Origin of the sequence: Sporomusa sp. KB1 (assembly GCF_007830295.1) — a bacterium.
GTDB lineage: Bacteria > Bacillota > Negativicutes > Sporomusales > Sporomusaceae > Sporomusa.
Genome location: NZ_VLKC01000002.1, coordinates 1,715,560 through 1,773,230 on the forward strand (window position 1 = coordinate 1,715,560; position 57,671 = coordinate 1,773,230).

The 57,671-nt window shown below is 43.0% G+C and carries 48 protein-coding genes (2 of these 48 only partly in view); 13 read left to right on the forward strand and 35 right to left on the reverse strand.

Annotated features, from left to right (window positions below):
- A protein-coding gene (locus SALPA_RS11725; RefSeq protein ID WP_255451164.1) for an FAD-dependent oxidoreductase crosses the window boundary here: on the reverse strand, window positions 1-99 show its start. 1,203 nt of this gene lie to the left of the window's left edge; only the first 99 of its 1,302 coding nucleotides appear in the window; the start codon lies at window positions 97-99; its stop codon lies beyond the left edge, outside the window.
- Between the two features lie 262 nt (window positions 100-361).
- Here SALPA_RS11725 and SALPA_RS11730 point away from each other — a divergent pair, with 262 nt between their 5' ends.
- Window positions 362-799, forward strand: coding sequence for a hypothetical protein (locus SALPA_RS11730; protein ID WP_094607831.1), 438 nt, complete (start codon window positions 362-364; stop codon window positions 797-799).
- Between the two features lie 16 nt (window positions 800-815).
- On the opposite strand, the gene SALPA_RS11735 is transcribed toward SALPA_RS11730, so the two are convergent.
- The 5 genes from SALPA_RS11735 to SALPA_RS11750 form a co-directional block, all read right to left on the reverse strand.
- Entirely contained in the window at window positions 816-2,210 is a 1,395-nt protein-coding gene (locus SALPA_RS11735; RefSeq protein WP_145093962.1) for an MFS transporter, read from the reverse strand.
- Window positions 2,211-2,268: 58 nt separating this feature from the next.
- The gene (locus tag SALPA_RS11740) at window positions 2,269-3,312 is read right to left on the reverse strand and encodes a Nif3-like dinuclear metal center hexameric protein (protein ID WP_222427968.1); all 1,044 of its coding nucleotides are present in this window, start codon (window positions 3,310-3,312) and stop codon (window positions 2,269-2,271) included.
- 283 nt (window positions 3,313-3,595) lie between these two features.
- Window positions 3,596-3,949 carry a Na-translocating system protein MpsC family protein gene (locus SALPA_RS11745; protein ID WP_186451042.1) on the reverse strand — a complete coding sequence of 118 codons (354 nt, stop codon included), beginning with the start codon at window positions 3,947-3,949 and terminating at the stop codon, window positions 3,596-3,598.
- A gap of 237 nt (window positions 3,950-4,186) precedes the next feature.
- Window positions 4,187-4,348, reverse strand: coding sequence for a hypothetical protein (locus tag SALPA_RS29020; RefSeq protein ID WP_186451043.1), 162 nt, complete (start codon window positions 4,346-4,348; stop codon window positions 4,187-4,189).
- Window positions 4,349-4,436: 88 nt separating this feature from the next.
- Entirely contained in the window at window positions 4,437-7,523 is a 3,087-nt protein-coding gene (locus SALPA_RS11750) for an AAA family ATPase (protein WP_145093968.1), read from the reverse strand.
- Window positions 7,524-7,944: 421 nt separating this feature from the next.
- Here SALPA_RS11750 and SALPA_RS11755 point away from each other — a divergent pair, with 421 nt between their 5' ends.
- Window positions 7,945-9,357: a cytosine permease gene (locus SALPA_RS11755; RefSeq protein ID WP_222427969.1), complete on the forward strand. Its 1,413-nt coding sequence runs from the start codon at window positions 7,945-7,947 to the stop codon at window positions 9,355-9,357.
- Window positions 9,358-9,580: 223 nt separating this feature from the next.
- On the opposite strand, the gene SALPA_RS30390 is transcribed toward SALPA_RS11755, so the two are convergent.
- A complete protein-coding gene (locus SALPA_RS30390; RefSeq protein WP_222427970.1) occupies window positions 9,581-11,566 on the reverse strand; it encodes a methyl-accepting chemotaxis protein in 1,986 nt (661 codons plus the stop codon).
- 876 nt (window positions 11,567-12,442) lie between these two features.
- On the opposite strand from SALPA_RS30390, the gene SALPA_RS11765 reads away from it, so the two are divergent.
- The 6 genes from SALPA_RS11765 to glmS all read left to right on the forward strand — a co-directional run bounded on the left by SALPA_RS11765 (window position 12,443) and on the right by glmS (window position 19,042).
- A complete protein-coding gene (locus SALPA_RS11765) occupies window positions 12,443-13,114 on the forward strand; it encodes a TMEM165/GDT1 family protein (RefSeq protein WP_145093970.1) in 672 nt (223 codons plus the stop codon).
- Between the two features lie 558 nt (window positions 13,115-13,672).
- On the forward strand, window positions 13,673-14,839 hold the full coding sequence (locus SALPA_RS11770; protein WP_145093973.1) for a methyl-accepting chemotaxis protein: 1,167 nt from the start codon (window positions 13,673-13,675) through the stop codon (window positions 14,837-14,839).
- Window positions 14,840-14,858: 19 nt separating this feature from the next.
- Complete coding sequence (locus SALPA_RS11775; RefSeq protein WP_145093976.1) at window positions 14,859-15,332, forward strand: chemotaxis protein CheW; 474 nt, start codon at window positions 14,859-14,861, stop codon at window positions 15,330-15,332.
- A gap of 277 nt (window positions 15,333-15,609) precedes the next feature.
- Entirely contained in the window at window positions 15,610-17,025 is a 1,416-nt protein-coding gene (glmL, locus tag SALPA_RS11780) for a methylaspartate mutase accessory protein GlmL (RefSeq protein WP_186451044.1), read from the forward strand.
- A 56-nt stretch (window positions 17,026-17,081) separates the two neighbouring features.
- Window positions 17,082-18,527, forward strand: a complete 1,446-nt coding sequence (locus SALPA_RS11785) for a methylaspartate mutase subunit E (RefSeq protein WP_145093981.1) — start codon at window positions 17,082-17,084, stop codon at window positions 18,525-18,527.
- An 80-nt stretch (window positions 18,528-18,607) separates the two neighbouring features.
- Complete coding sequence (glmS, locus tag SALPA_RS11790; RefSeq protein WP_145093984.1) at window positions 18,608-19,042, forward strand: methylaspartate mutase subunit S; 435 nt, start codon at window positions 18,608-18,610, stop codon at window positions 19,040-19,042.
- Between the two features lie 489 nt (window positions 19,043-19,531).
- On the opposite strand, the gene SALPA_RS11795 is transcribed toward glmS, so the two are convergent.
- The 6 genes from SALPA_RS11795 to SALPA_RS11820 all read right to left on the reverse strand — a co-directional run bounded on the left by SALPA_RS11795 (window position 19,532) and on the right by SALPA_RS11820 (window position 26,848).
- Complete coding sequence (locus SALPA_RS11795; RefSeq protein WP_145093987.1) at window positions 19,532-20,341, reverse strand: alpha/beta hydrolase; 810 nt, start codon at window positions 20,339-20,341, stop codon at window positions 19,532-19,534.
- Between the two features lie 42 nt (window positions 20,342-20,383).
- Window positions 20,384-21,184 carry an ABC transporter ATP-binding protein gene (locus tag SALPA_RS11800; RefSeq protein WP_145093990.1) on the reverse strand — a complete coding sequence of 267 codons (801 nt, stop codon included), beginning with the start codon at window positions 21,182-21,184 and terminating at the stop codon, window positions 20,384-20,386.
- 19 nt (window positions 21,185-21,203) lie between these two features.
- Window positions 21,204-22,244, reverse strand: coding sequence for an iron ABC transporter permease (locus SALPA_RS11805; protein ID WP_145093993.1), 1,041 nt, complete (start codon window positions 22,242-22,244; stop codon window positions 21,204-21,206).
- On the reverse strand, window positions 22,244-23,296 hold the full coding sequence (locus SALPA_RS11810) for an iron ABC transporter permease (protein WP_145093996.1): 1,053 nt from the start codon (window positions 23,294-23,296) through the stop codon (window positions 22,244-22,246). The genes SALPA_RS11805 and SALPA_RS11810 overlap by 1 nt, the downstream gene beginning before the upstream one ends.
- A gap of 104 nt (window positions 23,297-23,400) precedes the next feature.
- Window positions 23,401-24,399, reverse strand: a complete 999-nt coding sequence (locus SALPA_RS11815) for an ABC transporter substrate-binding protein (RefSeq protein ID WP_145093999.1) — start codon at window positions 24,397-24,399, stop codon at window positions 23,401-23,403.
- 205 nt (window positions 24,400-24,604) lie between these two features.
- Window positions 24,605-26,848: a TonB-dependent siderophore receptor gene (locus SALPA_RS11820; protein ID WP_145094002.1), complete on the reverse strand. Its 2,244-nt coding sequence runs from the start codon at window positions 26,846-26,848 to the stop codon at window positions 24,605-24,607.
- A 408-nt stretch (window positions 26,849-27,256) separates the two neighbouring features.
- Here SALPA_RS11820 and SALPA_RS11825 point away from each other — a divergent pair, with 408 nt between their 5' ends.
- Window positions 27,257-28,075, forward strand: a complete 819-nt coding sequence (locus tag SALPA_RS11825; RefSeq protein WP_145094005.1) for an AraC family transcriptional regulator — start codon at window positions 27,257-27,259, stop codon at window positions 28,073-28,075.
- A gap of 178 nt (window positions 28,076-28,253) precedes the next feature.
- On the opposite strand, the gene SALPA_RS11830 is transcribed toward SALPA_RS11825, so the two are convergent.
- Window positions 28,254-28,601, reverse strand: coding sequence for a transposase (locus SALPA_RS11830; protein ID WP_255451167.1), 348 nt, complete (start codon window positions 28,599-28,601; stop codon window positions 28,254-28,256).
- A 139-nt stretch (window positions 28,602-28,740) separates the two neighbouring features.
- Window positions 28,741-29,448, reverse strand: a complete 708-nt coding sequence (locus tag SALPA_RS11835) for a Bax inhibitor-1/YccA family protein (protein WP_145094008.1) — start codon at window positions 29,446-29,448, stop codon at window positions 28,741-28,743.
- A 241-nt stretch (window positions 29,449-29,689) separates the two neighbouring features.
- Here SALPA_RS11835 and SALPA_RS31510 point away from each other — a divergent pair, with 241 nt between their 5' ends.
- A complete protein-coding gene (locus tag SALPA_RS31510; RefSeq protein ID WP_255451168.1) occupies window positions 29,690-29,812 on the forward strand; it encodes a hypothetical protein in 123 nt (40 codons plus the stop codon).
- A 92-nt stretch (window positions 29,813-29,904) separates the two neighbouring features.
- On the opposite strand, the gene SALPA_RS11840 is transcribed toward SALPA_RS31510, so the two are convergent.
- The 8 genes from SALPA_RS11840 to SALPA_RS31515 form a co-directional block, all read right to left on the reverse strand.
- Entirely contained in the window at window positions 29,905-30,096 is a 192-nt protein-coding gene (locus tag SALPA_RS11840; RefSeq protein ID WP_145094011.1) for a hypothetical protein, read from the reverse strand.
- Between the two features lie 204 nt (window positions 30,097-30,300).
- Complete coding sequence (locus SALPA_RS29025; RefSeq protein ID WP_186451045.1) at window positions 30,301-30,456, reverse strand: hypothetical protein; 156 nt, start codon at window positions 30,454-30,456, stop codon at window positions 30,301-30,303.
- Window positions 30,457-30,590: 134 nt separating this feature from the next.
- Complete coding sequence (locus tag SALPA_RS11845; protein WP_145094014.1) at window positions 30,591-31,667, reverse strand: ABC transporter substrate-binding protein; 1,077 nt, start codon at window positions 31,665-31,667, stop codon at window positions 30,591-30,593.
- A gap of 31 nt (window positions 31,668-31,698) precedes the next feature.
- Window positions 31,699-33,660 carry a TonB-dependent receptor gene (locus tag SALPA_RS11850; protein ID WP_145094017.1) on the reverse strand — a complete coding sequence of 654 codons (1,962 nt, stop codon included), beginning with the start codon at window positions 33,658-33,660 and terminating at the stop codon, window positions 31,699-31,701.
- An 82-nt stretch (window positions 33,661-33,742) separates the two neighbouring features.
- On the reverse strand, window positions 33,743-34,951 hold the full coding sequence (locus SALPA_RS11855) for an ABC transporter substrate-binding protein (protein WP_145094020.1): 1,209 nt from the start codon (window positions 34,949-34,951) through the stop codon (window positions 33,743-33,745).
- Between the two features lie 104 nt (window positions 34,952-35,055).
- Window positions 35,056-35,847, reverse strand: a complete 792-nt coding sequence (locus tag SALPA_RS11860) for an ABC transporter ATP-binding protein (protein WP_145094023.1) — start codon at window positions 35,845-35,847, stop codon at window positions 35,056-35,058.
- Between the two features lie 44 nt (window positions 35,848-35,891).
- Window positions 35,892-36,929 (reverse strand): iron ABC transporter permease, encoded by a 1,038-nt coding sequence (locus tag SALPA_RS11865; RefSeq protein WP_255451169.1) that lies wholly within the window; start codon window positions 36,927-36,929, stop codon window positions 35,892-35,894.
- Window positions 36,923-37,051 carry a hypothetical protein gene (locus SALPA_RS31515; RefSeq protein ID WP_255451170.1) on the reverse strand — a complete coding sequence of 43 codons (129 nt, stop codon included), beginning with the start codon at window positions 37,049-37,051 and terminating at the stop codon, window positions 36,923-36,925. The genes SALPA_RS11865 and SALPA_RS31515 overlap by 7 nt, the downstream gene beginning before the upstream one ends.
- A gap of 578 nt (window positions 37,052-37,629) precedes the next feature.
- Here SALPA_RS31515 and SALPA_RS11870 point away from each other — a divergent pair.
- A complete protein-coding gene (locus SALPA_RS11870) occupies window positions 37,630-38,448 on the forward strand; it encodes a Crp/Fnr family transcriptional regulator (RefSeq protein ID WP_145094026.1) in 819 nt (272 codons plus the stop codon).
- 197 nt (window positions 38,449-38,645) lie between these two features.
- On the opposite strand, the gene SALPA_RS11875 is transcribed toward SALPA_RS11870, so the two are convergent.
- Window positions 38,646-40,238 carry an HD domain-containing phosphohydrolase gene (locus tag SALPA_RS11875; protein ID WP_145094029.1) on the reverse strand — a complete coding sequence of 531 codons (1,593 nt, stop codon included), beginning with the start codon at window positions 40,236-40,238 and terminating at the stop codon, window positions 38,646-38,648.
- A 578-nt stretch (window positions 40,239-40,816) separates the two neighbouring features.
- Here SALPA_RS11875 and SALPA_RS11880 point away from each other — a divergent pair.
- Both SALPA_RS11880 and SALPA_RS11885 read left to right on the forward strand, forming a co-directional pair.
- Window positions 40,817-41,608, forward strand: coding sequence for a phosphatase PAP2 family protein (locus SALPA_RS11880; RefSeq protein WP_186451046.1), 792 nt, complete (start codon window positions 40,817-40,819; stop codon window positions 41,606-41,608).
- A 309-nt stretch (window positions 41,609-41,917) separates the two neighbouring features.
- Window positions 41,918-42,412 (forward strand): hypothetical protein, encoded by a 495-nt coding sequence (locus SALPA_RS11885; RefSeq protein ID WP_145094035.1) that lies wholly within the window; start codon window positions 41,918-41,920, stop codon window positions 42,410-42,412.
- Between the two features lie 339 nt (window positions 42,413-42,751).
- Here SALPA_RS11885 and nuoB read toward each other — a convergent pair whose 3' ends face one another.
- The 11 genes from nuoB to SALPA_RS11940 all read right to left on the reverse strand — a co-directional run.
- Entirely contained in the window at window positions 42,752-43,486 is a 735-nt protein-coding gene (gene nuoB / locus SALPA_RS11890; protein WP_145094038.1) for an NADH-quinone oxidoreductase subunit NuoB, read from the reverse strand.
- A 13-nt stretch (window positions 43,487-43,499) separates the two neighbouring features.
- Window positions 43,500-45,002 (reverse strand): NADH-quinone oxidoreductase subunit C, encoded by a 1,503-nt coding sequence (locus tag SALPA_RS11895; protein WP_145101916.1) that lies wholly within the window; start codon window positions 45,000-45,002, stop codon window positions 43,500-43,502.
- Between the two features lie 12 nt (window positions 45,003-45,014).
- Window positions 45,015-46,478 (reverse strand): hydrogenase 4 subunit F, encoded by a 1,464-nt coding sequence (locus SALPA_RS11900; RefSeq protein ID WP_145094041.1) that lies wholly within the window; start codon window positions 46,476-46,478, stop codon window positions 45,015-45,017.
- 4 nt (window positions 46,479-46,482) lie between these two features.
- Window positions 46,483-47,100 (reverse strand): hydrogenase, encoded by a 618-nt coding sequence (locus tag SALPA_RS11905; RefSeq protein ID WP_145094044.1) that lies wholly within the window; start codon window positions 47,098-47,100, stop codon window positions 46,483-46,485.
- 19 nt (window positions 47,101-47,119) lie between these two features.
- Window positions 47,120-48,025 carry a respiratory chain complex I subunit 1 family protein gene (locus SALPA_RS11910; protein WP_145094047.1) on the reverse strand — a complete coding sequence of 302 codons (906 nt, stop codon included), beginning with the start codon at window positions 48,023-48,025 and terminating at the stop codon, window positions 47,120-47,122.
- 4 nt (window positions 48,026-48,029) lie between these two features.
- Window positions 48,030-50,060 carry a hydrogenase 4 subunit B gene (hyfB, locus tag SALPA_RS11915; protein ID WP_145094050.1) on the reverse strand — a complete coding sequence of 677 codons (2,031 nt, stop codon included), beginning with the start codon at window positions 50,058-50,060 and terminating at the stop codon, window positions 48,030-48,032.
- A gap of 76 nt (window positions 50,061-50,136) precedes the next feature.
- Complete coding sequence (locus SALPA_RS11920) at window positions 50,137-51,519, reverse strand: [Fe-Fe] hydrogenase large subunit C-terminal domain-containing protein (protein ID WP_145101918.1); 1,383 nt, start codon at window positions 51,517-51,519, stop codon at window positions 50,137-50,139.
- Between the two features lie 54 nt (window positions 51,520-51,573).
- Window positions 51,574-52,440 carry a formate/nitrite transporter family protein gene (locus SALPA_RS11925; RefSeq protein ID WP_145094052.1) on the reverse strand — a complete coding sequence of 289 codons (867 nt, stop codon included), beginning with the start codon at window positions 52,438-52,440 and terminating at the stop codon, window positions 51,574-51,576.
- Window positions 52,441-52,791: 351 nt separating this feature from the next.
- The gene (locus SALPA_RS11930) at window positions 52,792-54,270 is read right to left on the reverse strand and encodes a sigma-54 dependent transcriptional regulator (RefSeq protein ID WP_145094055.1); all 1,479 of its coding nucleotides are present in this window, start codon (window positions 54,268-54,270) and stop codon (window positions 52,792-52,794) included.
- A gap of 16 nt (window positions 54,271-54,286) precedes the next feature.
- On the reverse strand, window positions 54,287-56,401 hold the full coding sequence (locus SALPA_RS11935; RefSeq protein ID WP_145094058.1) for a PAS domain S-box protein: 2,115 nt from the start codon (window positions 56,399-56,401) through the stop codon (window positions 54,287-54,289).
- 272 nt (window positions 56,402-56,673) lie between these two features.
- Window positions 56,674-57,671, reverse strand: partial view of a methyl-accepting chemotaxis protein gene (locus SALPA_RS11940; RefSeq protein ID WP_255451171.1) — the 3' portion only. 973 nt of this gene lie beyond the right edge of the window; 998 of the gene's 1,971 nt are visible here — the last part of the coding sequence; its start codon lies beyond the right edge, outside the window — the gene reads right to left on this strand; its stop codon occupies window positions 56,674-56,676.

Here is a 57,671-nt window from a genome sequence, read left to right on the forward strand (position 1 = left end):
CCGTTCAAATAGTTCTACCTCACAACCAGTATTTCGCGCTGCTAACGCAGCAGCAGAACCGGCCCATCCTCCACCGACAATTACTACTTTCTTCATCATATCTGCACCTCCTCATGTTCACCTACTATATAAACTACTATAATTCTTTGGTATTAATCATCTCAATGCCAAGAACTTTTTTCGCTCCTTCTGAAGCTTTGACTCTCATTCTAGCTGCATCCCGCGCGTCCAAGTCTACTCCTTATAACAATGGCGATTCAGTAAAAATATGCTATGCAACTGGCACTTCACAACACTGCGAGAACCAAATTAGCGGGGGTGACATATTTATATAAGGAAATCTTAGGAGGTGTAGTTAACAATGAAGTGTTACTTTGATTGGAACACTCAGAAGGAGATCAAGGTAGTCCCCGGTAATTATTTTGAAAATATTGCATTGGCAGGGGATACGCTGTGCCCAGATACGGCTGGTCGTGACGAATTTTTATTAGCTGGTGTTATCCCGCCTGCTAAGCGCCTCGCAGGGTCTGGACGCAGCAACCGCTATAGCTTTGCAGATATATTAGGTGCAATTGAAGCTGCACCGTCTATTGGAATCATTCTTCCCAATGATCTATCTGAAATATCATTCTTAATTAATACTGATATTATACTTGACCCCGGTCTCTTGGCTGCTAGTTTAAGCTTAGACATAGCCACAGTAAGTGGAATGACAACACGTATTCCCCTTAACCGGTCTGATGTACGAATTGACTGGCAGTCACGGGGAACATTTGTGGTAACAGTCCCCATAATGTAAACAGCATCAGACTAAGCTAGCTTTTTGTATTATCCAAAGCAAAACTTTTCGTGGCCGCAGGCGCCTGAGCGTTAATAAGCTGCCTCTCAGTCAATTCATCCAACGATTTATTCATAGTTTCTTTTCCCAAGAATATAATGTCTAACGCAATGATCGCCAACACAACGGTAAACATGGTAAATACAATGCCGTACTGATCCGAGCCTGTCATCAGAGCTCCAACAGCAATTGGGGCAACAATGCCGCCGATCCGCCCGCAGGCGGCGGCCCAGCCTACGCCAGCAGCTCTTGCATGGGTAGGATATTGCTCTGTAGAATAAGCGTGAGTTATTCCCCATGCACCTAAGTTGCAAAAAGACATGACGCAACCCCACAGCACAATGTCTTCAGCAGACTTGGCACTGCCAAACATATAAGCAGACAAAGCACAGACGACCAACAAGGATCCCATAGTCGCTTTGCGCCCAATCTTGTCCACAAAATAGGCCGCGGCGAAATAACCGGGGATTTGGGCCAGAGTCATATACAACAGAAATTCAAATGAACGAATGAGAGTATGCCCGCTTTTCACTAATAGCGAGGGTAGCCATGTGAAAATACCATAATAGGAATACACCATACCAAACCATAAAACCCATAGGCAAATGGTACGACGGATATAGAGCGAAGACCATAGATCGGTAAAGTTGAATTTTTGTGTGTTCGCACTTAGCATTTCGTCACCACGCGGTTGCTCACCTACCGGAACACCCAATTCCTGCTCGATTTTGGAAACCAGTACGTGGGCTTCCATATGTCGCCCTCTACTTACAAGGTACATGGCCGACTCAGGTAATATTCGCCACACATAAACAACGATGAGTGCTGGTAGCGCCCCGATATAGAAAGCAAGTTGCCAACCGTATTTGGGGATGATCAGATAGGCAATCAAAGCGGCCAGTAGCCAGCCAATTGCCCAACTGCTATTTTGCAGCACCAACATTTTTCCCCGGTGCCTTACAGGAGCATACTCACTCATCAGCGCGTTCGCCACTGGTGGCTGTCCACCAATTCCTGCACCTACTAAGAAACGAAAGGCCAGTAATGATTCGTAGTTCCACGCTAGACCGCACAATCCAGTACCTACAGCATAGATTCCCAACGTTGCGACAAAAATCTTTTTTCGTCCTACCCGGTCCGCTAACGTGCCGGACAGAATAGCGCCAACCGCCATACCCACTAGGCCAGCGCTGCTGATATACCCAATTTGGGCTGGGGATAAGCTCCATGCCTCGATCATTTTCGCTAAAACGAAGGCAATAAGTCCCGTGTCTAGCGCTTCGAATGCAATGCCTGACCCCATTAATGCCAGAAGCCGATAGTGAAAACTACCCAGAGGTAGCTTACCCAAACGATCAGTTATAGTTGCCATTGTCTTGTCCTCCTACACTTTATATTTGCTATAAATCTATAATTGGGTTATGACAGGCTCACCTTATGCCATTCTGTTCGTTACCTCCTTCCTTGTTTATCAAATATTCGCTGGCAATATAATCCGCATAATTTCGGATAGCGGTGGTACCGACCTTATTTAACGGGGTAGAAGTAATCCGCTCGCGAAAGAGGACTACCTCCACTTCCGGTAGTATTTTTTGCAAAGCAATGGCCAGCGGCAACCCATTTTCCAAAATTTCCATGGCATGACAATTGCCAACAATGAAATTAAGACCAAGCTCTTCTGCCTTTTTCACTAGCTCACTCTCTTTCCCAACCCGACTTATCGACGCGATAACAGTATCTGCTTCCGGATGCTCTCGTTTTGCCATTTCAAGATGTTGTGCCGTGAAACCAGTATGTGGGAAGATATGAAGAATTGTTCCAACTTTATTTTCTCGTGTGCCGACAAGCAGTTTGCCTCCTGTGGCCACATTAGTTTCACAAATGTCATGACAATTTCGCACATTTTTTTCTGTTAACAACATTTTTTGTTCTTCCTGCATACCCATAAATTCATTAAGTCGATCCAAAATAGCCCCGATCGTTGGTATATCCTTCAGGGCTTTGCCAACATACAGGATATTGCCTGGAATATTACCATAAGCAATATCGACACGGAAAGACTTGTGACCGTGGATATAAGCAATGCCCGGATGTAAACCGTGGAAAGCCTCATGCAATTCAAAAACCGATAGCCCATACAGGTTTAAATATCCTCTAATCGTAACGCCACCGGAATTAGCAGCCTCTACCACTGGATGATGGGCAATAATCGCATCAACACCGGTGGCACCTGCTAACTCAATATTACACTCTGTAAGTGTCATGGTTACAGCGATCTTCTTTACATTTGCTTCTAAGTTCCCACAAATAAGACCAGGCATTTCCATGCATTCTTTACCAGGAATATTAGATGACTTCATAATCACAAATTTATTATTGCCACTGAATATATCATCTAGATTCCTGACACATCTGCCGCCAGTTATTTTGTCTAATGCATTTAAAACATCTTTTACTTTAATAATCTCATCCAAGATAATTACCTCCTTGACCGGTGAACAAATTGTGTTTCAGCTATACCTATTACTTGTCTGCGTTTACAAGGCTTATACTTGTCCCAATAAATAAAACCTCCTAAAAAAACAAAGCTACCGCTAAGTCATGTTACATGTGTACGCTTGTTCTACGTACCCATCAACATTCCAAAAAGCGGTAGCTTTCGGCTCTCTTTTGAGTTCCTACGACCCACCTATAACATTCTATTCGATCATCCAAACTGTGGAAATTACATAATAATTAGTATGTTCCTTCTCGATCCTAGGTTTTTATTAAAGCATCCTTAAGCAAAATAAACGTCACTGCCAGTTCATAATCGGGAGCATAATCTTTTAGAACGCAGACCACTGGCAACCCTATTTGATCTATAACCTCTTCCTTGAGGCGGCGTTTATACTCGTCTAATATTGCAACATCTGCTAAACGTGAGGACATTCGATCGCTTTGGTCAAGTGCGGCTAGCGCTGGAACGCGCTTATGATCTGCTGTAATAATAATCTTGTTTTCTACAATTGTTACCCGTTGTTTTCGCAAACCTGTTCCAAACAGTGAGAGATTTACATTGTTATTGACTCGTGCAATTTCTTGCTTTAAGTCTGCAGCTGGTATTTTCACAGTAAATCGCTCCAATTCATTGAGATATCAGCACAATCTCAATTCTCTGTCCGGATTTTATAATTAGAAAACAAGTTAGCTTATAAAAAAAGACTTAGTCGTTCAATCCAGGGAAAGTTAACCTTTCCATCTGGACGAAAAAAGACCTCCCGAGCAAAGGCTCTGGAGGTCTGCATTGACCAAAAATATTAATTATATCTTATTTTAACACGTAGTTGCTTTTTTATCAAGGGTCAATTATCGACGATTGATTAAATCATTATATTCCTGCATCTTATTCCTGAATGCTTGAATTGCCCGAATCGCATCAGGTGAGTTAGTACCTTTTTTACCAATAGTCTCATGAAGTATGCCTTGTAACTGTTCAACTTCTTTCCACAACTCTTTGGGATCAGACATAGCTTACACCAGCTTTCTAAATCACTATGTTTATTATAACACAGAACAATTGTTTGGTACATAAATTATTCCTTTTTGAGTTAGACTTTCAAGAAAAACCTGACATAACCTCATCCAAAGATTGCCTATCTAAGGCTCTGCCCGACTTAACAAAAACCGTTCGTGCCTGCTCATAATATTCTAGAGCTGACAGCGTCAAATAATCGCCAAAAATATCAGCAACAATATGATTTCTATCCATTATCTGTCTAATTTTTGTTTTTGTTTGTAGTACCAGTCCGTTTTGATAATGATCATGATATCTATTTAAAAATTCATCGGCCTTACTCAAATACATTCGCCCTTCATGACAACGGTTTTCCTGGACGGCAATGATGGCTAGTACACAATATAGCGTACAGTAACTCCGTGAGCACCAATATCCTGTGTAGTCGCCAAAACCATCTCCCACCGCCAGCGCTTCTGCCAAATATTGACGCGCCTTGTCACTATCGCCCAGTTTAAAGGCAGTATATCCGGCATTGATGTAAAACACAGCCACACCTTCACTAATTCTTTTGTGGCCTGCAATTTTGACCGCTTGCTCGTAATAGTTGAGAGCTTCCTTCATAGCACGGGCATCGCGCCGCAAGTTTCCAATATAATTGTAACTAGCAGCAATGTTCAGTATATAGCAGTTATTTTGTATATCCAATTTTTTAAATAGCCCAATAGACTGGCGATAATACTGCTCTGCCTGCATCGGTTTTCCGCTTAAAGCTGCAGCAATTCCCAAAAAGCGTAATGCCGCTGCCTTTTTTTCCAGTAAATTAGCCTTTTCAGCCACATATAACAGTTTTTCAGCGAATTTTTTAATAATACTGGGTCTACTAACTTGAATACCTAAGAATATCATTTGTTGATAGCCTTTAACTATATAATCCTGAAGTTCTCTGGTCGAAGCTAATCGCAACAATTTATGAATCATTTTTATGCCTGATATATGCTCGCCACGCCAAATATACTGGCGCCCCATCATTTCCCAATACGCAATTTGATAAACAGCCACCTGTCCGGCATCAACTGTCTCCGCTGCCATACACTTGAGCAATTGGGCAATTTTCTCCAGGTAGCCCATTGTTTGACGGCGACTTTCCCTAAAATTGCTGTAACCGGCAGGATAGCAATCATTTAGCTCTGGAAACAACTCATACTGCGGGCAGAAATATTTTTCAGCCAGCCGTACTGTATATTCAAGAACTTTGATTTTTTCATCAGCTTGAGTGTAATGGTATAAAATTGATTCGTAAATATCTTTAGTCTCCAATCTGCTGCGAAATTGTCTTTCTAACTCCAATCCCACCCACTTATGAAGCAATTTTTGTCTGGGTACAGACATCTGTTGATACACAAAGCTCTGAATCTGCAAATTGTAAAAGGTGTATATAAGTCCCTGGTGCAGCGAACTGTCTGTCTTGGCTATCAACTTTTTTCGTTCTAACTCTTCAATAGCTTCAACCAGTGCTAGTTCATCCATCTTGGAGACAGCTAACAATTCGTTATAACTAGAGTATTTGAAAAAGATGGATGCGACCTCAAGTATTTTACGGGCATTATCCGAAAGATTGCCAAGCCGCTCTTTCAAAACACTTTGCAAACGCAGAGAACCACTGCCCAATCCTTGTCCGGCCTCCAGCAGATGTAAACATTCCATTAGAAATAAAGTATTACCACCGGTATACTCATATAATTTATGTTGTAGGTCCACACTAATTTTATCTGCAGGTAATTTTGCTGCCGATAATTTGACCACATCTTCAAAGCTAAATCTCTCAACCATAAAATTCTCGATCATGTCATCCCGTTCGAAATCCCACAGCGACTTTTCGATCTGACTTATATATTCGCTGTGACATATCGCAATACAAAAAATTCGAGCACCATGAAAGCGCAGAACTTGATGCAATACTGCTAAACTCTGACTATCCATCCAATGAATATCATCAATGACGATAATAATCCGCCGTTGTTTAGCCAGTCGGCCTAAGACACCACACATAATTTCCTCAACCATTGTCGGATTAAATTCATAAGCCACCATAAAAGATTCTTGTCCGCCAAAAGCCTCGCTTGTTTCAAGGGCAGGGAAAAAATAAGACATTACTCTATGCCATAATGGCGGAATCGTAATTTTATCTTGATTTAACAGGTTCATCACCTGTATAAAAATACTACTCCACGCTTTATAAGCATAAGCCCATTCTGCTTGATAACACTTTGTCCGTAAAACACTAAAATTTTCTGCCGGTACATTTTCAAACAGACGCTCTACAATAGCCGTTTTGCCAACCCCCTGCTCCCCCTGCAGAAGAATCATTTGCCGCTTATGGTGATTTAAACAAAAATGATCAACAGCAATACGCAAAACCTGCAACTCCATATCTCTACCGAAAAACCATTCCTTCTCTGCAACTTCCGGAGTTATTGTTTTAACAATCTGTTTTTCTTTTACACGCTTAACTATTTCCTGGGTCTTGGTACTGGGCTGCAGATTTAACTCTTTCTCCAACTTCTTTTCCAGTTCGTGGTAAATTTCAATGACCTTATAAAAGACTTCTTCCCGTTCGTAAATTTTCATTAATAAACGGTACGCACTTTCGTTATATTCATCCACTTTGATTAATTGCTTAATATTTTTTTTGACAATCGTATAATTTTTATCCTTGATATGCTTACTAATGTTTTTCGTGAGACGCGCTGTTATTTGTTCTTTAAACCGCTCACGTTCCAAAATGACCCATTCATCAAAGGCATCTGTATTTTTGCAATAAAACCCATCTAAAAAATCTCCTTGGCATCTATCGAGAAAATCTTGTATTTCCAGTGTAGTAAGCAACTCTACATCTGTACTATCAATAAGGCTTGGATTTACGGCAATCGTTGTCCTATTTGGTGTAATTAACAACGCGGAAGACATGGTCTTTTTAATTAAATAGATGGTATTGCTCAAATTTTTCTTGGCAACCGCATCATCCATTTCCCCCCAAAACATTGTGGCTAATTTCTCCCGGGTGACCTCGCCAACAACCAAAAGATAATATAATATAGCCTCCATTTTGACAAAGGGAAAACTAATTTTATGATCATTCCAATAAATAGCCGGAGTTCCAAACATAACCACACGTAATTTACCCATAAACTCAGCTCCAATAATAAAGTTTGATCTAAATGCAGTGAACTTGTTTCCGCATAGCTGAAACACACCCATTCTTTTTTATCATAATACCATTTTTTTCGACAGAAAAGCTATCCATGAGGGATCAATCCCCCAAATTATTATCTACAGGATAAGGCAATATCTAAACGGTGAACAATAACTTTAGACTGGGAATTGCTTGCTGTAATTCTTAAGTAACAAAGAATGATTCATTAAATAAAAAATCGACGTTTTTTAGACAGCTTCTGATTATACTATGATTTAAGAATCAAAAAATTTTAAAATATGGTATGGAAGGAGTTCTTCAAAGAAGAGAGTTCATTACAATCATTAATCAAAGAAAGAGACTTACCTTCCGCTCAAGCAATGATTGAGCGGTTATGAAAAAGGAGTGAACGTAGTGGCCCAGGCAAAAGAAGGTTTGATTGAAACACATTCTATTGATATGGTTCCTGATCATGAAAGGCATGGCACTCCATTCAGTCAGTTCACACTCTGGTTCGGGGCAAACATGCAGGTTACTAGTGTGGTGGACGGCGCTTTGGCTGTAGTCTTTGGTGCTGACGCTCTTTGGGCTTTCATTGGCCTATTAATCGGAAATATTTTAGGAGGTGCTGTTATGGCCCTTCACTCTGCGCAAGGGCCACGTTTAGGCTTGCCGCAGATGATCTCCAGTCGTGCTCAATTTGGCGTCCTTGGTGCGATCGTACCCCTTGTCTTAGCTGTACTTATGTACCTCGGTTTCGCTACAACCGGCACAGTGCTTTCCGGACAGGCTATAAACGGCATCCTCGGCGTCGAAACACCGGCTGTAGGTATCATAATATTTGGCAGCCTCACAATACTATTGGCACTTCTTGGATACAAATATATCCATGTTCTAGGCAGGATTGCTACCATCACAGGTCTTCTCGGTTTTAGCTATCTTACAATCATGGCATTTGTAAAATTTCCCGTTGCATCCCTATTCGGTGTAAAACCTTTCGAATTGACCACCTTCCTATTGGCCGTTTCTCTCTCGGCAGGCTGGCAGCTCACCTTCGGTCCTTATGTCGCTGACTACAGCCGTTATCTGCCGCGCAGCACACCCCAATCGGCCACATTCTGGAATACATTTCTGGGAACCGTTATCGGCACCCAATGGGCGATGACACTTGGCGTCATTATTAGTGCAGCCAGCCTTGCGGGGTACGGCGGAAACTTCCTGAAAAACCAGGTAGGTTATTTAGGTGAACTAGCAGGAATCGGAATCATTGCCGTTCTGATCTACATGGTCATCGTCATCGGCAAACTAACAGTTAATACACTTAATGCCTACGGTTCCTTCATGTCATTATTGACAATCACTACTGCGCTTAGTGGTAAAAAAAGTGCGTCGACAACCCAACGTACTCTTTTTATAATAGGAATGATCGCGACTTCGGTCTGTATTGCCCTCTTTGCCAGCAAAGATTTCCTCAATCTTTTCAAGAACTTTGTCTTGGTTCTGCTCATGGTTTTCACTCCGTGGAGCTCTGTTAATCTCATTGACTTTTATTTGATCTCAAAAGAAAACATTGATGTTCCTGGCTTATATGATTCCCACGGACGTTACGGCGCATGGAATGCACCTGCTCTTGTATCCTATTTTATCGGTGTACTGATACAAATCCCATTCATGGCTCAAGCCATGTACACAGGCCCAATTACCAAGCTGCTAGGAGGCACCGACATTTCCTGGATTGTTGGCTTACTTGCAACTGCCATCATCTATTATCCCTGGGCAAAGCGTTGCAATGTAGCTCCTGATAAGATGATTTATCCTGAAGAATAATTGATACAAAAGTAATTTAAACAGCCTTGGTTCGGACTTCCATCCGACTGAGGCTGTTTAATTTCACCTGCAATCTTTCCTAATTGTATCAATGCGTTACCTTTCACTGATAAATAGCAAGCCCTCCAGGTAAATACCTGGAAGGCTTGCTGTAAGTCTTTTTCCCCACTACCATAGTAGCCTGAGCCGGCCGGTCCCCTTGACAACTACCAGGTAAATTACATCATATCTTGAACTTACTGATAGTCTCTGTCAGTTCCTCTGCCATCTTCGCCAAATCTTGGCTAGAAGATGCAATCTCTTCCATAGTGGCAGACTGCTCTTCAGCGGCAGCAGATACTGTTTGTGTCTGCCCTGATGCCTCCTTACTTACGGCATCAATATCGTGTACTGCAGTTACTATTTGCTGGCTACCGCTCACCATCTGCTCTGTGACCTCTGCTATTTCACGAATTTGGGTCGTTACTTCAGTAATTGAGCGGAATATTTCCTTGAAGGTCCGGCCTGCCTCACTCACCACTTCCGAACCAACATGGACCTCTTTGGTTCCTTCAGTCATCGCCACTACCGCACTGTCAGTATCTTGTTGAATTATAGAGATCAGTTCGGCGATCTGTTTTGCCGCGTCATTTGATTGTTCGGCCAATTTTCGGACTTCATCTGCTACAACAGCGAAGCCTTTCCCCTGTTCGCCTGCCCGCGCCGCCTCGATGGCAGCATTTAGAGCCAACAGGTTAGTCTGCCCTGCGAGGCCAGAAATGGTATCCACAATTTGTCCAATTTCCTTAGATCGTTCTCCTAGATTAGTGACTACCTGAGACGAGTTGATAACAGCGTCTTTAATCTGGCTCATCTGATTCATAGCTTTTTCCACAGCCGCACTGCCCATTTGAGCTGAATCAGTAGATCTGTTTGAAGTATCGGCAGCCGTATTAACGTTGACCGCAATTTGCTGTATCCCTGCTGACATTTGATCTACGACCAAAGCAGTATCATCAAGCGCTTTCAGCTGCTTTTCAGCACCATTCGCGACTTCGCTAATGGTAATAGCAACCTGATTGGCAGCCTGGGCTGTCTGGTCAGCGCTGGCTGTAAGTTCTTCACTCGCTGCGGACAAGTTTCCTGCTATACCACTCACGCGTGTCACTAAAGCTTTTAGCTGATCCACCATAATGTTGAAGTGACCAGCCAAAACACCGATCTCATCACTGGAAGTAACTATCACTTTTTGGGTAAGATCGCCTGCAGCCACTTTGCCGACACCTTCCACCAAATGGCTGATCGGAGTTGTAATACCCTTAGCCAATAAAAAGGTTAAAAACATTCCAATACCTAAGGCACAAAGCGCAATCGCGCCAATGCTCAACATCATCTTATTTTTTTCAGCGTTAAGTTCTGAAATAGCTTGACCTGCGAACAGTACCCCAATGACTTTGTCCTCCGGTCCCATCAACGGCAAATATGTCGTTATGTATTGCTTGCCGATAATTTCAGCACGACCAACATATTTTTGCCCCTGCTTCAGCACCTTTTCGGCAATTACAGGATTCAATTTAGTTCCTATTACCCGTTGGCCATCCTGAATAATCGTTGTAGCAACCCGTTCGTCGCCCAGAAATATTGTGATATCAACGCCAAACAGCTGCTTGACCTTATCGACAATCTCATCCCGGCTAGCGTTGTAACCAGGTGTTATTACGCCGATAACCCGTCCCTCGGCATTATACACTGGTGCCCCCGCCCGAACTGACAGCTTTACAACCGTGCCTGGCTCAAGAGCTGCAAATGTCGTACCTTTGAGAGCCTTCTGCACATTGACCTGATTCATCACACTATCACCTTTTTTCGGGTCATGTGTCCGCGCGATCACCACGCCCTTCTCATCTGACACAGTAACCGAATCAAGTTTAGCCGCTTTAGCCAATGGTCCAATAATCTGTACTAGCGCAGCTGAATCCCGCGCCTCCACTGCTTTAGCAACCTCGGGATGACGGCTCAAAAGCGTCGCATAAATTGCCGCATCGCTCTTATAACCTTCTAATATACTAGTTAGACCTTCTAACCCTTGGTTTGTTTGCAGTTCGAACTTTTTTTCCATATTCGTCGTGAAAAAATAAAGTGCAGGCACCGCAACTGCCAAAACAGCAACGGCGATGAATAAGGTAGTATACATAACCAATTTTTGTTTTATACCTAACGAACGCTTCATTTTCCATCCCCCCGAAATAATAAATCGTATATCTTTATTGTAAATTCAAAACCAAATACCGGTAATCCTTTTTTATAATTATATTTTCCGCTAAGAACTCCATGGAACAGATCGAAACGTTGCAAAATATAAAAGTACCCAGCAACATGACCAATTGCAGGGTACTTTTATATGAGAGAGGATAGGCAAATTTATATTCAATAGAAAGGCATTGCCTTCTAGGAATTTCTATGTTTAGATTATATATACCTATTTTTAGAATTACTTTAGAAAAGACTGGAAAGTGGAAAAGCCGTCCACCCGAAGGTAGACGGCTGCAACACAACACAACCAATATAAGCGGGCCGCACTTCAAATTAGTTGTGAATTTACTACAAGCAACCTATGTTAGCAGATTGAGCTACATTCATCATTGAAGCAGAAAAATAGTAAAATTATTATAATGATAATTATAAAACTGCTACCACCACGACCTCCACAGCCACCAAAACCAAGACCCATAAATAAACCTCCTTTGCTCTTTCTCTAAGGTATACTACAATTTATGCTCAATCGGCCGGCTTTGCGACTAAGTAAAATAAAAATTCCCCGTTTCTTAGGTCAAAAGTCTGAAACTAACTATCACCAAAAAGTAACATAGGCCCTAACAAACAAGCGGGAATGTCCATATTGACATTTCCGCTTGTTTATTGTAATATAGTAGCGAATATTACACTCCTAAAGGGGAGTAGCTCATAGAACAGAGTCAACATACTGATGAGTAATCATCTGGCTCTGTTGTTGACGAATCGTCAATTAGCGAGACCTTTAGTATGGCTATTATTGTCATACTAGAGGTCTCGTTTTTTATATATACTACAATTTAGGAGGATGATCATGACTGCATTTTTAACTTCTCTCGTGTTTGTAGTTCTTGCAGAGATGGGCGATAAAACGCAACTGCTGGCTATGGCCTTTGCTACCCGCTACAAGTGGCAAACAGTAATGTGGGGCGTATTCATTGCCACTATTCTCAACCATTTATTTGCCGTAGTCGTAGGCAACTACCTTACTCACTTTATCCCCATGAATACCATTCAAATTGCAGCAGCTGTATCTTTTATTATCTTCGGCCTTTGGACAATCAGGGGTGATGAACTTAACGGCGAGGATAAGGCTTCGAAACGCAGCCCGTTTTGGACAGTAGCTATTGCATTTTTCATTGCTGAAATGGGTGATAAAACTCAGTTAGCAACCGTTGCGTTAGCAGCTCAATTTAACACAATTATTCCAGTATGGCTGGGGACGACCACCGGTATGATGGTTGCTGACGGCATCGGTATTATAATTGGTATCGTTCTTGGAAAGAGAATTCCCGAACGGGCAGTTAAATGGTTCGCCGCTATTATCTTTATTTTATTTGGCCTCTTTGGCCTATACGAGTACTTACCCAGTCACTATTTGACTCCTGCCACAATTACTGGCGGCTTAATTGCCGTTGCCCTTTCGATATATCTTGTAGCAAGAATGGGTGGAACAGGTGATAAGCTTCCGCAAAAACAAGAATAGCAATAAAAAAGAGGCCGCTAATTGCGGCCTCTTTTTTATTGCACCGAAATAGTAATCCATTTATTATGTCCCCTTTGCAGAGAACTTACGGGTACTCCATAAGACCTGCTGGTATTCATTTTTATGTATATATCTAAAAAAATTAGTATTAACAGTCCATTATTGTCTAAATTCGACGAAAATACCTTCGGATCTTTTATTTCCAGTAAATCTCATGTTTGTCAGCAAGCTCCATAAGTCTAAATTTTAAATTTTTGATTTTTAGTATGTCGAAGGGAGGAAAATTATTGAAAAAATTGAATTATAATCATGTAATCTTAAGTTATGGCAAATTAGGAAATATAAATGTGTTATGTTGCATTATTCCAAATAGGACTTTTGGGAGTCCGGCTTGACTAATTGACGGTTTAGAAGCTTGTTTCTGGGAGCATTCCAAAGTACGGATTGTATTATCCAAGAGGTAAATAATTTAACGGAAAGGTGATGATAGCAGGTCGTGACTCAAGCAACCTTTTGGCATAAACATATAAAAAATTAATGAGAGAGGAATGAACGAGAATGGATTTTGAGGATTTGCATGTCCATGCAAAAGAATTGGAGTTTATTAAATCATTTATTCAGATTACCTTCCATATGTTCGAGGATGGGGCGGTCTTCTTTGCAACCGATTTGACGGAGGTGACTTACAAGCATACTGAAAACTTCGACTTTCCCGGCCTTGATGTAGGCAATCAATTTAGCAAAAGTGGTTTGGCCGCCAAGATCATTCAGGCCGGCCATCCGATGCAGTTTGAAATACCGCGGGAGGTCTATGGCAAGCGGGTATGCGCCCTTGGCGGACCTGTATGGAACGATACCGACAGTGACATTATCGGCTCATGGGCAATGGGCTCTCCCCGTGAGCATAAAATTGTTCAGGCTTTTGATACATTTGCCCCTGTATTAGCAGATATGCTGCCGGAGGGTGGCATTCTATGCCTTTCTACCAAAGATAAATACGCAAAGCGTCAGGGATCAAAAAAGTTTGATATACCGAGTATTCAGGTAAATACGCCGGTCAGGGAAGGCAGTAGCCAGGAACAAGTGTTCAAACAAAAAAAGCTCGTCACTGAAGAGGTTGACGAATCCGTATACGGCGTTCCGGTTCTTTCCGCAACAGCACCGTTTTTTGACGATAAGACCGGGGCTGTATTAGGAGGGTTTACAGTGGCACTACCCCGCAAACTGGCAAAAGACCTTAAGGCAATCGCCAATACGTTGGACCAGGGATTAACCGGCGTGTCGGCCTCTATTCAGCAAATCACAGTGGCAACTAATGAAGCTAGCAGCAACCAAAGCAACTTGCACGAAGAAATCGGGAAAGTAAAAGGACAGTTGGACAATATCAACAATGTTATGCGATTTATCAAGGAAATTGCTGACGAAACCAAGATGCTCGGCCTAAATGCGTCCATTGAGGCGGCAAGAGTGGGCGACGCCGGTCGAGGTTTTGGCGTTGTGGCTGAAGAAATACGCAAACTATCGGAAGAATCGAAAAAAACGGTTGTCCAGATCAAGGAACTTACTCAGCAAATCGAAAAATCGATAAATATGACGGCTGACGCATCACAGTCGACCCTAGCCGTGACGGAGGAAACTTCAGCTGCTGTCCAGGAAGTAAACGCAACAATTGAAGAGATGACAAGCTTAGCTAATAAACTAACGGAAACGGCAGCAAACCTGTAGCAGAGGAGGTGCAACAAACATGGCAAAGGAAAGCTTGACCCTTGTCGTGTACATACTGGAAGCAAACGATAAGTCTTATGAATACGGTATTCCTATCAGTCAGGTGCATGAACTTACTCGGCCGGGAAACATGATAAAACTGCCGGGCATGCCAGATTTCATCGACGGGATCATGAATCTGCGCGGTGAGGTCATCCCAATACTCGACTTTAAGAAGCGCTTCAATCTGGGTACAATCGGAATCAAAGACACCACGCGGATTGTCGTCGTAAACATGAATAACCAAAAATGCGGCGTCATTGTCGACGACGTTTTGGAAATTGTTCAGATTTCTGCGGAAAATATCGAAGATGCGCCATCAATAGCCGGCGGAGTGAAAGCCAACTTTATCCTTGGCATTGGCAACGTGGATGATCGGCTTATTATTGCCATTGACATTGTTAAGATTTTGACTGAAAGTGAACAAGCGAAAATGGAAACTTTGGGTGCGTAACTTCCCTAAGAGGCAAGCTTGTGTAGTCTCTTAGGGAAATTACGACCCTTCTGCTGTCCAAAAACGTTTGACGCGTCTTAGTTTGCTCCAATGTGCGGGGTCAGGCTTCAAAAGCCAGTAAGCCTACCGGTTTCTCCATCCAAAATGCGGAGGCTGCCATCAGTATATTTCTGACTTCGACTTTAAGAAAATTGGCAAATGACGGAAAATTTTCGATGTTGTCCCAGATCCCGAAAACATATGACTCAAAACTCAAACAAGAATGGATGGATGCCAAATGAATGTACACCTGTTAATCGATTTTGGAAGCACTTATACAAAAGTACTTGCCGTCGATATTGAAAAAGAAATCGTTATTGGCAGAGCACAGGCGCCTACAACTGTGGGTACCGACGTTACCATCGGACTCAACAATGCTCTATCTAATTTATTTAAAACCTGCGGACTAGATGAAACCCAAATTCAGGACAGCTACGCCAGCAGCAGCGCAGCCGGCGGTTTGAAAATGGCGGCTATCGGACTTGTTCCGGAACTGACATTAGAGGCTGCCCGCCGGGCTGCGTTAGGTGCAGGGGCAAAAGTTACCTGTTCCTATGGTTTTGAGATTAATAAACAAATTGTTCACGAAATTGAGAGTGCAAAATGTGACATGATACTTTTGTGTGGCGGAACCGACGGTGGGGATCAAAATGTAATTGTTCACAATGCAAAGCTACTGGCCCAGTCCAATATCAAATCTCCAATATTAGTTGCCGGCAATCGTGCTGTTACAAGCCAAGTAAGCACTATTCTGGGCGAAGCGGGCAAGAAAATCTACTCGGCCAAAAACGTTTTACCAAGTCTTGATACATTGGACGTAGAGCCTGCACAAAAAAAGATTCGTGAAATTTTTATCGACCACATCACTAAAGCGAAAGGATTGGATAAGGCTCAATACCTGATTGGCGATGTTATCATACCTACCCCTAAGGCAACGCTTCAAGCAGCAACCCTGCTAGCTGATGGAACGAAAAATGAACCTGGAATAGGCAGTGTGATTGTTGTCGAGGTAGGTGGGGCTACAACTAATATTCATTCAGTGATTGATAATTTGCCTGTAACCTATCAAGCAATTGTTAAAGGTTTGCCTGAAACAAGGGTAAAGCGTACGGTCGAGGGAGATTTGGGGATAAGATATAATGCTCCAACGATTTATGATCATGTTGGTAATGAACAGTTTTTAACAAAATTGAAAACACTCGTTCCGTCCCTTGATGGTGAACAAATTGATATTACTAACTATGTCAGGGAAATAGCAAATAATGTTGGTTATGTTCCGGCAAATGATATTGAGTTTAACTTAGATATCGCCTTAGCCGGATTTGCTACGTCGATGGCCGTACAGCGGCATGCTGGAACTGTAAAAAAAGAGTGGACAGTTGTCGGGGAAGTCGTCGTCCAACATGGGAAGAACTTCCTCAAAACAGAAAACATTATTGGAACTGGCGGCATATTTAAGTATGGCTTGCATCCAGAAAAAGTATTGCGCTCGGCGTTATTCAGTGCAGAAACGCCATGGAGCCTAAAACCGCAGGAACCCAAAGCATACTTGGATAGTAACTATATTCTATACGGAATTGGATTATTGGCTGAAAAATATCCGGATCAAGCGCTAAGGATTGCCAAGAAGTATTTAAAGCCAACTGTACTCTAACCAAAGAGTATGCTACGTACATTAACGCATATTGACACATAAGGAGAGATGAGAAAATGGCAATCAAAAACAAAAGGCTAACTGATGAAGAATTTTTCAAAATTCGGAAAGAAGAAGTACTGCCCATGTGGGCAACCGGAAAAGACGTCGAGAATTTAAGCGAATGTATTGAGATCGCGAAAGAATTATCCCAGGGCAAAAATTTTGCGATGAAGCTGAAAGAAGCGAAGGAGAAGGGAACACACGTACTTATACCTCAGTTTGGACGGGCTCTTACCGAATATACAATTGAGGGATTAGAATATGTGGAAGCCAATTCGGATTTGGTTTCTAATGGTGCGTGGCTTATTTACTCTGACTCTTACACACGGAAATTAGACTTTAAGAGTGCTCAGATGGGCATTGAGCGTAGTAAACAAGAGGGTATGTCTATGCTCAACGGCTGGCCGATAGTCAATTTCGGTGTCGAAGAGGCGCGTAGGATTATGAAGGCGACCAAGGTGCCTCTCAGTTTCAATTCAACCGACGAAGACGGGCGACTGGCTGCGGAGATTGCCTTGGCGGCTGGGTGGAACTCTTGTTTTGCTCGATCACTTCAGGAAGTAATATCTCATTGCAAGAACATAACTTTGGAAGAAGAAATCAGAATAAACCAGTATGAATCGCGCCTTGCAGGCATATACACGGAAAATGGTGTACCTATATGCCCGTGGAATCCCAGCAATCTCTCCGGTTACGACAGTGCAGGCTATCGTTGCTTCGTGAATGTCTCTGAATCTTTGCTTGCCGCTGAGCAAGGGGTGAGGTACCAATACGTAGAGCTCGGACAGAATATGAATCTGATTCAGGATATTGCCATGATCAGGGTTACGGAAAAGCTCTGTAACGAATATTGTAAACGCTTTGGCTATAATGTGGAATTCTTTATGGGAGGTTTCCCGTTCTTGGGTGCATGGCCTCCGCGGGCGGAAGAAGCAAACGCCATGATCGCCTGGAATGCAATAATCACAATAATGTGCGGTGCTACCGGAGTCATCCTGAAATGTCAGGACGAAGCATTTGCAACGCCGACCAAGGAGAGCATGGCCATGTCGGTAAGACTGGCGCGGCATCTTATTACTCTGATGGGTACCCAGAAACTCCCCGATAACGAGGCGCTGAGACTGGAAGAAGCAATGATCGAAGCGGAAGTAAGAGCATTAATGGAGAAGTGCCTGGAAGCCGGCAACGGCGATATGGCGGTCGGCATGTGCAGAGGCGTCGAGGCTGGATGGGTCGATACCATGCTTACTCCCTGGAAATACAACAAAGGGAATGTCACGGTTATGCGCGATGCCCAAGGCGCTGTAAGGTATTTTAATACTGGCGATATTCCCCTGCCGCCAGAAGTTAAGGAGTATCACAAAGCAAAACTTGCCGAAAGAGCCAAAAAGGAAGGCCGGGAGCTGAGTTTTGACATGGCGGTGCAGGATTTGCAATTTGCTTCTAGGATTGCGAAGTAGTGACACCAATTTGTCAGATGATATTTTTATATAAAAAAAGATATGAAAATTAAAATTCACCAAGCAATTAGGAGGAAAAAATGGAACAGAGAAAGGTTAATAAAAGTGTAGTTATCGGCACCATCGGAGCCGATGCACATATGATCGGTGGTTGGGTGCTTCAAAAGACATTTAAAGATGCAGGCTATACGGTTGCATTCCTGGGGGCTGTCGTTCCACAACAAGAATTCATCAACGCCGCAATAGAAATCAATGCCGATGCGATCCTTATTTCGTCAATGTACGGAATGGGGCTCCTAGACTGCGAAGGATTTAGGGGAAAGTGCATTGAGGCTGGCTTGAAGGATATCATCCTATATGTGGGTGGTACTGTTGCCGCTCCGCTTGAGCTTGATAAGAATTGGCCTGAGATCGAACGCCGGTTCCGGGAAATGGGTTTCAACCGGGCTTTTCGGGTTTCTACAACTGCAGCAGAAGTGGTTAAGGCTTTGAAGGAAGATCTGGGTATCGCCTAATTGATTTACATAACGATTGGAATAGAGCGATAAGCTCCCTGATCTCTTTTCTATGTTTTAGAAATCTTTACTACTGAGAATCTAATCAAATATAAAAATAAAGCATTCCACGCAAATGTCTGGAATGCTTTATTTTACTGGTGCAGGCAACGAGATTCGAACTCGCGACCCACGGCTTGGGAATTGGAAAACTTGGTTTCTTAGCCGTTCATCATGTATTTTAAGTCCATCTAATCCGGATATCTAGCGGTTCCATTCTCCACTTTGTCCAATAAATCCAAGTCATATTAATGCGAATCGATCCGCAAAAATTGAACGCCCGCATCTCAATCAGCTATAATTCTGGCTGGTATCCACGTATACGACAGAGCTTTTGATCTGATAAAGCAAAAGATTATCTCTTTGCCTGCTGTGCATCTTCCCGGTCTGAACCATAGCTGGCTTCAGAAAAGATGAGTGCAAATCCCCCTTTGTGTACAGCGTCAAAATTTATTCTTCAATCAGTTGATACTTTTCTGGAGTATCTTTACAATAGGTTTTTTCTGCTGCTTCGTGCCTAAACAGCCAACTTACAACATAGGGAAACCGGTTCCTAAATACTTCTTCGTTATGTACTACAGCTTCTTCTATATAAAACTTTAGATTTTTTTCATCCAAGCCCTTACTCTTGATTATCTCATAGGCCTCTTTTACATAGTCTACCATCTGATTTAGAGGGTTCGGCTTTCCAACTCCCTCTTCACTTCCTACATCAAGATAAATCTTTTTGTTTTCTACAGGCAGCGCTTCATGCTTCATATATTTGATAAATCTTTCGTACCAGACAGACGGTGATATTGCTCCAATCTTTCCAAACTCCTTCGGATATAAAAATGCCGCATACAAAGATATGAGTCCACCTATAGAAGCACCTGCAATACCGTTATTACTACAATCTGTGTCCACATTATACCTATTGGCTATATACGGTTTCAGGGAATTAATAACGAAAGCTAAATATTGCCCTCCTTTCCCTCCAAAGTCATCATACTTATCTGAAATAGCTCTTGCGTACCACGGTGTATAATCGTCTACTCTTTTATTGCTTTCTACCCCAACTAAAATTACTTCACGTGTTTGCTTTGTTGCATACAGCCTCTCTAATTTATTTAAAACAGAATACTTATCATCAAAAAATAACCTCTTCCCATCCTGAACGTATAATACTGGAAAAGCCATCTTTAAATTTAAATAAGAAGGCGGCAAATAAATAGTAAGTTTCCTTTCACAAAACACTTCCTCTAAAAGTTTTCCCTTCATCCGTTCTTCTCCTCCTATAATAAAATTGTGGATAGATGGCTTTCATTTGTTTTCCTGCCCCTTAATCAGATCATAGGAAATGCAGACGGGTCGTCCGTTTCGGGGCTCTGCAATGACTTGTGCGTCGATATGAAACACTTCCCGGAGTACTTCGGCAGTCACGACCTCTTCCGGCGTGCCGTGGCAGATGATTTCTCCGCTGCGAATGGCGATCATATAATCCGCAAAACGCGCTGCGAGGTTCAGGTCATGCAGCACCATGACAATCGTGCAGTTCTGCTCCCGGTTGAGCCAGTATAAAAGCTCCAGGACTTCCAGTTGATAGGATAGGTCCAAATAGGTCGTCGGTTCATCCAACAAAATAAGGTCGGTTTGCTGCGCCAGCGCCATGGCAATCCACACCCGCTGCTTTTGTCCGCCAGAAAGATTTTCCATTACCGTGGTTTCAAGTTCTGTAAGCTTCGTGACCTCCAGAGCCCATGCGATGATTTTTTTATCCTCTGACTTGAGCTTGCCAAAACCTCGCTGGTGGGGGAAGCGGCCATAGGCCACCAACTCGCCTACGCTGAGCCCCGTCGGCGCCTGCGGTGACTGAGGCAGAACCGCCATCTTCTGCGCTATTTCTTTGGCGGAAAGGCTCCGGATATCGTCTCCGTTTAAGTACACCATGCCGGTTTTCGGCTTCAAAATACGCCCTACTGCTTTGAGCACCGTGGATTTCCCACAACCGTTCGGTCCGATGATGGTGGTGATCTTTCCCCGGGGAATTTTAAACTCCAAATCAGCGATAACGAGGTTATCATCATAGGCGACGGTCAGATTTTCAGTTGCAATGCTATTCATATTCTATCCCTGCCTTTGCTTACTGTTTGCTTTTGGTGAGCAGGTACAAAAAGTACGGTGCGCCCACAATCGCAACCATAATACCGGTGGGAATTTCGGCTGGCTGGACGATCACCCGCGCAAGCGTATCCGAAGCGGACACCAGCAATGCTCCGGCCAAGGCACAGACAGGAAACAAAACCCCATGGCGCGGCCCCACCAGCCGCCGCGCCACATGGGGCGCGATCAGCCCAGCAAAGCTGATGTTGCCGCTGACTGCCACACAGGAGGATGCCAGCGCCACAGCGGCGGCCAGCAAACACCTACGCTCTTTTTCCACAGAAAGGCCTAAGCCGCAGGCGATATCATCTCCCAGACTCAGCACGTCCAGCACACGGGCCTTGGACAGCACATAGGGAATCAGCAGCAACAGCCATGGCAACAGCGCCAAAACAAACTTCCAGTCGGAACCCCAGATGCTGCCTGCTTGCCACGCTGCCACAAAATCAAACTGCGTATCATCCAGTTTGACCACCAGCACTGTAGTCAGTGCCAAAATGCCGGCCTGCACCGCCACACCGGTTAAAATCAAGCGAATCGGCGCAAGACCACTCTGCCGCTTAAACGCCAGAGCATAAATCAGAATCGCCGTAATTCCTGCACCTATAAGTGCCAGAAGCGGTAAAGCAAAAACCGACAAGATGGACTGTGCGCCGAAAAACAGCACAAATAAAATGACCGTCAGCCCCGCGCCGGCATTAATCCCTAAAAGACCGGGTTCCGCCAAAGCGTTGCGGGCCACACCCTGAATGATACAGCCGGACAAGGCCAGCCCTGCTCCCACCAGACTGGAAATCACAATGCGGGGCAGCCGGAAGCTGAACAAGATGAGGTTTTCCCTGTCGCTGCCATCACCGAACAGCGTGCGCAGCACATCCAAGGGTGAGAGCTTTGAATAGCCGGTGTTCATGCTGACAAGGAACGATATTATAAGCAGTACTAAAAAAGCGAGTACCACACCGGTATTCCTGATCGCAATTTTTCGCTTATATGCTTGATTTTCCTCCAACTGTGCGTTCATCACAGCGCCCTCCTTTCCTTGCCGGCCAGGTATAGAAAGAAGGGAACGCCAATCAAGGCGATGAGCACGCCGATTGGTGTTTCAAAGGGCGGATTGAGCGACCTTGCACCCAAATCGGCCAATACCACCAAAAGGCTTCCCGCCACTGCCGAAGAAGGGATAATGAAGCGATAATCAATACCCACCAGAAACCGCGAAAGGTGCGGCACTATCAGCCCCACGAAGCTCACTGCGCCGACCACCGCCACGGAAGCGCCAACCAGCATCAGCACGACAGCGGCGCAAAGAAAATTGACAAGCATGGTATTCAGCCCCAATCCCTTTGCCACATCTTCTCCCAAGCTCATGATGGAAATGGAACGGGAAAGGGCAATTGCCCCCAGAATTGCAGCCGCAAGCCACGGGGTCATAATTCTGATTTGTTCCCAGTTGGAACCGGCCACGCCGCCTGCTGTCCAAAACATGATGTTCTGTGCCACATCAAAATACAAGGCGATACCCTGGCTGAGCGCAGCCAGCAGCGCACTGACCGCAGCGCCCGCAAGCACCAGCCGCATGGGGGTCGCCCCGCCGCGCCGCAAGGACGCGATACCATAAGTAAGCACTGCGCCTATTGTCGCTCCTATAAAAGAAAACAGGATAAGCCGCATGTAGGACAGTCCGGGGAAAAACGCAAAACAGAGAGAAAGGGCAAAACCTGCGCCGGCGTTTAGGCCCATCAAGCCAGAATCCGCCATAGGATTGCGGGTCACACCTTGCATAACAGCCCCTGCCACCGCAAGGGATGCACCCACCAGGGCGCTGGCCAGAACGCGGGGCAGCCGCAGATCCACCACGATCAAACGCTGTGTATCGGCCGCGTTACAATGAAACAGGGCCTTCCAAACCGAGGACAGAGGGATTTCCGCCGCTCCCCTGGTAATGGAAAACGCCATAGTCACCGCCAGCAGCCCTATACCGCCAGCAATGATCAGCCAAGCCGCCCATGCGCGGCTTCCTTTTTTTATTTGATTGATTTGAACCGGCCTTGCCGGGGCATTTGATTGATCCATTGGTTATGTATTTCCTCCATAGCGAGTGCTCACGTACCGGAACAATAATAAGGCGGGGTCACACCTTGGCTGAAAACCGTGCCTTAGAACAAGCAAGAGAATCGTTACTCGATCATGCTCTTGACGATGGTTGCAATTCCAAGCTCAATACTCAAAGGGCCGCCGGCCCGCACCGCCGCGTCAAGATAATAAATATGCCCATTTTTTACGGCAGTTAACGACTGCCATACGGAGGAAGCCTGCGTGTTTTCAGACAAATAGCTTTGCGTGTAGCCATTCGCTTCCGATCCAAATGAACCGATTAAGAAGATATAATCCGGATTCATCGCTGCTAAACCTTCCAAAGAAATTGTTTCCCCTTTCTCAGGATATGCGTCCGGAGGCGTCAGCCCAAGGCCGTTCTCTTTGTTGAACCACACAGGATTTTCCGCAGAGCTTATGATGACAAAGTTGCCTTTATTGCCGCTCTCAAATAGTAACGCCACAGTTTTATCGCTATACCCGGAAAGCTTTTTCCTGGATTCACCAATCAGCGCTTCGATAGCCGAAATGTATGCCTCGGCCTGTTTTTCTTTCCCAAGGCATTCAGCAAAAACCTGTAACTGTTTCTTCCAATCGGGGCTGTTGAACGTCACCACCGGGGCGATCTGAGAAGCTTTCGCGTATAGCTTCATATCCAGATGCCCTGGCTCGGCGGTATATAAAATAAGGTCGGGCTTTAGCTCTACAAGTTTTTCAAGATTGGGCGCCCTGACTTCTCCCAAATTTTCGACTTGTGCATGCGCAGCGTACGGCTGCAAGGTTCCAAACCCTTTTAACGTCCGTTCAGCATATGTTGCTGCAATAGGGGGAGTCTCCAACGCAAACATAGTTTCCATAAAACCGAAATCAAGGATCGCAACACGTTTAGGCTTTGTCTCCAGGGTTATTTGTTTGCCTAGCGCATCTTTTATTGTTCGCGGCCAGGCTGCTTGTCCTGCATCTGTTTTACTGGCAGCTTCCGATGTGGGTGTTGCACTATTGTCCGCAAGTGTCCCGGCACATCCGGCCAGTATGCCCGTCAATAGGGAAAGAGATACAATCGTCCCTATAAGCTTTTTCATTGTACTTTGTAATTTCCTCCGTTTTGTTTAATCCGATAACTAACCGTTTCTTTACATCTAACCGGCAGAGCTATCTGCTACTTGTTAAGGAGAAACGATACCGGTAATGCAATTGTATCAGTGTCGGCTGTCTCCCAGCCACCGTCGGGATAGTGGAAACAATCCGGTCTTGGTTGTCAAGGCGTCAATAACCAGGTACACTTCTTTAAATATCTATGCTAGTCGACAATTTGAAGGTCCGGCCGCTGCCTGTCGTGAGATAGCCGTCAGTATAGCAACCGGCCCAATAGTTCTTATCAAGCAAGTTCTCTATGCCCAGCCGGAAAGTGACCGGTTTGCCGTGGATTTTGGTCACATATCTGGCGCCGACGTCATAGCGAATCCAGCTTGGCATTTTCAGCGTATTGGCGGAATTAGCATATTGCGCGCCTGTATAAACAGCGCGGGCAGACAGCGTCAGGCCGGGAACATTTGGCGTATCCCATTCGAAGCCCAGATTACTTTGCCATTTTGGTGTGCCATAAGCTGTGTTGCCGTCATAGGTGCCGTTGGCAGTATGCGTTGTCACGCCGCGGAGAAAGGTCACGCCGCCCAGGATGCGCCAATTTTGATTGATTTTTCCCAATACACTCCACTCAATGCCCCGGTTGCGCTGCTTTCCGTCCTGGTTATAAGTATTGGTGCTGCTGTCCAAGATGACGCTTGGTTTGATAATTTGGAACAAACTCAGGGTATGGGCATAATCGCCTGCATCCCATTTAACACCTGTCTCAATCTGTTTCGTCTTGAAGGGGGCAAAGACGTGACCGTAATTGCTGGCAGTCGTATCGGTAACGGTGCTGCCTTGGCTTAGACCTTCGATATAGTTTGCATATAAAGACACTGGAGCGGCCCATGGTTTGACGACAAATGCGATTGCCGGGGTGACGGCGCTTTCGTCATAGCTGGAAGTTTTTGCGCCGGTGCTGCTGAAGTTTTTGGTACGCACCCGTTGATTGCGTACCCCCAGTGTGAGTTGGTATTTATCCTGATTGAAGGATAATGTGTCGGTCAGCGCCACACTGGACAGTGTAGTCTCCGCTGTTTTGGACGGTGGCCCCGGATCAGCTGCTAATACGGGCGTGGCCGGATTATAGATATTGGAAGCATATTTGGAGCTTTCACTCTTAACCGAGCCGCTTTCAATATCAAGCGAAGTTGCACTTAAGACTACCTGGTGGCTGACTGTCCCTGTTTGGAAGCAGCTGCGCAAACCCGCCTCGCCTGACACGGTCTCGGCATAACCGCGATTATAGGTGGTGGTGCCGCTATAATTTCCCAGTGCATCTACGTTTTTTGCATGTGTCGATTGAACATAGCCAGAATAGTCGTAACGTAATGTTCCCAGACCGGCATAGGCAGTTAGATTGTCATTAATGTCATACTCGCCGCGAGCCACCACGCCCTTGTTTTCTATCTCGCCCCAGATACCGCGAAATAAGTTTGTGCTAGAATCGGGGGCTGCAGGAAGGGAAGTGACAGCGCTGCTGAAATAGACATCCGCCGACGATCCGCCGGTGAAAGTTTCTTTACTGTCATAGGCATCAAGCGAAGCGCGCCAGCGTTCTCCGCGGTAGTCCAGTCCCACTGCTCCCAGTTCGCGTTTCTTTGACTGCCCGGAGACACCGGTATTTCCATCCTGATAGACACCGTTGAATCGTATGCCCCACTCGTTGTTTTGGCCGAAGCGCCGGCCGATATCCAGATGGGTGCCGAACTGCGAGTCCGACGTATAATCCGTTGTGATACGAGTCAGCGGCTCATCCGCAGCGCGTTTTGGGACCAGATTGATCGTTCCGCCCACAGAGCCCTGGGGCGGCATACCATAGAGTAAGGCGCTCGGCCCTTTTAGTACTTCCACCCGTTCAAGAAATTCTGTCGGTACATGGCCAAAAGGCGCCAGACCATACATACCGTTAAGGGCCAAATCCCAGGAATTAACGAAAAAACCGCGAATGCTGTAGTTTTCGATCATGTGACCGTTGGGAGTTGTATAACGTACCGACGCATCATTGGCCAGAACCTCGGAAACGGTGCGGGCTTGCTGATTTTCGATAGTTTGCGCCGTATAACTTGTAATGCTGAAGGGAGCGTTCATGATGTCAACGTTGCCCAGTAATCCAAGCCGCGCTCCTCTGGCCATCTGACCGCCGGCATAGAAGGGAGGCAAATCTTCTTGCTTTTTGCGGTCACGGTTAGCCGTAACTTCAATCCCTTCAAAATTAAATTCATATTTCCCTTCCATTGTCGCATCTGACTTATCCTGTTTCTCGGTTTGCTCTGTGGGAGCCGCTGTTTGAGTTTCTTCCCCGACGGCGCAGGCAATAAATGGAGTTTGCCAAACCAAGCTGCCGCCAATTACAGCGCAGAGAAGTTTTTTTTTTGCAGGACACGAAAACTTTCTTTTCATATTCTATTCCCTTTCCACCTTTGTTTGATAATGATTATGATTATCATTCACTTGCTTTATCAGTATAACAAACTGCAAAGTAAGGGTAAATATAGATTTTTCCAAATGATTCTTGATTTTTTCCAAATTGTTACCGAATATGGCTATAAATAAAGTTGAAAATTTTTGGTATATTGGTAAAATAGAAATTGATGATAATGATTATTATTATTAATTATTTTTTTAAGACTACCTTCAGGTAGGGCTTACCCCAGCAGGAGTTTAACCGACCTTATCCAAAGATTTAGCGCTCTTAACTCCTACGAGTTCATCCCAAGATGGTTGGCATGAATTATTTATAAACGCAGAATAGTCTTTACAGACTCGATATGAGCTACAGAATAATTGTGACTTAGGAGGGGATATAAAATGGAAGCGGATGTGAACGATCTATCTGGCTATTTTGCCAAAATACACTTTAGCGTAATCGACATAAGACGAGCGGTTATCGAACCTGGAACAAAACATTTCGGTACGGTTACTTCACCATTTTCAGGTATGATTTTTCCGCTGCGCGGCCGGTCAAGAATGTTTTTTGACGGCGTTCCTTATGATATGGAGCCCGGTAAAGTATTCCACGGAGGGCCGAATACGCCATTGGATAAAGAGGTTTTGGGACAATCGAAATGGGATTTTATGGTTATACATTACCAAGTATATGGCAATACCCAGGGGACGTTTCCCTATGCATTGTCGCATTATGAACTTAGCCCAGGACATAATTCCCGGATAAACGACACGCTGTACCGGATGTACCATATCTACGCAAAAGCGGGTAACCTATCGGGTCTGAGAGCTAAATCCCTGTTTTTCATCATTTTGGATGAAATTTTAACTTGCGCCAGTTGCCGCTTTCATAACGACAGCCGCGAGCTGACGGAATCAGCCGTCGAATATATAAAGAATCACTATATGGAGCCGCTCACCGTACCGGAATTAGCCAGGCAATATGGTCTGTGCAGCAAACAATTTGCCTATTTGTTTCAAAAGTATACGGGAACCAGTCCGAATAAATTTCTGACTGAATACCGGATGCAACGTGCGAGAGACCTGCTCTGCACCACAGCCTGCTCTGTCGCTGAAATTTCGGCTTGCGTGGGCTACTCAGATCCTTCTTACTTCAGCAACTTATTCAAGAAACGAACTGGTTTGTCTCCTAAGTTATTTAGAAATAAAAAAACCCGCTAACGCGGGCTTTGGGCTTTATCTCACATCCGAAACCTTATACTCATATCCGTGAATACCTTTATAATACTCTGGATACATGGCCCCACCACATTTCTCGCAACTAAACTGCGGTGGTACTGTTGGGTCTCCATCATCCATGGCATCAAAGTCTCTGACTACCTCATAGGGAATTGCTTCCTCACTTTTCTCTTTTCTGCCAATTGCTTATTAGTTTCTTGCTTATCGCTTTTATCCGTCTACTATAAATCCCATAATGCCGAATCAATTTAAATTGTTCATCGGGAATATGCTGTATCAATCGTCCAATGAATTCAACAGTTACTGTTTCCATTTTTTCTTCCCCGGATATTTTATCCTTATATCGGAATGTCACAGTTTTCCCGTCATAGTCGACTATTCGGTTTAGACCGATTGCCGGTCGACGCATATATCTCCCTATATACTGTAGCTGATACTGAACATTTCCCTTCTGGTTTGGCGCATACACGTAAAACCCCTCTGCGTTATCTTTGTACGCTGCTTGCAACAGGGGCTGACAAAAGGCCCGAAGGCCTTAATTTTACTGGAGCGGGCAAAGGGATTCGAACCCTCGACCCACGGATTGGGAAGGCGGTGAAATATCAACTGGCACACGCCAGGGGCTTACTATTAAATGGAGCTTTGGGCTATTCCTCTTTCAATTTACGAAGAAGATTTAAAACTTCAATGTATAGCCAAATAAGCGTAACAAGGAGTCCAAAGGCACAAAACCATTCATATTCTGCCGGCAGTCCTTGACGTACACTTTGGCTGATATTCTCATAATCAATAAACAAATTCAGGGTAGCTACACCGATTACAACAAGGCTGAATATAATCCCAACAACTCCGCCTTGGTGTATTTGGGGAATGCGAATGCCGAAGAAACTTAAAACAAATTCAAGCAAATACGTTATAGCGATACCGAGCGTAGCCATATAGACGGCCCTCATAAAGCCTTCGTTAACTTTCACATACCCTTTTGCGTAAATAAGCGCTGAACTAATTGCAATACCAAATGTTATCATAACGGCGTTGACAACAATGCCGTTATACATTTTGGCAAACATTGCTGATACAGCGGCTAAAAACATGCCTTCTAATATAGCGTAAAGCGGCGATAAAAATCCAGCCCATGCTGGCCGAAAGGTTATGGCGAGAGCCGCAATGAATCCCATAATGGAGGTAACTATCGCCGTAACCGGAGTTGCATAACCCATTGCCCAAGTTATTAGCGCCGAAGCCGTAACAATTCCTACTAAAGCGAGGCTTTTTGTCGCTACCCCCGCATATGTAGCAGTTTCACCACTATATGTATGAAGGGCTCTAACTTTTGAAATTACAGGATTTGCCATAGTAAATCATCTCCTTTGATTGTAACTACACAATATTATACCATATTAGTGGAGTATTTCCAGCTTAATCTATCTACTCTCAGTATACCATTGCCCATCCAAATCAAGCACTTATTTAGTTGGTGTAAAGATAACCCAAAGCTACTTTGTCTGCATATCATGTAGTATCTGACACAAAGGAGTTATATTATGAACCGCAAAAAAAGGAAGGCTGTGGAATATCCCGAAATAACTGAATGGAATGAACAACAATCCCCTCGTCAGTGTTGCATCCCGTTTAATTGCCGTCCGTATCATTGCCGGCCTTATTACTGCCGACCCTACCGACTATGCCGGCCATTCGATTGTTGTAATTCGCATATAATACTATGGCCTTAGTCTTTCAATCCAGGGAAAGTTATACTTTCCCATCGGATAAAAAAGTCGCCTGCCAGGACGAACCGGGCAGGCGGCAAACTACATTAAACGCTCTGCATCATTATCAAGCAAATCAGTTAAATAATCACGGATAATGGCATTTGCTCTACTCTTTTCAGCAGCATTTGCAAAATAAAAATTACCGTCGGCAATCTCAAAATCAGTAATCCCTTTTACTACTAGCTGTTCTCGTATACGTGCCGTTAGCTTTTGTATTAACGTCTCTTCCATATCAGTAACTATATTATCACATCCTCAATTTCCATAATATGGATATATTATAGCACTACACACATAGAAAGCCAAGAAAAAAATAGCCGCCTCTATTTAAACCTTTCCATCTGGATAAAATAACGCCAAGCAGTATAGCTGCCTGGCACTTGGTTAAGCTAATCCTATTTGCGCCGCCACCATGGGGCGCTATTTTTATACCGCTTACAAAATAATCATCATAATCAATACAATCAAAATAGCAATCGCTAGCCATACTTGCCACTTTTCAAAATTATGGACAGCAGCGAAGCCATCTATAGCCCAGTTAGTTTTACGTCCGACATCATCAATCACATTTTTGATTTTTTCTTTATTCATAATTAAAACCTCCATCTTATGTTACTTTATCATATGCGGCTCATGAGTCAGATTGTGTTATGTCATTAGCCCGAATTGTTGACAGTGTGTTACCCGCATACTTTCGCTTAGTAACATAAGAGGGAGGGACACTGCTACTTTCGCATAGCGTTTTGTAATAGTTCATCCACTTCTTGATCGTTTAAGTTATAGTCAAAAAATTTAGCATAAAACTCTTTTACTTCCGCTTTAATATCCATAGGTACATAGTCTGGATAGAGGAGGTTTGCCAGCCATTTAATCCCGATAACCCGGCTGACTGAAGGCGGCCGGTCAAACCAATTAAACGGGTAAGCTGGAATCTCATACACTTGTCCAGATTTTACAGCTTTGATATTTTTCCAATTATCATCTTTTAAAGCATAACTATAAAATCCATCGCCGTTATGATGGCCTTTGCCTTTGCCTGTAATAATAACATCCGGATTCCAGATCATCACCTGTTCCAAAGAAACACCTGCCGGAACTGAATCCAAACCAGTTTGAACTTGTGCCACGTTTATACCTCTGACAAAATCCAATACCTCAGTATGCCTAGAGCCTGCAGGATCAGTTGTCAGACCGGCAGGCCCTTCGGCATAATAGACACGGACTAGTTTTTCTGCTGGTATTTTTTCCACCATGTCTTTAATTTCTTTTAGGGCCTTGGTACAATAGTCGCCCAACTCTTTGGCACGCTCTTTTCTGTCCATAATATTGCCCAAGAATTCGTATGTCTTGTCCGTATTGGTAAGTCTGCCGTCAATAACTACAACCGGCCTATCTAATTTCTTTTGTAAACTATCTGCATTGGTAATAGTAATAGCCTTATCTACATCAGCCATCATCAATGAAATAATAATATCTGGATTCGCTTTCAAAACAGCTTCACTATTCACCGATTTCCCCTCGACATCTCCCAGTACCGGTATTTTATGATATTGCTCACTAATATATTTTGCTGTTCCGCTCGCCGGTAAAACACCCAAGCCAATCAGCTTCTCCGGAGCCAGTGTATATACCATAATAGAGCCATTTATGCCTACCGCATATATCCTGTTTATCTCCCTGGGAATAGTTACTGTTCGTCCACTCATATCAATCACATCAATGGTTGGTTGGTTATCTTTTGGTAAAACCGGCTCTTTCCCACATGCAGTCAGTACAATAAGAATGGTAGCAATAGATAACAATACACATAACCTTCTCGACGCAATAACCCCCTTAAAATTTCATGCTCATTTCAACACCGTAAGTCCGTCCGACATCATAGAAATAACCAAGGGACGGTCTGTAAATAGTAGCATACTGCACGTCACCAATATTTCTCGCATATAAAGTGAGCGTGCGATTCTTATCCAGTTCCTTACTAATGTTGGCATCGACGCGGTTAAAATTACCTGCCTTTTTTCCATTACTGAGAAATGGATCAAGATGTAACGCCGTTACATTGGCAGCGATGTTTTTGTTTTTGTAATTCAGCCGCAAGGTATAGGTATTTGTCGACAACTGACTGTTGTCATCGGCATTGCTGGAATTGATATAAGAATAACTCAAATCGTATTTCCACTGGTCTGACAGTTGTCCATTAATTCCAAGTTCCATCCCGCGTCTACCAACATCAGCTTCTTTATACGTTGAAGTCAAATTAACACCACTCCCGGTAGTACCATCAGCAATTTTACAGTTATCAATGTTATAGTAAAATGCCGTCAGCGCAACATTGAACGCTTTATTGTAATCTGCCGTAATTCCTGTTTCGTATTTCCACCGTTTCTCACCATGCAAGGTTACGCCACTAATTGGGATAAGATACTCACTGACTGGCTGGCGAGAATACGCCAAACGGGTCGACAGCTTATATAAAGAGTTTAATTTGTACGAAGTCCCCAGCGAATAAGTCACCCCATCTTGCGCCCATTGATCATTTATTCTTTTTGTGATCTCACCGGTTCCAGATATAATATGACGCTTATCGAGCCTTATCCCACCATCTACAGTCCAGCGGTCATCGACTCTGTGCTCATCAGTCAGATAATAACCATATAAACTTTCCTGTTGTTCTTTCCCCTCGAAATTAACCGTACCGGTCGGCGTATGCCAACTGATATACTGTGTGCCGAATTTTAATGTATCCTTATCTGCGGCAATGGTATGCCAAAGATTGTACTCTCGCCAGTAATCCACATACTTAACAGCAGCGACAGGCGCCTTGCCAAAGGTATCTTGGTGGAAGTCCGAATCAATCTTAGTATAGCTAAAGCTAAAAGAAGTTGTATTTAGCTTGTTCCATTGTTTGGCCATGTCATAGGCGACTACCGTCGTTTCCATCGGGTCATAACCCCATTTAGCCGAAGATAGTTTACCATTTGACTCTAGTCCCCGTTGAAACGGTGAGGTTGTTCTGTCGTGATATAGCATAAGATTGCTGGAAAAACCTTTGTCACTATAGCCGCCTTTCAGTAAAATTGAATCCGAGTCAGAGAAATTGTACCAGTTGTCTTTTCCATCTGTTTTAGCTTTTGTATACCCTATGTTATAAGACAATTTATCCTTCTTATCACCGTAGAAAACTTGATATTTTTGCGTATTTAGTGAGCCATAACCAATGCTTAATTCCGTTTCCGGTGATGTTGCTTTTTTGGTAGTGATAATTATAAATCCCTGACCAGATGCGGCCTGATCTGCTCCAAAAGGCCCCATCGGCGCAATTGTTAAAACAGTAGAATCCCTTACTACTTTCACTGACTCGATCATATTGACCGGCAAACTCGCTACCACACGGGATACTGCCGACCAAGGCAGATACACGCCATCAAGAATAATCCCCATTTGATCGCCGCCGCGGTCTCTGATAAAATACGGATGTTTTCGCCCCTGATAGGTCACCACTATACCTTTTGCCTGTTCAAGAATATCGAACACATTACGAGGATGCATGGCTTCAATATCTTTTCTGGTAAAAACCTCCATCCCACTCTTTGCACTCTCCGGCACGGTTAGCCGGCTGGAAACAGTTTCTTGATTATCCTGCTTCTCATCCTGTTTCTTAACCTTATTCGCTGAAACCACAACCGGACTTAATTCAGAACTTTCTTTGGGATCACTTGGTTCGGCAAAGGCCGCCAAGGGCATACAAGCCACCGTGGCAAGGCACACCGTCGATATTAGCTTTTTTCCTATCATGGTATTCCTTCTCCCCCATCTAAGATTAGTGTTAAGAAGCCCTATTGCTCATGATTTTACTTATACTGGATTGCCACTTGCTTTACGCTTTTCCAATAGCCAAATTCCCCCTCTCCGTAGACGAAGGCTTATTATGCAGTTGATCGCCACGATAGCTTACCAAAAACCAGTTATTCAATTTTTTAATCAAAGCCTCGATGTCATGTTCTTTTATATAATCCCAACCGAGCCACTTAAAGGTAGCGTCAATTGGTAATCTATTGCTTACATCCGGGTGAACGGAAGGAAAGTACGCATTAGCGCAGATTTGCCCGACTTGCGGACCTGTTAAAAAATCGACCAACTCTTTGAACTTCTCGGCTTTGTTAGCCTTGACCATAAAAAAAAGCGGCGTTACCAAAGCGCCGTCTTCCGGCCAGACTATTTCAATAGTAGAGGTAGAACTAATGGTATGTGCAAAAAAATCCGGCATGATATAAATAGGCGGCAAATCCGTATTGCTACTCGCCAGGCCTTTGATCATTTGTGCTGAATGCGAACCGCTATGTATCGTCCGCCCCAAAGCAGCAATTCCAGCCTCACCATACTCCTTATAAATGCTAAGTAATACTGCGTCACTGAACGACTCGCCACGGCTGTTTATCATGACTTTACGCTCGTACTCCGGTTTCAGTAAATCTCCCCATGTTTTCGGCATCGGTAGATCGCCAAGCCGTTTTCGATCAACTACCATTACCGAGATTCCAAGGCAGATTACATTATAAGGCCATTCCTGATCAACAATCCCAAGGTCAGCCAATTGCTTATTTACCACTTTCTGTGGTGCCGCGACATAAAGACCCTTGTTAACAAATTTGTTAACGAAATTTTCATTAAAAAAATGATAGCCTTTAGTTAGCACCAGATCTGGTGCTCTATCCATATCCTGATTATGCGGAATCTCGTCATTTTTTTGTATTGCCTGTAACAGCGGCTGTAATTTACGCTCTAATGGCCCCTTCAAGCCGCAGGGAATATGGATGTTAAAACTGCCAGACTTATTGCCACCCATGGAAGAAAATAGACTGTTATAGTAGGCTGTATCCTCAATTTTGTCCTTAATCAACTGCATGAAAGCTTCAATACCAATTTTTTTGGTGCGTAAGGCTGATTGCAGTTTCAAAATTGACCCCAGTTCATTTAGGACTTTTTCTTCAGCAAATAGGGCAAAACCATTGTTGATAAATACTTCCAGAGTTTCAGGATATTGTCTGACAATCTCCTTAATTGTGCATTCGAGCAGATTATCCATAATTCACCTCTACAACATATTGCATTATCATTTTCATCTTTTCTTTTGCATATCTTCAAAGACCCTTCGCCAAACAACTTACCTATTTTCGTATACTAGCCCAATCAACCGCAATCTGCGGCAACCGGAATACAAACTCTTCGACCGTCATGGTTTTCCCCGATGCTGATTATTTGTACATCAACCCCGTAAACGGTTTTTAAGTAATCTTCAGTAATCACTTCCTCAGCAGTCCCAATGCGAAAGGCATTGCCCCTTTCAATTACTGCCACCTTCGATGCGCAGTAAAAGGCATCATTAGGGAAATGAGTTGTCATGATTACCCCCAAGTTTTCATTTCGCACCAGCTTTTTGATTTGATTCAATACCTTGATTTGATTTCCGAAATCAAGATTGGCCGTAGGTTCGTCCATAATCAAAAAAGCCGGCTGCTGCGCTAACGCCCTTGCAATCAGCACAAGTTGTCGTTCCCCACCGCTTATTTGCGTATAGATACGGTCTTTTAACTGCGCTATTCCAAGGGTTTGCAACGCCTCTTCGGCAATTTCCCTGTCCTGCCGGGTTGGTGATGAGAAAAATGACAAATGAGCTGTTCTTCCCATTGTTACCACCTCAATGACCTTAAAGGGAAAAGGAGGATTATGCGCTTGCGGAACATAGCCCACCTTCCTGGCTAAATTCCGCCGCTCACAACGGCTGATGTCCTCTTCATCCAGAAGGATTTGTCCGGACTGCAGCTTAATAAAGCCTAACATTGCTTTAAAAAGTGTCGTCTTGCCAATACCGTTTGGCCCTAGAATACATAGCGACTCACCACATCTCACGGTAAGTGATAGGTCACTGATTACTGCCCTAGTGCCATAGCCACAGGAAACATTTTTTACCTCTAGTATCATACTGTTTCAATCCTTTCAGCAGTTTATCCTCATGATGCCTGTTCTTAAGCCCAGCCCCTTTTTTTGGTGTTGATCAATAAATAGAGAAAAAATGGCGCGCCAATCATAGATGTAAGAATACCCAGCGGAATTTCCACAGCATACAGCGTTCTGGCCAAATTATCCACTAACAGTAAAAAAAGGGCTCCCAGCAACATCGCTGCTGGTAACAACACTTTATAATCCGGACCAACAAGCAGTCGCGCCAGATGAGGCACAATCAAGCCGACCAGCCCGATCATCCCGCTTATTGCGACAGCTGAAGCAGTCATCATAGTGGCACACAGGATGACCACCAATCTCACCCTGCCGGTGTCTACACCTAATGCACTTGCTTCTTCTTCACCAAACGACATTACATTCAGGTTCCATCTGACTAGCATTACTGCCACTAACCCCAAGACGATAGGGATACTGGCCACTTCCACATCATTTATGTTAATCGAAGCCAAACTGCCCATCAGCCAATACGTTATCGCCGGCAATTTGGTATAAGGATCGGCTGCATATTTAATTAAGGAAAGAAAGGAAGAAAACAGTATCCCGACAATAATCCCCGTAAGAATCATTACCAGCATGGTGTCGCCATTCCGTCCGAGCCATACACTGATGAAGTAGGTAATCGTTACAGCTAGCATTCCGCCAATAAATGCACCAATTTGAATACCGACATTACTATACGAAAGCAATATTGCCAGCGCTGCCCCCAGACTGGCACCAGCTGAAACTCCTAAAATTCCCGGCGATACCATCGGGTTTTTGAACATCCCCTGGTAAGCAGCACCTGACGTGGCTAAAGCAGCGCCAACCAATAGTGCGGCAATAATTCGTGGCAGACGGATCTTAAATACAACAGTCTCCATGTCGTTTGTCCAATAGTGCGGCAAAGAAATAAATTTCCCTGCGATAATAGCCAAAACCGTTTCAATGGAAATCGGGTAACTGCCAACAACAAAAGACACGAAAAATACCGCGACTAACAAAACAAGCAACAGTAACAGCGTTATCGCGGTCCCCCCTGGCAAGGAAACGCCTTTTAACAAATTGTCACCCCCGGTTCGGCCGGTATTAGATCAATGCACCCTCCGTTACTAACCGGCAACGGTAAGGCTTGAAAAAAATCAGCCGCATACGGATAGGCAGTAAACAATTCTTCCATAGTCATAGAAGACAGCTTCTCCCACACTTAGACCCCAGTCCCTTCTCAGTTCAACTCCATTTTTTCAAAACTTTGCGCTCGTATTCAGGCTTTAACAAGTCTCTTCTTGGCTCACAGCGCAGTGTTAAGCTTTAAGTATCGCCCCTAGTTCGTTAAGCACGTCTTCATTAGCAAATTCATCAATGCCGTTATTGCTAAATACCTCCAGTGTTTCTGGATATTTTTTAATAATGCCCTGAATGGTTATTAAGCATGTTTTCTTTCATTTGGCCCTCCCTCCTCAATATTTTTCCCCTTTTTCTGCAAAAAGCTTTGCAATTAGCTTTGTATGTTGCAACCAATAGACATGATTTTCCCATTAAAGCTATATTATTACATTATCCTACATAAGTAAATAAAAATGATATAATAATGTTAAGCATCCACCTTTTTATTTGTTCTTGTTATGTTGGTTTTGTAAGCAGATGGTAGTTACGCCTCCCACACCTTGCTTCGGCGAGGATTTCGTAAGGATAAATTTAACCTTTTTAAAACACGTTTGCAAAATAAAATAGATATAAATAAACATCTTTAGGAAATACATTTTGTTTATATTTGTTATTATTTGTTTTTGTTGTAAGTTATTGTTGGTATATAGTATACTCACTTATAGAGATTATGTCGGTAACCAAGGTTACTCATCGCAAAAGGTTGTGGTAATATTGCAAGACATCTTAGTCAAAATTGTTGCAAAATCACCGATGTTCTCCGGTATTTCCATTGATACGTTAACCATTATGTTTGCCTATCTTAGCCCGAAATTGCTACATTGCTCAGCCAATTCCTATATTGTCGAACAAAATGAAAAAATAGCCGGGTTGGGTTTATTAATTCATGGGAAAGCATCAATCATAAAAGAAAACGTGACGGGAAAATCCATGCTAATAAAAAAAATTAAAAATGGGGAATCATTCGGAATAAGAGCTGTATTTTCCCAGCAGAATGATTGGCCAGTGTCTGTAGTTGCGAAAACAGACTGTACTGTGATGTTTTTACCGCGGGAAAAAATTGCAGGCAAATGTAAAAATACTTTTTTAGGTCGTGAACAAGTATTACAAAATATGTTACTGTTAGTATCGCAAAATAATTGTCTCCTACATCGTAAGCTGGAGTATATCGCCCTCAAAAACCTGCGAAAAAAAATCTGCATGTATTTTCTGGAACAATATGAAGCTAGCGGGGAAAAAACCTTTACACTGCCATTAAACCGCAATGAATTGGCTGATTTCTTGTACGTCTCGCGCCCTGCTTTATCCAGAGAAATCGGTCGCATGCGCGATGAAGAAATTATTGATTTTTTTAGCACATCTATCACGCTTCGTAATGTGGATGTTTTAAAACAAATCTTAGAATACCCAGACTAACTTACCTGGCACTTAGGCAGCTGAAAATTGCTTAAACTAAATTGCCAAGCCTTTTCCGCTATGGATAGGCTTGGCAACTTTAGTTCAAGCTTTATCTTGGATATGAGTCAAGACTCCCGCCTCTATAGGTGGCGTTAATTCAGGTGGAGTAGACTCTCCAACTGAATCCCCAATGTTTCAGCTATGCTGAAACGAGTTCACTGGGTTATCTTTGTCGAATTAGTTAGCATGGCAATAAAAGTTTCAGTAAGAGCAGGATCAAATTGAGTTCCCGCACCTTTGCGTATTTCATCAATAGCTTCTTGATAACTCAGTGCTTTGCGGTATGGACGGTCATTCGTCATGGCATCAAAGGCATCGGCTAACGCAAGTATACGACATGCCAATGGAATTTCTTCGCCAGCAAGGTTAAGGGGATATCCATTTCCATTCCACCATTCTTGATGCTTTAAAATCCAATCGGCAATAGGAGCTAAGTCAGGCACTGACTTCGCTATCCGAAAACCAATATCACAGTGACGACGCATAACAGAAATTTCATCAGGCGTTAGTTTGCCTGGTTTAAATAGAATATTGTCAGGAATACCTACTTTCCCTGTATCATGGAATTTTGCCAGAAGCTTCAAATCGGCAAGCATTGGGTCAGACAGTTGTATTTTCTGAGCAAAATTTGCGACAATGCTTTCCAGTCGCTCAGCATGCCCTTCCGCAATATAGTCTCTGGCTTCCAGGGCCTGCAACATTGCATTTACTATTGCACTACGTGCACTTAAACCCTTATGCATTTTTTCCCGGTACATGTTGTTATCTGCTTCTTTAAACAGCGAATTGATATCCTCAAAACCTATTGCCCAGCCACTGGAAATACTTAACGGAAGCTTGCGGTTAGTAGCATTATATTTTTCAATAGCTATTTCAATTGCCTTAGATAACTCGTCCATTTTTTGAATCTCGGGATTTGACACTAATATTGCAAATTCGTCTCCGCCAATTCTGGCGATAATATCTGGAGGTGATATACAGGAACTCAGTATTTTGGCTGCAGCTTTGAGTAATTCATCGCCTGAAAAGTGCCCTAATATATCATTAATTAATTTAAGACCATCAACATCACAGACAATAATGCCAACATTACCATTTTGCCTGCCGCGCTTGCGTATTTGCTCTTCGAAATAAGTACGGTTGTAAACTTCAGTAAGGGAATCCCTTATACTAAGAAGTTCTAACCTCTGCTCGATTTGCTTTTTATAAGTGATATCTCTTACTATTGCCATTACCTCGAAATCATCATTCTTGACAAAACGAGCTTCAAAATAATGTACTTGATTGTTTTGCGGCAGCTGGTACTCCATAAATTGTATATTCCCACTACTGATGGTCTGTTTTATATGCTCAAGGGCTTGCCGTGCCAATTCCTGAGTAAAAATGTCCATAATATTTTTCCCCAGGAATTGATTTGGAGGAACATAGGAATCAAAATTAGCCGGTTTATTATAGTCAAGAAAATTACCATGACAATCAATACGTAGAATTAAATCTGGAATTGATTGCAAAATTTGTTGTTGCACCTGGTTAGTGTAAGCTAATTTACGTATATATCGGTTGGCTATAATATAAATAAGAAAAGCCGATAAACTAACAAAAATCCAGCCCTTTATAACAGAAAACAAAATTGTACTATCTCTGTTTAAAGATAAAAATCCAACAATAGTATCAGATAAAAAAATCCATATTACCCCAAAGGCAAAATATACTAAAGAAATTTTTATTGCGTAGTTTTTGCTTGTCATATAGATAGATCATTCCTTTCTATATGTATAGGGAAAATGGGATAAACCTAGGCAAAGTACCGTTTTGCCGTTTTTCCCATGCGTATAGTGTCTCACTAGACACCTGCTGCATTTTTAATGTAATTATACTATATTAATCCAGGAGGTGTTTTAAAGATTTTCTAAAGAAGTGAACTCGTTTCAGCATAGCTGAAACATTGAGGATTCAGGTGGAGAGTCTACTCCACCTGAGTTAACGCCGCCTGTAGAGGCGAGAGTCTTGACTCGCGTACTAAGATAAAGCTGCTTACCTGCAATTTTGCCTATTACCGACCTTTCCCCGGACTTTTCGAAGTCCGGGGATTTTTTTTAACAGAAAAAAGCCGCCACACTAATTTCGTTAATGCGACAGCCCCACTAAAACCCGTCTCTGTAATATGCATCGAGACCGTGCATCCTGCCAAACCACCACGAAAGGCTTGGTATACCAACAAAAGATGCGATGTTGCTTTTTTCACCCACCCAAGGATTTATTTACTATGTGTCGAAATAATACTTATTTAAATTGTCACTTACGTCGAAAAGGAGAAATAGGTATAATGAAAAAACTTGTTACATTGCTTGTATTCTTGTTCCTCTTTGGATTTTCTTCCATGTGTGCAGCAAATGATCCGCCAGCGAAAACTTCCACAACCATCCCTTTTGCTACCAAAACCGATCAACCGGGTAGCGAACGTATACTACCCCAGAAGCTGTTAAAAGATACCGGGGAAGTCCTAACAAGTCCCAAGCACTGGGATACTGCAAATTGGAACAGATTTTTATTGCTCGGCGGATTTACTTACCTTACATATAAAAATGATAGCCACATTCAAAATTGGTTTCAAGAAAAACGCAGTAAGAATACAAATAACATAGCAAATGTTGGGAATGCATTCCCGGTAGTGGGTGCGGCTTATTTAACAGGTGCATATTTTCTTGGAAACCAACAGCAACGTGCATTGGCAGTCAATGGACTTGAAAGCATGGGAATTGCCGTGCTCTCTACCGAAGTCATCCACTTAGCTACCAACAGAAAGCGACCAGATGGTAAAAAGGACTCATTCCCGTCTAGCCATACAGCTGCTGCCTTCGCACTAGCTACAGTTATTGCCGATGAATATGGCGACGATGATAAATCAGTTCCTTTTCTTGCTTATGGACTTGCCACACTTACAGCATATGGCCGGCTTAATGACAACCGGCACTGGGGTTCGGATGTTGTCGCTGGTGCTCTGATCGGTCACTATACTGCCAAAACGGTCGGGAAAATAAATGGTTCGAGAAATGTTAGAGTGCAGCCTTATATACATTCAGACCAGAAGGGTATGGTTATAAGTAAACAATTTTAACCTTAACAAAGGCTAACTACCTTGGATCTGTCCAGTGCCAAAGTCGATCATTAAACGCCTTACTGAAGCATCATACTGCAGACAGAGAGACAGAAAATCCCCTTACCCGGTAAATAACCGCGATAGGGGATTTTTTGCGTTCCAAGCCCACACCATATTACCACTTAAAATACGTACTCAAAGTACAAATTGGAATTATTATTGGAATTATTACATATAAAATATATGGTCAGGATAGTAGACGTTTCCTGTAAATGGAATTATTTTATATCCACACAGGAAATAGTTTAAATCAAGGGGGATGCTATCATGAAAAAACTTTTACTCACAATTATTTTGGCCATGTTAACCAATGTGTGCTTTGCGGAAGATATATATACCGTTACAGAAAACGGCTTTGTTAAGTATCTTCGTACAGAATCACTAAATGTAAAAGTAACAGCTAAAACTAAGCAAGCTTCACTTTTTGAAATGACTTATAGCTTGATCTGCATACCAGATGAAAGTACCTTAGATAAATTAAGAACCCAAAATTTCAATAATAATATTTCTTTTGAAAAGCAAACTTTTACCTTTAAATGCTCATTTAACCCCAATAGCAATCAGTGGAACCAAGATGGTTCTATTTTGATAAAAAATGATGAGCTCTGGGGAAATTACCCTCCAAAATGCTTATACAAAACCACTGGCAATATGCCAGGTGGAGCCTATTACGGCAATGATCCGGAAGCAGTTTTTAACAGAACTATAATTATCACTGCTTACAAATATGCTCTTTCACATAAATTAGTAAAATTTAATTAACCTTTTCTATAAAACACCTAACCTAATACTCAAATCATCAAGGCCAAAATGTCGCGAGGACAGGTCCTTTGACATAACTGACCTTCGCACTATTTCCCGGTTTAGACCCAATCTGCTGCCATCCTCCTAGTAAAAAGTTAGCGGTCCATCAGAAGCTTTATTAGTTCCTCTCAGCGTCTTATTGGCTCCTATACTTATTACCTCGCAGCATGGTGTGGAATCTGCGGTGGCTTTTATTCGAGCATATCCTGGCACACTGCCTAATACACAGACTTTGCCATTTGCTACAGACCTGTCCTCGAGACACCTTGTCCTTGTGACACCTTCTCGTAATTCTGCTTACTTTAAACGGTCTAAAGCAAGCAGCAAACCATGAATTAATGCCTGTGGACGTGGCGGGCAACCCGGAACATAGATATCAACAGGAATAATGCGATCAACCGCGCCCCGAATAGCATAGCTCTCACCGAAAATCTGTCCACTAGCTGCACAAGCCCCTACAGCCATAACTAGCTTTGGATGCGGTGTAGCATCATAAGTCATTTGCAGCGCTTGTGTTGAATTACGAGTAACAACACCGGTTACCATAAGTAAATCTGCATGCCGTGGTGAAGGTACAAAATCCACCCCATACTGCTGTATATCATATATGGGATTACACAAATGATTCATCTCAAAATCACAAGCGTTACATGATCCGACATCTACATGTCTAACATGTAGAGAGCGGCCTAATAATGACCGTATTTTACGCTTAAACTCAGATGCAGCTTCATCAGCAAGACCTGCGCCCAAAGTAGCTAATTTGTAATTATCGGTCTGCTTACAGCAGGCCGCTTCGCAATTTTCTACACAAAGGCCACAAAATACACAAGCTTTTTGATCGATACTAATTGATCCGGGAATAACTCTGATTGCCTTTGTTGGACAAACAGCCGCACATTTCTGGCAATCCTGGCAAGAGGCAGAGCTGTTGGCCACTACCTCACCCCGGAAACGCGGGGCTGGTAGTGCCGTATCCCAATTTTCAGTTACTGTCCCTGTGGAAATTATTTTACGCAATATATTCAACATGTGTCTCTTCCTCCTATCGGTCAAGGCAGGCATACGATAATTCATAGCTTTTATTAACCAGTGGAAAATCCGGAATAATATTTCCAGGAGCTGCTACCGTAAGCGCCGGCCAGTTACAATATGCCGCGGCACGTACAAAAAGCCGGTAAATCGTATTATTTTCGCCTACCATCAACCAATGAATACAATGTCCTTGTGACGACTCGCTCCAGCCAAAGCCACAACTATATGGTTTAATCTCAGGAATAGCAATGATAAGCGCTCCATCAGGCATCTTGGCAATAATCTGACGTATCAGCTGCATAGTTTGATATACTTCATCTACCCTCACCCAAAGCCGGGCGGCTACATCGCCGGTCGTATATACCGGAACCTCAAATTTTAGTTTCGAATAACAATCATATGGATAATCACGACGACTATCAATATCTACCCCTGAGGCCCGCGCTCCCACGCCTACCACGCTCAAATCCAGCGCTGCTTGGCGAGAGACAACCCCAGTTGTATTAACCCGATTCAAAAACGCGTCGTTTGTACGGAAAAGACCGATCATTTCCGTAAAATCCGGTTCAAGTACATCCAACAGATTGATAATTTCATCTGCCAGATTAGTAGTAATATCCTGCCTTACTCCACCGGGTACCACCATGCCCCGTAGAAAACGATTTCCGGTTACAGCTTCATTGACGCGCATAATGGCTTCTTTCATACGTGCTCCTGCCATAACCGCCACTGCAAAGCCCATACCAGCACACAAGTTGCCGATATCACCAACATGATTATAAAGACGTTCCAATTCAGCAACAAGCGCTCTCATATACTGTGCCCTTTTAGGGACTTCAACCCCGGCCAGCGCTTCAATGGCATGACAGTAGGACAGAGAATGCGCTACGCCACAAACACCCGAGATACGTTCAACCTGATAAAAGGCTTTTTCTAACGGCAATCCTTCAATGGCTTTCTCTATCCCGCGATGAACAAAAAACATTTTGGCATCCAAACGCAGGATGGATTCACCAGCCTGACTGAAGCGAAAATGACCTGGTTCGATGATACCGGCATGAATAGGCCCTACCGGCACTTCAAATACGCCTTCACCTTCTACGCTATTCATATGCCAAGGCCTATTGGCCGTTGGCACCGGTGCAGTAACATCAAAATCCTTACGTAACGGATAAATAGTATCCGGCCAGTTTTCGTGTAATACCAGCGCACGCAAATCTGGATGACCTATTGGTTTTAAGCCGAATAAATCATATATTTCCCGTTCATACCATGCTGCTGCCGATATATGGGGAGTTATGGAGGAAAACTCTAGTGCTCCGGTCGCTGCTAGCAGCGCTTTAATTACTCTAAAATCTTTCCCTACAGCAAAAACACAATATATAGCATAGTTGCCGTGTAAGCCGCATTCGTCATTAGCAAACATAGCTATCAGTCGGTTTTTACCCTCTTCATAAATAGCCTCGGCAGCCTCTTGCAATTTAGACGCAGGAATAGTTACATATTCAACCATTTCCACTATTTGCTAACCTCCTAATACAATTTCAGCTGCCTGCACTAATACGCTATTCACTACCGGCGGCAGGTATAGCCCCGCAACAACAATAACTACCAGCGAAAGTGTCATAGCTGTCATGGTTGTAAAAGACATACGGAAACGGTATTGTTCGTTTGGTGCAGAGCCAAAACCCATTTTTAAACAATAGTACATCATGCCAGCAAAAATACCAGTGAGTAAAAACAACGTAATACTGCCAAGCAACCACTGCTGATTTTCAAACATGGATAAAACAATATAGAACTTAGATGTAAAAATATTAAACGGAGGCGTGCCAGTAATAGCGAAAATGCCGATAACCAACATCGTAGCCACCAGTGGCATAACCCGGGCAATACCATAAATTTGTTTAATATTTTTGGTTTTGTACTCCTGGGTAACTATGCCTGCCAGATAAAATAAGGAAGACTTTGCTATTGCATGATTGACAATATGCAGTAAAGCCGCATAAACAGCCAGCGGTGTACCAACACCCAGCCCTAATGTAATGATACCCATATGCTCGACACTGGAATAGGCCAACAACCGTTTTACATCATGCTGTGTCAAAACAAAAGGAATAGCTATCGCGATTGACAAAATTCCCAATGCTAATAGCATATAGTGGGAAAATTCAACCCCAATTGCTCCCTGTACAATAATCGTATTACGTACCAAGGCATACAGTGCACAACTGAGCAGCGCTCCGGACAAAAGTCCGCTGACAGGTGAAGGTGCCTGACTATGCGCATCAGGCAACCAGGTATGCATCGGAGCCAATCCGGCTTTTGTGCCATAGCCAATAAGAATGAATATAAAAGCAATCTTCATGATAGAAGGATCCAGTTTTCCACTTATATTTTTGAGTGTAAGCCAATCCAGCGCTTGTCCGCCAGCACCTATGCTGACTTGAGCATAATACAATATAATAGTGCCGAAGAGAGCTAAACAGATTCCGACTGTGCAAATCATAACATACTTCCAAGCCGCTTCCAGAGCATCGCGGTTAAAGTAAAACGCGACCAATAATGCGGAGGCTAACGTTGTTCCTTCTACAGCCACCCACATCAAACCAAGGTTGCCCACAACAATTACGCTAATCATGGCAAAACTAAACAAATTTAATAGTGCATAATAGCGTGGCAGCATGGCTAGCGTTATGCTACCTTCATGCACTTCTTTTTCCATATACGATAAAGAAAACAGCGTGGCTGTAAAGGTCAATAAAGCTACCACAAATAATAGTACCGCACTTAAATGATCCACATAAAAATGCTCTGACCTAAACACGTTTTGCTGGGTAATACCGTAAATAATAACCATAAGAACAGCGCTAGTCGCAGCACTTCCTAGAAAATTAATTCCTCTGATAACAGTCTGATTTCTTTGTAGTAACGTCAACAATCCTGTAACAACTGGTATTACTAATGCAAGCAAGATTATCTCCTGCATACTATCACCCCTTTAACTTCTTGAGCAGGCCTGTATCAGTAGTAGCCAAGGAGAGTTTCAGTCGGTAAGTCAAGATAACCAAAACAACAACTGCCACCAGCACGTCGAAGAATATCCCCAATTCAATGATTAACGGCAAACCTTGCGTGATAGATAAGCCCATCAAATACAGTCCATTCTCCATGGTAATCAGACCAATAATCTGCAGCAGCGCTTGATTGCGGGTCATAATCAGCAACAGTCCAATAAAGGATAAAGAAATTGCAGCAGGCAGCGTAGATGCTGCAGCAAAGCCCGGCAACGCTTTACCAATCAAACCATATGCTAAAATGATGGCCAAAATAGCAGTAAAGGTACTGAAGTTTGGTTTTACAATTTCACGTTCCTCATGTAAATAAGGCAATACCCGATATAAAGCGTACGGAATAAGTCCGACTTTGATTACGACTGTCAGCAAGGCGGCAATATACATATGAACTTGTCCAGTTTGAATTCCGGCAACAACGCAGGCGATAGCAACAATGACAGACTGCGCGCTAACAATATGAATGCCTAGCTTTAAGTTTGATACTCTTGTCAGTAAAATCGCAGCTGACAAAAGCAATACCGTTAATAGATCCATTGCTCTTCTTACCCCCTTATTACTGAGCCACTAGTGCCAGCAATGACAAGCATCCCGCTGCAACCATAAGGCCTGGCACCCTGAATAGGCGCATTTTATTAGTGCTGGATTCTATGCAGGCAAGTAAAACCGCCATGATAAGAACCTTAGTAAACATGGATACTGCAGACATTACATTGGAATCAAAGCCTGGAAGGTCCCAGGGAATAAAGAGCTTGATCAGTAACAAAATAAATACTAATTGTTTAATTGCAGCAGCCCAAAAAATTAAACCCACAGATCTACCGGAATACTCCAGCACCATGCCTTCATGGATCATGGTCAATTCTAAATGGGTATCCGGATTGTCGACCGGGATACGCCCTGTTTCAGCTACCGTAATAATCAAAAACGCAATCGCCGCCAGAACTGTTGATAATGAAATAGGCTCACTGGCTGCGTTACTGGCCATAGCAGACAATACTGTCGAATTGGCACTGATTGCCACTGTGAATAGGGTAATCATCAACGCAGGCTCCACAAGGACACTAACAAACATTTCCCGCGAACCACCCATTCCTCCGAATGAACTGCCAGCATCAAGCGATGCAATAGCCAGAAAAAATCTCCCCAGAGCCAATAGGTATACTAAAATAAACAAGTTATCAAACTGCCCATTAGTCTCAGTAAAAATAGTCGGCACCAACGCCGCTGCACCAATCGCTGTTGCAAAATATATATAGGGTGCAAAATGGAATACCCATGATACAGTCGGAGATACCACACTGTCTTTGGCGAGGAATTTAACAAAATCAAAATACGGCTGGAAATAACCCGGACCCCTCCGGCTCTGCAAACGTCCTTTTGTATTTTTAACTATACCTTGAACTAAGGGCGCCAGTATGACCAAAGCTATAACTTGAATAATAGTTGCCGTAATAGACATATGGTCACCACCTTGTCCCTATAATCAACACCACTGCTGTAACTGCCATGATATAACCGATGTAAAGCTGCAAACTTCCAGCCTGAACCCGTTTGAAGCTACTGGCTAGATTAAGAATTCCATTAGCTAGCGGTTGATACAGATATTCATTAATAAAGTAACTAACCTGTACCTTTAGCGACATCTTAACGCCATGATACGGATTTTGCGCTGCGTCGTCTGTCGTCAGCCGGGCAACCGGATGCAAAATATCACCAAATGCGCGACGGATAGGTTCAGCAAATCCAGTTGCCGTATATTCCATGCGAGCTGTAGGTATTTGACCACAAGTCCAGGTTTCATTGGTTTCCACTTTGGGAGTTCCTGCAGCACGGGCAAATAAGAAAGCTACAAGTAGACAAACGGCAATTATAATTACAACGATTGGCATAGTAATCAGACCAAAACTACCTTGCTGAGCTTGGAATGCTACTGCATACCATTGGCTGGTTTGAAAAAGATTATCTGCCGCTAAACCAGCATGCCCTGCTACCACATTTTTAAGAATATGAATCATCCATTGAGGCCATACACCAGCAGCAACACACACCACTGCGAGCATTGCCATCCCTAGTATCATGGAGCCGGGAACTTCTTTTGCCTGCTCCGCCTGCTTGCTGCGAGGCATTGCTAAAAAAGTCACGCCGAAGGCTTTAACAAAACAAGCGGCAGCTAAAGCCCCTGTCAACCCAAGTAAAGCTATTAGGGCAACTGCCCCCAGCTTACCAGTTAAGCCAACAATAGCTTTGGGTAAAAAAAACAAGGCTTGAAAAGTTAGCCATTCGCTAACAAAACCATTAAGCGGCGGCAGCGCTGAAATAGCGGCCGCACCAATCAAAAAACAAAAAGCAGTATAGGGCATCTTCTTGATTAAGCCACCCAGCTGTTCGATATCTTTGGTATGGGTAGCAGACATTACCGCCCCTGCTCCCATAAATAACAAGGATTTAAAAACAGCGTGGTTAAACACATGATAAAGACTGGCAGCCCATGCCAAGCCGCCAAGAGTTGGATAATTATTGCTCATAAACACCATACCAGCACCGATACCAAGCAGTATAATGCCAATATTTTCTACACTGTGATAGGCTAAAAGACGTTTAAGATCATGTTCCATAAGCGCATATAATACCCCAAGAACGCAGGATACAATTCCTAAACCTAAGATTAATTCTCCCCACCACGCAGGACCTACCCCTAAGAAATCAAGGAAAAAGCGCGCCATGCCATAAATTGCTGTTTTAATCATAATGCCTGACATCATGGCTGAAACGTGACTTGGAGCCGCCGGATGGGCTTCTGGCAACCAAATATGCAGCGGCATAACACCCGCTTTGGTACCAAAACCAATCAAAGCACACAGAAACACTACATTTTTCATCGGTTCAGTAAGTGCGCTTCCTTTAAGAAGTTCAAAATCCAAACTATTGGCTGCAGCAGCAAGTAGCAAGAATGCTATTACAATAAAAGCAGTACCAATATTAGTCATTAAAATGTATATGTAAGCGGCATTCGTATTGGATGTTTTTTCATATTCATGATTAACCAATAAAAATGACACCACCGTCATTAGTTCCCATACAATAACAAAAGCGACTACTTGGCTAATCGTCAATACTAAAACCATGGATAGCAAAAATGCATTAAAGAGTGACGCTAAGACTGCTAACCGCCGTCCATAATACTCCCGGCTGTATCCGATCGCATACACACTGGCAGCAGTACCTACTATTCCAAAAGCTAACAGGAAATAGGCCGCTAAATAATCGATTCTGACTTTAATAAGACCCAGAGGAGCTCCTAAAGCAACAGCTATAGTCTGTTCTCCTGTCTGTAGCGCCACTACCGCGCAGCCTACAGTTGCCAGACACCCTAATGCAGCAAAACCATGCGATAGATAATTGGTGGCTTTGGGATTGCTTTGAGCGACAAACGCAGAAAATATACCTAACGCAAACAAACATAGTATCGCAAAATATAATTGATCGATAAGCACAAATTTCACCTCTAAACCAACATGGATTTATAGTATAATCAGGTTGCGCACTAGGTCCCCATACCTCACACACAAATCATATTTCACACCACCCCCGTGGATTGTATTTTGTATGAAGCAGCTGTTGGATAACATCCTCATCCAATAATTCTTCATAAATCTCTTGGATTTCTTGTCGATTATGCAAATTCCTATATTCTATACTTTGCTCCTGCACCTCAGCAGTAAAGGTTCGGTTAGAATACACGATTACTTCGTCGTCAGGCATGATTATTTTCGGTTGTCCACCACCATTAATACATCCGCCAGGGCAGGCCATAACTTCCACGAAATGAAAATCTGCTTTTCCAGCTTTAATTGCTGCCAAAATGGACACAACATTCTTCAAACCGGCAACTACTGCCACTTTTATTGTCCGATCTCCGATTTTAATTTCTGACTTTCTCACGCCTTCGTCACCCCCGACGAATTTATGGTTGTCATCAGAAATCTCTTGCTTTGCAAGCAGCTCGTATCCAGTACGCAAAGATACCTCCATGACATCCTCAGCAGCACTAAAAATAGTGCCATCTCCAGAGTAAATCCTCAACGGCTTATCAAATTCTTTTTCAGGTAAGTCCTTTAAATCAATGCCCGCATCCTTAATTAATTGTGCAAGTTCCCGGGTAGTAATAACAACATCCACATCACGATAGCCACTATCTCTCATTTCAGGACGTTCACATTCAAACTTCTTACCCGTACAAGGCACAACTGAAACACTATAAACTTTTGCAGCATCCACACCATCAATTTCAGCACCATATGTCTTATATAACGTGCCCGCCATTTGCTGTGGAGATTTACAAGATGACAGATGTGAGATCAACTCCGGATAATCCTGCTCAATAAATTTTACCCAGGCAGGACAAAAAGAAGTAAACATTGGCAGTAAGCCGCCTCCAATAATGCGCTCAAGAAGTTCACTACTTTCTTCCATAATTGTGAGCTCAGTCGAGAAATACGTGTCATAAACTCGATTAAAACCTAATTCCCTTAGGATAGCTGCCATTTTACCTGGTGTTAAACTTCCCAATGGCATGTCAAACTCTTCAGCAATAGCCACACGAACAGCTGGCGCACATTGCACCATCGTAAGAAGGTTATGATTCGCTAAGACCTCTTTTACAGTTGGCGCATGACCTGCATAGTAAGCTGCAAACAAGGGTTCTTTAACAGAAGGAAGCATATTACGTTCCTGCAGCTTTTTTCCTCGTAAAGCAAGATTCTCATCAAGCACAGAAGCATAGGCAGTGCAAACCTGCACACATTGACCACACATAATACAGCGCTCTCTATTAATCATTTGAGGGCTTCCCTTTTTGCCTTCTATAGCATCTACAGGACAAATAGCTGCACAACGCTTACAACCGATACATAACTCTTTATCAATATTGATAATCCCTTGCATCTTGGTCATCAAAATAAGCGTCTCCTATCGTATACAAAATGCTAATGCATTCCCAGAGTTATCCTATTTCTTCATAGCAGCTAAAACACCACTCGTGCAACCAACAGATGACGTAGTGCGCATGTAACTATACCAATAAAACATAGCCACAAAAATACCAAGACCAACAATATTCCCCAATACGGCAGGTATCCAATTATTCATAATGGTTGTTTCGATTGTCAGAGTATCTATCTTCACTCCTAATTTGCTTGCCTCTACCACTGCCGGCATAGTTTTTGCAAATAACCCAGCAGGAATATAGTACATATTTGCAACACTATGCTCAAAACCACTCATGACAAAAGTCATAACCGGGAGATAGCAAGTTGCCACTTTACTAATAATATCTTTGGAAGAAAAACTCATCCATACGGCAAGACCAACCAGCCAGTTACAAAGTATGCCGCGGAAAAACACTTCACCCCAAGTAAGATTCACTTTAGCAACAGCAGTTGCTAACGTCGCTGCACCAAGCAAATTATTATTAAATTTAAACAGTCCAGTCATATACATAAGCCAGGCTACCAGTATTCCACCCACCATATTACCCAGTAATACAATCGTCCAGTTTCTCATAACATCATAAAAACTAATCTTTCTGGAAAAAAGTGCGGTCAGCATGAGTACATTGCCGGTAAACAATTCCGCTCCGCAGATAATAACATACATAAGACCTACAGAAAAAACTGAACCTGTGATAAATCGTTGCCAGCCTGCACCAAGAGAAGTAAGATCATGAGCTGCCATAGTTGAGCCTTCAGCACCAAATGCAATAAAACAACCAGCAAGTATCCCTAGTATGAATAGTTTGCCAGCAGGCATTGTTGCCCTTTTCACCTGCGCTTCCATACAATTTTGAGCAATTTCCGGGGGTGTACAATAATTCATAATTCATCCTCCTTTGTTTTATAAAACGTACCGTACTGCGCCGCTTTCCTTATACTAGTAAGACGCTTATTGTCACTTCTGCCGATAATAAAAGCAAAAAGCATGCCAGCAAGGCATGCTTTTTTTGCTTTTACTATCCAGGTTTTTAAAGATAAACCGTACACTATCAGACTATTCAAGGTTCATAGCCGATATTTATTTTTTATCACTACTTATTTTTTACATAAATTATTGTAATATTCATAAATAATTAGTTTAATTAAAACATTTAGTTATTGCAGACCCTGCAATAACTGCAGGCTTTTTTTGCACGGTCTGCAGTTTTTACATATTTAGATAATTTTTTGCACACTATGTTTCTGATCGCTTTTTTTTCATCTTTTCAAGCCGGTAATATAGTGTTCGTACTGCAATCCCAAGATAATTAGCAGCCTTAGTTTTATTTCCGCCACACTTTTCTAATGCTTCTTCCACCATACTATCGACACGATCTTGTAAAGCAAAGTTATCCGATTGCGCTTCCAGCTTCTTTTGCGAACCATCGAAGGCGGATTCTGCTTTTGTCGCTCCATTTGAAGTTTTATTGTATCTATTATTAATATTACTTAAATGTTCTATTTTAAGTTCCTCTTCATCATACATGAAGGAAACCCATTCCATCACATTTCTAAGTTCACGAACATTACCCGGCCATGGATAATGTAAAAGAAACTCAGCCGCTGAATTACTTATACCCGCAAAGTGCTTTCCGCGCCGCTGCGCAAAATCTTGCAAAAACATTAGTGATAAGGGAAGTATATCCTCCTGCCGTTCGCGCAGCGGCGGTATAATAATTTGTCCAACTTTAAGCCGGTAGTACAAATCTGTTCTAAATAAACCCTGCTCAATACGTTTTTCAAAATCCACATTTGTTGCGCAAATAATTCTTAAATCAGTTTTTATTTTCCTTAAACCACCGACCCGGTAAAAACTTTTTTCCTCCAGTACTCGCAATAACTTAGGCTGTAATTCAATCGGAATTTCTGCAATCTCATCAAGAAACAACGTTCCTCCCATGGCCATATCCAGTTTACCCTTACTGCCACGTGACGTTCCGCCTGTAAAAGAACCAGCTTCATAGCCAAACAATTCACTTTCAAACAAACTAGGTGTTATAGCCGTACAATTAATATCAATAAATGGACCGGGATTTTCCAGCTTGCCATAATGCACCATTCTAGCAATAATCTCTTTTCCTACACCAGTTTCCCCTTGTATAAGAACAGGGAGTGAGCGATCAGTGTGATATTTCTCAGCTTGCTGAACAATATTTTTCATTTTATTGGAAAATACACCAACATGACCTATTCCGGCCTGCTCTGCAATAATCTTTTTTAATTGTTCTAACTGACGCTCGGTATCTTTTGTAGCACTCTTTACTTTCTCGTCAAAATGCTGTACCAATTCTTTATTCTCGTTTAATAAAAACTGGTGTTCTTCAACCCGATTTAAAACTGCTTTTAATTCCTGCACATTAATTGGCTTTGTCAGATAATCATAGGCTCCGACTCGTAATGCTCCAATAGTGAGGGCAATATCGATAAATCCTGTATATAAAACAAGGTCAGCTTCCGGACTACATTTTAGTGCCTTAATATCTCGTATTAAATCAATTCCTGACATGCCGCCCATCTTTATATCAGACAACACCATCTCATACCTATTTCTTTTATAGGTTTCAAGAGCCTCTTCACCAGAAGAACACTCATCAACGTGATGACCAAGCAATAGTAAATAATCAGCCAAAAAAGACCTGCTTTCCTTTTCATCATCGACAAGTAAAATACGCATGGCTTATCTCCCTTCTTTATTCTGCGTATACAGGAAATGACACCTTTATTTTCGCGCCGCCACGAGAATTATTCCCAACACTAATAGACCCATTGCTGGCAATAACAATGGACTGAATTATCGATAAACCAAGCCCCATAGAATCCCCGGATTTGGTTGAAAAAAACGGTTCAAAAATTCTTTCTTTCATAGCTTCATTAATACCAGGACCATTATCTCTTACTTCCAGGTATACTTTTTCGTCATCATTCCAGGTGCAAATAGATATTTTTCTTTGGTTTGAAGAAGCAGCATCTAAAGCCTGCATGGCATTCATCAGTAAATTGAGTAATACTTCCTCAAAACGAATAGGCGCACCATAAACAAAAGGTAAATTGGATGCTAAGTATTGATTAACTTGAATATGGCGCGAAATAAGCTGATTTCCTACCAAGGATAATGCCTTTTCGACGATATCATTTAAATTACAAGGTGTATAATCGTAATTTTGACTGTTACGCAGAAAAGAGCGCAGATGATTCACTATATTATCAATTCTATCCACCTGCTGAGAAATATTTGAAACATTTTTAATAACTTCTCCACTTGGCATATCACCTTTTGACTGATAATGCAACAAAACGGTTTCTGACAAAAGACGAATTGCATTGAGTGGCTGATTTATTTCATGTGCTATACCGCCGCCAATAATGGCCAGTGTTGTAACCCTCGCAGCACGTTCAATAGCTTCTCTAGCTTCTGCCACTCTGATTTGAGCCTCTTTTTCGACAGTTATATCCCGTCCCACTGATTGATATTCGATGACCTCACCCAACTCATTGAATATTGCATGGTTATTCCATTGAAGCCAACAATTACTATTATTAGTTTCAATTTTGTATTCTGACATTGCAACCGGGTGTTCAGGACTAAGGCCGTCAAAAAGACGTAAGATAGCATCCCGATTCGCCGGTGGTACAAAGTTTATAAAATTTCGGCCAATTATATCATCCATACTTTTACTAAAATAACGGCAAAACGCGCTATTAACAAAAGTCAGTGTGCCATCTGGAAGAAAACGGCGGATTAAATCCACCTGATCTTCTACAACTGCACGATAACGGGCTTCACTTTCTTTTAACTGTTGCTCTATTTGCTTTTGGGCAGTAATATCCCGCCCCACTGACTGAAACTCAAGTAATTTACCACTTTCATCAAAAATAGCTCTATTTACCCACTGCTGCCAACGTACTTCTCCATCTGGTTTGACAAATTTCCGCTCGGACATAGCAACCGGGTTGTCCACATGCAATGAAAATAACTGTTCTTTAAAAATCTCACGTTCTTCAGCAGGAATAAGTAAAATAACATTTTTCCCAAGCAGTTCTTCCATCGACTTATCAAACCAATTACATAATGCTCCATTTACAAATGTTAAGGTGCCATCAGGACGAAAACGACGAATTAGCTCTATCTGGTCCTCTATAATCGCGCGATAACGTGCTTCGCTTTCTTGCAAAGCCTGTTCACGGGCAACACTGCGAGAAACCAAAAAGGAAATGATCATTGCCAGAATAATTACTATTATATTGACAACAACGAGAATTATCTTCGAATGCACAGCATTTTGAGCATATTTTTCTTGTTCTTGCCTTACATACTCTTTAGTAGCGCTAATTATAGCTTCCGTAGCAGCCATAGCCTCTTTATAAGGCTGCCCGGCTTGAGCCATGTACATAGCGACATCCTCTAGCTTATTCGCCTGCTTGGCGGCCATAGACTTTTCTGCAATTTCTTCATAGGATGATTTTTCTTTTTTTACGATAATAAGATATGCTTTTGAATTTTCGGTTCTAAGATTACTTTCCAACCAATGTATCCGTTCATTAGCCTTTGCCTTATAATCATTATAAATCGGAATATCATTGGGATCGCCAGTAAAGTTGAACCGGCGCATAACAACACCCTCATTTGCAATATCTGCCGCCGTCCCCTGCACCATCTCCCTTACATCAATATTGACTTTGCTGAATTCTTGGTAAGATGAAGTTATTTCGCCAATCTTCCAGTATGTAAAACAGCTTATAACAATAATGAGCGTTAAGAGGAAGAAAAAGCCGATGTTTATTTTTTTCCCTACAGTCCATTTCATAATAAAATTTTTCCTTTATATAGAATATTGTACCTTGTATTGGCACAAAATCTGACTAGAGACAATAATCCAGATTTATTGTACACCTATAAGCATAACCTTACTAGTAAGTTGACAAAAAATGCAGACTAATTCTTTAGGTTCTGGCGACAAAATCTTAAAATTTTTTTATGTGCTATATTTTATTTTTTATCTTACACAAAAAGCCCCTGCCAAGTAATGTAAATTTGGCAGGGGTTTTCTGACTTAACGTATCAAACCATATTTTTTCTCTATACTTGAAATTTAGACACTGCCACCTGCAGATCTTCTGCAAGCTTTGCCAACGCTTGGCTAGAGCTTGCAATTTCCTCCATGGAAGCCAATTGTTCTTCCGCAGCTGCCGAAACTCCCTGAGCCTCACCTGCCGATTTTTTGCCTAAATCATCAATCCTTTTGACCGAATCCACGATATGCTGGCTGCCTGAAGCCATCTGCTGCATGGCTGCCGAAATTTCCTTCACCTGGCCTGATACCCCTGTCACTAGGCCTGCAATTTCCCTAAAGGCAGCGCCTGCAGTATTGACAACTTCGGCCCCGGTTTTGACTTCCCGTGTGCCGTTGTCCATGGCCACAACCGCCCTATCCGTATCCTCCTGAATTTCCCCAATTAGCTCGGCAATCTTTTTCGCTGCCTCCTGGGACTGTTCAGCCAATTTACGGACTTCCTCGGCCACCACCGCAAATCCACGGCCTTGTTCTCCCGCCCGTGCCGCTTCAATAGCCGCATTAAGCGCCAGAAGGTTGGTCTGGCCAGCTATACCGGAAATGGTATCAACGATCTGGCCGATTTCTTTCGAACGTTCGCCCAGCTTTGATACAACCTGGGAGGAAGCATTGACTGTTTCTTCGATTTGGCCCATCTGATTTACTGCCTTCTCCACCGCTTTGTCACCGTCTTTCGCCTTTTCGGCCGCCTGGGCCGAGTGAGCAGCTACCTGGTTGGCATTAGCAGCGATCTGCTGAATACCAGCGGATATCTGTTCCACAATAGCAGTGGTATCGTTGGCTGCAGCCAATTGCTCACTGGCTCCCGACGCCACATTGGTAATCGAAGTGGCAATCTGACTGGCGGCCTGAGCCGATTGCTCCGAACTAGCTGTCAGTTCCTGCGATGAAGCCGCTACTTGCTCTGTGGCCCCGCTAATTTTTTGGATAAGATCACGCAGGTTCCCGGCCATCTGTTCGAAGCTATGGCTTAGTCGGCCAATCTCATCGTCAGCGTTACTAT

Bases quoted from the DNA above. Each gene is read 5' to 3' on its own strand.
- SALPA_RS11730 (WP_094607831.1), top strand. From the start codon at position 362: ATGAAGTGTTACTTTGATTGGAACACTCAGAAGGAGATCAAGGTAGTC.
- SALPA_RS11735 (WP_145093962.1), bottom strand. From the start codon at position 2,210: ATGGCAACTATAACTGATCGTTTGGGTAAGCTACCTCTGGGTAGTTTT.
- SALPA_RS29020 (WP_186451043.1), bottom strand. From the start codon at position 4,348: ATGTCTGATCCCAAAGAGTTGTGGAAAGAAGTTGAACAGTTACAAGGC.
- SALPA_RS11750 (WP_145093968.1), bottom strand. From the start codon at position 7,523: ATGGGTAAATTACGTGTGGTTATGTTTGGAACTCCGGCTATTTATTGG.
- SALPA_RS30390 (WP_222427970.1), bottom strand. From the start codon at position 11,566: ATGAAGCGTTCGTTAGGTATAAAACAAAAATTGGTTATGTATACTACC.
- SALPA_RS11765 (WP_145093970.1), top strand. From the start codon at position 12,443: ATGACTGCATTTTTAACTTCTCTCGTGTTTGTAGTTCTTGCAGAGATG.
- SALPA_RS11770 (WP_145093973.1), top strand. From the start codon at position 13,673: ATGGATTTTGAGGATTTGCATGTCCATGCAAAAGAATTGGAGTTTATT.
- SALPA_RS11775 (WP_145093976.1), top strand. From the start codon at position 14,859: ATGGCAAAGGAAAGCTTGACCCTTGTCGTGTACATACTGGAAGCAAAC.
- glmL (WP_186451044.1), top strand. From the start codon at position 15,610: ATGAATGTACACCTGTTAATCGATTTTGGAAGCACTTATACAAAAGTA.
- SALPA_RS11785 (WP_145093981.1), top strand. From the start codon at position 17,082: ATGGCAATCAAAAACAAAAGGCTAACTGATGAAGAATTTTTCAAAATT.
- glmS (WP_145093984.1), top strand. From the start codon at position 18,608: ATGGAACAGAGAAAGGTTAATAAAAGTGTAGTTATCGGCACCATCGGA.
- SALPA_RS11795 (WP_145093987.1), bottom strand. From the start codon at position 20,341: ATGAAGGGAAAACTTTTAGAGGAAGTGTTTTGTGAAAGGAAACTTACT.
- SALPA_RS11800 (WP_145093990.1), bottom strand. From the start codon at position 21,184: ATGAATAGCATTGCAACTGAAAATCTGACCGTCGCCTATGATGATAAC.
- SALPA_RS11805 (WP_145093993.1), bottom strand. From the start codon at position 22,244: ATGAACGCACAGTTGGAGGAAAATCAAGCATATAAGCGAAAAATTGCG.
- SALPA_RS11810 (WP_145093996.1), bottom strand. From the start codon at position 23,296: ATGGATCAATCAAATGCCCCGGCAAGGCCGGTTCAAATCAATCAAATA.
- SALPA_RS11815 (WP_145093999.1), bottom strand. From the start codon at position 24,399: ATGAAAAAGCTTATAGGGACGATTGTATCTCTTTCCCTATTGACGGGC.
- SALPA_RS11820 (WP_145094002.1), bottom strand. From the start codon at position 26,848: ATGAAAAGAAAGTTTTCGTGTCCTGCAAAAAAAAAACTTCTCTGCGCT.
- SALPA_RS11825 (WP_145094005.1), top strand. From the start codon at position 27,257: ATGGAAGCGGATGTGAACGATCTATCTGGCTATTTTGCCAAAATACAC.
- SALPA_RS11835 (WP_145094008.1), bottom strand. From the start codon at position 29,448: ATGGCAAATCCTGTAATTTCAAAAGTTAGAGCCCTTCATACATATAGT.
- SALPA_RS31510 (WP_255451168.1), top strand. From the start codon at position 29,690: ATGAACAACAATCCCCTCGTCAGTGTTGCATCCCGTTTAATTGCCGTC.
- SALPA_RS11840 (WP_145094011.1), bottom strand. From the start codon at position 30,096: ATGGAAGAGACGTTAATACAAAAGCTAACGGCACGTATACGAGAACAG.
- SALPA_RS29025 (WP_186451045.1), bottom strand. From the start codon at position 30,456: ATGAATAAAGAAAAAATCAAAAATGTGATTGATGATGTCGGACGTAAA.
- SALPA_RS11850 (WP_145094017.1), bottom strand. From the start codon at position 33,660: ATGATAGGAAAAAAGCTAATATCGACGGTGTGCCTTGCCACGGTGGCT.
- SALPA_RS11855 (WP_145094020.1), bottom strand. From the start codon at position 34,951: ATGGATAATCTGCTCGAATGCACAATTAAGGAGATTGTCAGACAATAT.
- SALPA_RS11860 (WP_145094023.1), bottom strand. From the start codon at position 35,847: ATGATACTAGAGGTAAAAAATGTTTCCTGTGGCTATGGCACTAGGGCA.
- SALPA_RS31515 (WP_255451170.1), bottom strand. From the start codon at position 37,051: ATGACTATGGAAGAATTGTTTACTGCCTATCCGTATGCGGCTGATTTT.
- SALPA_RS11875 (WP_145094029.1), bottom strand. From the start codon at position 40,238: ATGACAAGCAAAAACTACGCAATAAAAATTTCTTTAGTATATTTTGCC.
- SALPA_RS11880 (WP_186451046.1), top strand. From the start codon at position 40,817: ATGAAAAAACTTGTTACATTGCTTGTATTCTTGTTCCTCTTTGGATTT.
- SALPA_RS11885 (WP_145094035.1), top strand. From the start codon at position 41,918: ATGAAAAAACTTTTACTCACAATTATTTTGGCCATGTTAACCAATGTG.
- nuoB (WP_145094038.1), bottom strand. From the start codon at position 43,486: ATGTTGAATATATTGCGTAAAATAATTTCCACAGGGACAGTAACTGAA.
- SALPA_RS11895 (WP_145101916.1), bottom strand. From the start codon at position 45,002: ATGGTTGAATATGTAACTATTCCTGCGTCTAAATTGCAAGAGGCTGCC.
- SALPA_RS11900 (WP_145094041.1), bottom strand. From the start codon at position 46,478: ATGCAGGAGATAATCTTGCTTGCATTAGTAATACCAGTTGTTACAGGA.
- SALPA_RS11905 (WP_145094044.1), bottom strand. From the start codon at position 47,100: ATGGATCTATTAACGGTATTGCTTTTGTCAGCTGCGATTTTACTGACA.
- SALPA_RS11910 (WP_145094047.1), bottom strand. From the start codon at position 48,025: ATGTCTATTACGGCAACTATTATTCAAGTTATAGCTTTGGTCATACTG.
- SALPA_RS11920 (WP_145101918.1), bottom strand. From the start codon at position 51,519: ATGACCAAGATGCAAGGGATTATCAATATTGATAAAGAGTTATGTATC.
- SALPA_RS11925 (WP_145094052.1), bottom strand. From the start codon at position 52,440: ATGAATTATTGTACACCCCCGGAAATTGCTCAAAATTGTATGGAAGCG.
- SALPA_RS11930 (WP_145094055.1), bottom strand. From the start codon at position 54,270: ATGCGTATTTTACTTGTCGATGATGAAAAGGAAAGCAGGTCTTTTTTG.
- SALPA_RS11935 (WP_145094058.1), bottom strand. From the start codon at position 56,401: ATGAAATGGACTGTAGGGAAAAAAATAAACATCGGCTTTTTCTTCCTC.